The organism is Mesorhizobium sp. WSM4308 (genome assembly GCF_002294905.1).
Taxonomy (GTDB): Bacteria; Pseudomonadota; Alphaproteobacteria; order Rhizobiales; family Rhizobiaceae; genus Mesorhizobium.
In genome coordinates this window covers 57,672-115,342 of the sequence record NZ_NSFW01000007.1, presented here as the reverse complement: position 1 = coordinate 115,342, position 57,671 = coordinate 57,672, and the positions used below count along the sequence as shown (strand labels likewise).

Here is a 57,671-nt window from a genome sequence, read left to right as displayed (position 1 = left end):
CAGCAGGCGAACGTTTTGGGATCTCCGTCCGACCTCTTCATAAAATACGCCCAGACGATCTCAAGCAGGCCGGCGCCGAACAGAATTATCCAGTGCATGGTATCCTCCTGGCGGACTGCTGATCCGCCGCGCGGGGCGCGTTGAAGAGAAGCGATGTGAATTGCCCGCGAGGGGCAATTCACATGAGACGATCCAGAGCCTCGATGACTCTCAGGATGCGCCGAACGTCTCATCAAGCGCGTGTCTGATGTCGGCGATCAGATCCTCGGTGTCCTCGAGGCCGATCGAAAGACGCAGATGCCCATACTTCTGGAAGCTCGCCGGGTAACGATCGGATCCGCCACGGCCGCTACCGCCGACATGCACGATCAGGGTTTCGTCGTGACCAAGCGAAACGGCGGAAGTGATTACCTTCAGATTGGCAACGAACCGGTTCTGCGTGTCGGGATCGCCTTCGACCGCGAAAGCCATGACCGCGCCGTAGCCCTTGCCGGCGAACTGGCTTTTCGCCAGCGCGTGCTGGTCATGGTTCTCGAGCCCGGGATAGGTGACGTAGGCGACGCGCTTGTCTGTCGACAGATAGTGGGCGACGGCCTCGGCCGATGCGTACTGCTGCTTCAGGCGCAGGGGTAGCGTGACCGAGCCGCGCATGATCAGCCAGGCGTTGAATGGCGATATCGTCCCGCCAAGGTCGACAAGCGCGTCTGCCTTCATGTGATGGACGAGCTCCTTGGAGCCGATCACCACGCCGCCCATCGCGTCGCCATGGCCGTTGATGTACTTGGTCAGCGAATGGATAACGAGGTCTGCCCCCAAGGTTAGCGGCCGGAAGAAGGGGGGAGGCGTGAAGGTCGAGTCGACCGACAACAGCGTGCCAGCTTGTTTGGCGACCGACACCAGCGTTGCGATATCGGCAACCTTTGTAGTCGGGTTTGCAATCGTTTCGGTGTGGATCAGTTTGGTGTTCGGCCGCACGGCGGCTCTGACGGCATCCATGTCGCCCATGTCGACGAAGGTGGCTTCAATCTTGTAGCGCTGCGGCAGGAGTTCGGAAAAGAGCCGCCAAACCGCCTCGTAGGTGACGTCGCCGACGATCACATGATCTCCGCTTTTCAGGAAAGTGAAGAATACGGCATGTAGGGCGGCAACGCCGGTCGCGAAGACGGCGGCATCCTGACCGCCTTCCAGCGCGGCAAGCTTGCGCTGTAGGCAGATCTGATTGTGGCCCGAATTGCGCGTGTAGGACGGTGTCTCGGTATCGGACCAGTCCATCGTGGAAGGGTCTTCAGGAAGGAGATAGGAATTGGCCATGACGATCGGCGTGCGGATCGCTCCGGACGTCTTGTCGATCTCGTTGCCGCCATGCACCGACAGCGTATTGAAGGAGAGCGTGGACAGTTCGTGTTTGTCTGGTCTCGACATTGTTGGCCTCTGCTTTTTGGGTTGATTGCTCAAGTGCGGCTAACGTCGAACCGGCACCGCGTTTTCCAGCTTCTGGAAGACCTGCGTGATGACAAAGGTCAGGCCGATGTAAAACACTGTTACCAGGAGGAGGGGCTCGTAGACCGGAAGCCTATCCTAGGGCGCCCGCTCCTGCGCAGGCGGCGGAATCATTTCGCGGCTGGTCAGTGGAAGGAGCCGTTCGCACAAACCGCCGCTTGTGCGACATCGAGACATCGCAAGTCACGTCCACTTGCTTTCTTTCGGGATTGGTCGCCGGCCGGTTAGCTGACGCTGATTTTCTGTTTATAGACCTCACACCCTGGCGCCAGCTCGATTAGACCGCTCACGAGCATCTTGCCCGCCTCCTCAAGCGCTTGCTCCGGCATCGTTGCCAAGCTTTCCAAAATGAACCACATCCGGCCGCCCACGGTTTCCAAGCGGGTGCGCGTGCCCTGCCGCCAATTCCAGCGCCGACATGTAGCGCCCACGTCGTCGCGCCAGATGACTTCCCCCTTGGATGGGCTTTCGACGATCGCATCGCCATTCGCAAAAGTGTCGAAAGGCTCCGTTCCGTCGGCAACCGTCAGCCGCGGACCTCCAACATACGCATCGAAGTTTTCACCCCCTACCGGTACTGCGAAACGCAGGCTCACTGCGTTGTAAAGGTCGACGACAGGGTTGATCGATGGAATGCGACCATCCTTCTCCACGCGCTTCTTCAATGCCTGCGCGGAGCACGGCGTGCGGTTTGGTTTTGCTCCGAACCGGCTGTATACGTCACCCCAGCTGGCCAGATGCGCGTCTCCCCACTCCGGACCGCCGGAGGAGACGTAGTCGCACGCAGTCAGCAAGATGTTGGGATCGATCCGCTGCTTCTTTGTACCATTGGCATCAACGAAAATGCTGATCGCGCGGAAGTCGGGGGCGATGCCCGCAATTTCCTTGTCGATCACCGGAAAATCCAACACGGGCTCTAGCTCCCATTGACCAAGTTAGTCTATGATAACGACTATGAAAAAGAAAGTCAATATATCGACCGAGGCGGTCGCTGATGTTGAGCGCGTCAGCGCCACGGTGTCTCAAAACCTCAAGACGTTCAGGCGGCAAAGCGGTCTGACACTCGATCAGCTGTCCCAAAAATCCGGTGTGAGCAAAGGCATGCTTGTCGAGATTGAAAAAGGGACCGCCAATCCCAGCATCGCGACGCTCTGCCGTGCAGCGACCGCGTTGGGTGTATCGGTGGCCGATTTCGTCGGCGTGGCGGTCAGCGTGCCGGTACGTATCGTTCCACCGCAGGACGCTTCCACCCTTTGGCGCGGTCCCAAGGGAGGCAGCGCTACGCTCCTGGTCGGAACGCAAGGACCCGACGAAATCGAACTTTGGCGCTGGACACTGTTTCCCGGCGAGACATTCGAATCCCCTGGGCATTCGCCGGGAACACTCGAACTGCTGAATGTGGAGGCTGGCGAACTGACGCTGAAATTGGGCGATAGCTTACATCTTGTTCCAGCCGGTTCGTCCGTGCTGGCTCGCACAGAAGACAAACACGCCTACGTGAACAGTGGCAAGCAGGAACTCCGGTTTGTCATGACCGTGGCGGAGTTGCAGCGGCCACGGGTGAGAACGTAACATCCTTGGCGCGGTGTCAGGTTCCGCGCAGGTAGAGGTCATTGAACTCGTCGCACAATGTGCCGAGCGACTGTTCCGCGCTCTCTATGCAGGAGGCAAAGCCAAAGTCGGCGCGCGTGGCAAAGCCGTAATAGGGACTGTTCTATATGACCGCCGGCAGATCGAGGGCGGTGGCCGATGTTTTTGCCTGTCGGCAGCAGCGGTTTAGCTCGAATTTGCCACCTGGCGTACCAGCCACGCCGTGAAATTTTGCCCTAGCGGATTTGTACTCTTCGCTTCCGGCATGACGACATAGTAGCTGTTCTCGGTCTGCATCGCCAAATCGAGGACAATACGAAGCTCGCCTGATCTTAGCTCTTGCTCAATGAGGTAGCGCGGAAGAAGTGCAAACCCCATGCCCGCAACCGCCGCCTCGATGATCATCGAAAATTGATCGAAGCGGTGTCCCCGGTAGGCCATTTCGGCCGACACGCCCACCTGCTCGAACCACAGAGCCCAAAGTTTGGGACGCGTTGCGAGATGGAGCAACGGCTTGGTTAGCAGATCTGCGGCGGCGATCTCCTTGCAAGTTGTCAACAGCGCACCGCCTACCACCGGCAGGATCGATTCGCTGCAGAGATAGGTGCACGTGGCGCGCGCCCAAACCGGCTGTCCGTAGTGGATGGCGAGTTCGAAATTCTCTTCGTCGAAATCGAACGGCGCCGAGCGCGCGCCGACATTGAGGATCACGCCCGGGTGCTGGCGCAGGAAATCAGGCAAGCGCGGACTGAGCCAGCGGCTGCCGAATGTCGGCAAGGTGGCGATACTCAGGCTCGATCTAGCGTAGGCGGATGACATTGCGCGCAGCATCGTCTCTTCGGCTTGCTGTAGCAGCTTCCGGGCTTCCGGCAGGAAGCGCCGCCCATCCTCGGAAAGCACCACGCGCTGCCGGATGCGTTCGAAGAGCGGCGCGCCGAGATATACTTCCAGATCCTTGACCTGACGGCTGACGGCGCTCTGGGTCAGGTTGAGCTCCCGGCCGGCGCGCGTGAAGCTCGCGTGTCTTGCCGCGCATTCGAACGCCTGGATTGCAACCAGGTCTGGCATCAACTTTCTGCTCAATATCATGCGTATCTCGCATCAACCTAGTCGAAAACGTCGCAAGTCATGCCGGATGAAATCCGATATCACTCTTTTCCGGAATGATCTCATGTTTTCTCAAAAGCGAGACCGCACCGTTGCCAAATGCTGCTTTCGTTGCATCCGATGACATTCGTTCTGCTTTTTCTGCGGCGATGTCAGCCATGTACCGGACCGAGGTTCCCGCCTACGGCACGCTGATGGAACTGGTCGCCGAGGTGAATGCAGAAGTGCTGGATGCCAAGCCAGTGCTGCGCCAACAGCTCGAGGCGACGGATTCGCTTGACCGCATCTCGCAAGAGCGGCACGGGGCGATCCGCCTGGGAACGCCGGCCGAACTCTCGATGATGCGGCGCGTGTTCGCGGTGATGGGCATGCATCCGGTCGGCTACTACGACCTCAGCACGGCCGGCGTGCCGGTCCATGCGACTGCGTTTCGTCCGGTTGGTGCCGAAGCGCTCAGCCGCAATCCTTTTCGCGTCTTCACCTCGTTGCTCAGAATCGACCTGATCGGCGACGAGGTTCTGCGGACGGAAGCGGAGGCCATTCTTGCCGCTCGACGGATTTTCACGGACAGCGCCATCCAACTCACCGAAAAGGCCGAGACGCAGGGCGGGCTGGGTAAAGCCGATGCGGATCGGTTTGTCGCCGAAATCATCGAGACATTCCGCTGGCACGATCAGGCCTGCGTCAGCATGGAGATGTACCACAGGCTGCACCAGCAGCATCGGCTGGTCGCCGACGTGGTTTCCTTCAAAGGCCCGCATATCAACCACCTGACGCCGCGCACGCTCGACATCGACGCGGTGCAGACGGGCATGCCGTCGCGTGGCATCGAGCCCAAGGCGATCATCGAGGGTCCTCCCACTCGCCAGTGCCCGATCCTGCTCAGGCAGACATCGTTCAAGGCGCTGGACGAACCGGTTTCGTTCAAGTCAGGCAGCGGTGGTTGGACGGCTGGCTCGCACACGGCGCGTTTCGGCGAGATCGAGCAGCGCGGCGTGGCGCTGACTCCCAAGGGCAGGGCGCTCTACGACAGCCTGCTGGATGCCACGCGCAAAATCCTCAGGCCGGCGGCCGACGGGTCAAATGCTGCTGATTACGTCGAGGCGTTGTCGCGGACATTCCAGTCGTTTCCCGACACTTGGGACAGCATCCGCACTGCTGGCCTTGGCTATTTCACCTATTCGCTGACCGAGCGAGGGCGTCAGGTCGGCAGCGTCCATGTGGAAGGTGTCGATCGCCTGGTGGCGGATGGCTTCGTTCGTTTCGACCCGATCGTCTACGAGGATTTCCTGCCCGTCAGCGCGGCCGGTATCTTCCAGTCCAATCTGGGCGATGAAGCGGGCCAGGATTTCGTCGCCAGTCCCAACCAGAAGCACTTCGAAGCCGCTCTCGGCGCCGGCGTCCTCGATGAATTCGCGCACTATGCGGCGATCGAGCAGGCGTCGATCGACGACTGCCGACGCGCTCTGCGCTGCGTTCAGGCAGCGGAGTAGACAGTCGGCATGATCGGCGAGCGGCACAAGACAGCTTTGGTCGAAATCCTCGGCGCGGACGGGGTTGTCCAAGATTCCGCCAGCCTGGCCGCCTATGAGAATGGCGCGCGCTATGACCGGGGTAGCGCCGCATTGGTGCTGCGCCCTCGCGGCACGGCGGAGGTATCCGCTTGCGTCGCATACTGCGTTCGCGAGCATATCGCGCTCATCCCGCAGTCCGGCAACACCGGCCTGGTCTCCGGCTCGACGCCGGATACCAGTGGAGCGCAGGTCGTGCTCAGTCTCGACCGGATGACACCGATTTTCGATCTCGATATCGACAACCGCTCAATCCACGTCGACGCTGGAACCAGACTGTCGGACATCAACGGACGGCTCGAGCCCGGCGGTCTCTTCTTCCCGATCGACCTCGGCGCCGATCCGCGGGTGGGCGGCATGCTGGCAACCAACACCGGCGGCTCGCGGTTTCTGAAATATGGCGACGTGCGCCGCAATACGCTGGGCGTGAAGGTCGTCCTGGCAGACGAGGCTGGTACCGTGGTCGACCTGCTGTCGGGGCTGCGCAAGAACAATACAGGCGTCGACTGGAAGCAGCTTTTCATCGGGACATCCGGCGCGTTCGGCATTGTCACCGAATGCGTGCTCAATCTGGAACGTCTGCCGAGGCAGGTTTCGACAGCCTATCTGGTGCCGCGAACCGGCACTGCCGTCATGCTCCTGCTGCGGGCGATGGAAGAGCGTCTCGGATCGTATCTATCGGCTTTCGAAGGCATATCGGGGAATGCGATTACCGCAACGCTTGCCCATGTTCCGTCGCTGCGCAATCCATTCCAGAATGGCGACGTTCCCAACTATGTCATTCTGGCTGAAGTTTCCCGCAGTTGGCTTCCGCGTGATGACGAGCAGCCGCTCGATGCCGTCCTGGAAACGGTGCTGGCCGAAGTCTGGGAAGCGGAGGGCGCGCCGCTCGCCAACGCCTTTGTCGGTCCAGCCCATGAGATGTGGGCGCTACGTCACGCCCTGTCGGAAGGCGTCAAACATGCCGGCCGACTAGTCGCTTTCGATCTGTCGTTCCGCAGGGCCGACGTACTAGCATTCTGCGACTGGATGAAGCTCGAACTGCCAAGCCATTTTCCCGATGTCGCAATCTTCGACTTCGGCCATATCGGCGACGGCGGCGTGCATTTCAATCTGGTCGTCGACGAGGCGCGGGCTGGTCCAGTCGATATCGCCTTCGAACGGCGATTGCGCGATTGGGTCTATTCGATCGCGGTCGATCGTTTCGGCGGCAGCTTCAGCGCCGAGCACGGCGTCGGCCGCAAGAACCAAGCCTACTACGATCTCTATACTCAGAAAAAGCACAAGGACCTTGCCGCTGGCCTGAAGCAACTGACGTCGCCAGGGCGCCTTGGTTCGGTGCGTTTCGGATAAGACAAAACAGGAGTTTGCCGGATGAACATTGCAGTCAAATCCATCGATGTAGCCAAGGAAACGACCGAACTTCTGGCGAAACTGGGTGTCGCCAAGGAGGCGCTTGTCGGCGGCGATCTCATCGTGCGCAGCCCGGTGACGGGCGAGCAGATCGCGGTGCTGAAGACGATCTCGCCGGCTGAGGCAGCCAAGGCGATCGACGCCGCCCACAAGGCCTTCCAGGCCTGGCGGATGGTGCCGGGACCCCGGCGCGGGGAACTGGTGCGGCTGCTCGGCGAGGAACTGCGCGCGCACAAGGCCGAGCTTGGCCGGCTGGTGTCGATCGAGGTCGGCAAGATTCCCTCCGAAGGGCTGGGCGAAGTGCAGGAGATGATCGACATCTGCGATTTCGCCGTCGGCCTCTCCCGGCAATTGTACGGCCTGACCATCGCCACCGAACGTCCCGGCCATCGGATGATGGAAACCTGGCATCCGCTCGGCGTCGTCGGCGTCATTTCGGCCTTCAATTTCCCGGTCGCGGTGTGGTCCTGGAATGCTGCGCTTGCTCTGGTCTGCGGCGACGCCGTGGTGTGGAAGCCGTCGGAAAAGACGCCGCTGACGGCGCTCGCCTGCGAAGCGATTTTTGCCCGTGCGGTCAAGCGCTTCGGCGCTGATGCGCCGCAGGGCCTGGCGCCGGTGCTGATCGGTGATCGCGCCGTCGGCGAGATCCTGGTCGACCATCCGAAGGTGCCGCTGGTTTCGGCAACCGGCTCGACGCGCATGGGCCGGGATGTCGGCCCGCGCCTGGCCAAGCGTTTCGCCCGCGCCGTGCTGGAGCTCGGCGGCAACAATGCCGGCATCGTTTGCCCGACCGCCGATCTCGACATGGCGCTGCGCGCCATCGCCTTCGGCGCGATGGGCACGGCTGGCCAGCGCTGCACGACGCTGCGGCGCCTGTTCGTGCATAACAGCGTCTATGATGCGCTGCTGCCGCGCCTCAAGAAGGCCTACGAAAGCGTCTCGGTCGGCAACCCGCTGGAGACATCCTCGCTGGTCGGGCCGCTGATCGACAAGGCGGCGTTCGATGCCATGCAGAAGACACTGAAGGAAGCCACCGCTCACGGCGGCAAGCTGACCGGCGGAGCGCGGGTCGAGAACGGCCATCCGGATGCTTATTACGTACACCCGGCTTTGGTCGAAATGCCGAAGCAGGTTTCTCCGGTGACGGAAGAGACCTTCGCGCCGATCCTCTATGTGATGAAATATTCGGATTTCGACGCCGTGCTTGACGAGCACAATGCCGTGGGCGCCGGCCTGTCGTCGTCCATCTTCACCCGAGACCTGCAGGAATCCGAGCGCTTCCTGGGTGTCGACGGATCGGACTGCGGCATCGCCAACGTCAATATCGGCACATCGGGAGCCGAGATCGGCGGCGCGTTCGGCGGCGAAAAGGAAACCGGCGGCGGCCGCGAGAGCGGCTCCGATGCATGGAAGGCCTATATGCGCCGCGCCACCAACACGGTGAACTACTCCAAAGCGCTGCCGCTGGCGCAGGGCGTGTCCTTCGACATCGACTGAGGATCGGGCCATGACCGTCAACACAAGTATCGAAGAGGCCGGCTTCGTGCCGGCGTCGCGCATATCGGCGATCGGGGTTTCGCAGATCCTGAAGATCGGCGCCCGCGCGCAAGCGATGAAGCGCGACGGGGCGCCAGTCATCATCCTGGGGGCGGGCGAGCCGGATTTCGACACGCCCGACACCGTGAAACAGGCAGCCTGGAAAGCCATTCAACGCGGCGACACCAAATACACCGCGCTGGACGGCACGCCGGAACTCAAGCAGGCGATCCGCGAAAAGTTCCGCCGGGAGAACGGCCTCGACTATGCCGCCGACGAGATCACCGTCGCGACCGGCGCCAAACAGGTCCTGTTCAATGCCATGATGGCGACGCTGAATGCTGGCGACGAGGTTATCATTCCAACGCCGGCATGGACGTCCTATTCGGATATCGTCACCATTGCCGAAGGCAAGCCGGTCTGTGTCCCGTGCAACGCGCAAGCCGGTTTCAGGCTGACGGCGAACCAGCTCGAGGCAGCGATCACGCTGAGGACGAAATGGCTGATCCTCAACTCCCCCTCAAACCCGTCCGGTGCTGCCTATAGCGCGACCGATTATCAGCCGCTGATCGAAGTCCTCCTGAGGCATCCGCATGTCCGCTTGCTGGTCGACGACATGTACGAGCACATTGTGTATGATGATTTCCGTTTCGTCACGCCGGTTGCGTTGGAGCCACGCCTGAAGGGGCGGACGCTCACCGTCAACGGCGTTTCGAAGGCCTACGCCATGACTGGCTGGCGGATCGGCTACGCCGGCGGCTCACGCGAATTGATCAGGGCAATGGCGGTGGTGCAGAGCCAGTCGACGTCTTGCCCGTCATCGGTCAGCCAGGCCGCAGCGGTCGAGGCGCTGTCCGGTCCTCAGCACTTCCTTCAGGAACGGACGGAGAGCTTCCGGCGCCGTCGCGATCTCGTCGTTGCCGGGTTGAACGCCATCGATGGTGTCGACTGCCGCGTGCCGGAAGGGGCCTTCTACACCTTCGCGGATTGCGCTGGTCTGGTCGGCAAGACAACGCCCGCTGGCAAGCCGATCGAAACCGACACCGACTTCTGCGATTATCTGCTTGAGGAAGCCCACGTCGCGGTTGTCCCGGGCGCGGCTTTCGGCCTGTCGCCGTTCTTTCGTATTTCCTATGCGACATCCGAAACAGAGTTGACAGAAGCGATCTTGCGCATCGCCGCGGCCTGTTCACGTCTTGGGAGCGACAGCGACCGATGCTGAATGATCCCCGCTCACACGGTCTATGGCAAGCGACCGCGCCCGAACCGCCGGCTACAGCGTCATTGGACGCAGTAGTATCGGCCGATGTGGTTGTCGTCGGCGGCGGTTATACAGGCATGTCCTGCGCCCTTCATCTGGCCGAGGCTGGCCGGAGGGTGGTCTTGCTGGAGAGCCGTGAGATCGGCTTTGGCGGCGCGGGCCGCAATGTCGGGCTGATCAACGCCGGCTTGTGGCTGATGCCCGACGACATGATCGCCGCGCTCGGCCCTGTCCATGGCGAGCGCTTGCTGCGGTTGCTTGGCGACGGCCCGGCACTGGTGATGGATATCATCGACAGGCATCGCATCGACTGCGAACTGGAAAGAAACGGCACCCTTCACTGCGCCGTCGGCCCGGCAGGGCTGAAGGAGATCAAAGAGCGCGCGGCGCAATGGCAAAGGCGCGGCGCGCCGGTGCGTGTCCTCGATGCCGAGCAAACGAAAGCAAGGCTGGGTACGCCGGCCTATTGCGGCGCCTTGCTCGACGAGCGCGCCGGCACGCTGCAGCCGCTTGCCTATGCTCGTGGTCTCGCGCAGGCTTGCCTGGCTGCCGGGGTGACTATTTATACGTCCAGCCCGGTTGTTGCGGCCGATAAGAAGGGCGATCGCTGGGTGGTCAGCACAACGGGCGGCACGGTCGACGCCGAGTGGGTCGTGGTTGCCACCGATGCGTACAGCACGGGACCGTGGCAGAGCGTCCGGTCCGAACAGGTGCATCTGCCATACTTCAATCTGGCAACGCAGCCGCTCGGCGTCGATCTGTTGCAAACCATCTTGCCCGGGCGCGAGGGCGCTTGGGACACCAGGACAATCCTGTCTTCCTTCAGACTGGACAGGTCGGGACGGCTGGTCTTCGGCAGTGTCGGTGCGTTGCGCAACACCGGCACGGCGATCCACAAAGCCTGGGCCCGGCGGGCACTGGCGAAGCTCTATCCGCAGCTGGGCGCAGTCGAGTTCGAGCATGAGTGGTATGGGCAGATCGGCATGACTGCGGATGCGTTGCCGCGGTTCCACAAGTTCGGCAGGAATGTCGTCGGCTTCTCCGGCTACAACGGCCGCGGCATCTCGCCCGGCACGGTATTCGGCCGCGAATTGGCGTACCTCATCCTCGGCGAAAAGGCCGAAGCCGATATGCTGCTGCCGCTCACCGAGCTTCAGGAACCTTGGTTTCGTCGCTCCAGGGAAATCTACTACGAAATTGGTGCGCAGGTCGCCCATCTGGGCTCGGAACGATTCTGAACCGTCGTCGCCTCCGCCAGAAAAAAGCCTTTGTTGTTGAGGGCAGCGAGCGTGGCTGAGATAGGCGCTCATTATTTCGGCACAGCCGCCGTCCCAGGTGAAACCGACGATGACTGGTTGCGGCAAAGGTTGAAACGGCCTCGGCCTTGTTGGCCATGCGCTGCTGGAAGGGCGCAGGCGTGGCGCGCGGTATGCCGTGGTTAGCATGTGCATTGGATGGGGTATGGGGGCCGACGCGCTGCTTGAAGTCGTTTCGTGACCGCTAAGATCGCGTCCGCAATAGCCGTCGGTGCAGAAAGGTGATGGATGTCTACTGGAGTGTCGTTTCGCATAGCCGAACGCGTGGACAGCGAGGAGATTATGCGGGCGCTACGTTTGCTCGCTGAGTCAATCGGCATTCCCGGACGATTGATAAGCACCAGGGACGATATTGAAACCGCCGGCTTTGGAACTCGGCGCGAGTTTACCGTGATGTTGGCTGAGGTTCACGGCACGATCGCGGGAATTTGCCTCTACTTTCCGATGTTTTCAAGTTGGATGGGCAAGCCGGGCTTGTACATTCAGGACCTGTTCGTCCATGAGGAGTTCCGCAGCGCCCGGATTGGCGAAAAGCTACTTCGCCATGTTGCCTTTTCCGGCCGCCGAGACGGCTACCACTTTCTTCGACTGACTGTTGATCACTCCAATCTGGGGGGAGCTCGCTTCTATCTTCGGCAGGGGTTCCAACCGGCCGATGACGAGACAAGCTACAGGCTCTACGGCTCTGCTTTCGATAAGTTCTGCCGCAGCGAAAACTAAATGTGGAGGTTCTTCTACGAAGTGTGGATGCCTCGCAGGAACCGTAGTGTCCCATTCAGCGTCGGGACTCGGACCTTGCTCTACCGTTCTGCAAGCCGTTTCCACGGTGATCAGCAGTGCGCGGTGGCGATGGGTTCGGCAATCCCTCGGGGCGAACCAGTCCTTCAACACCGCATCCATTTTGGGCTTCACTTCATGTCGTGATAAAGATTGTGACGGACAGCAGGTTCGCGCGCTTTGAATCTACTTCTTTGAGATGCATCGAGCTTCTTCAGGGCCTGACGCGTCTGCCCTTCCATGTCGAGGATTTTATCGTCAGCGACGATCCGCCGATGTAGGCGATGGCGGCTTGATGACACGATGCAATGTCAGCGTCCGGATAAGTCGCTCTGTCATGAGATGTGTCCCGCTTCGTTGGTGTCGTGATCGTCCTGTGCCACAAACCTGATCGATACGGACCATGGTGTCTTCCTCAACGTCAGAGGCGCTTAAGCTTTCGGAAGAAGCCTTCGAGACAAATGTAGGCTCCAATAGGGGTCGCCGGTCTTTGGTGTGTCTCCATTTGGCAAATTAATACACTACATAGGCCCTAGGCTCAAAGTGCCGGATAAACCCGCAGCGTTAAGGTATTTTCGTATGCGTGGGTCGATCCTAACATCGTTCCTCTTGTACGATCCGCAAGCCGCCATCTGTTCCTTCACATCAACGGTTCGACCAAGATACTTCCAGGCGATGGGAGCCGCGAATGGCTGCCGGTACACCTGGGAAGTCATACCGAAGGTCAGGCCCGTGAGGATATCCAGACTTTTTCGGTACGACGGGTAAAGAATGGATTCCACGATGGTGTCCGCTGATAGCGTTTCGAACTCGAGCAAAAATATGCAGTTTCCAAGAAATGTGGCCATTCCTTCGTACTTGAGAATTTCCTGCACTGCTTCATGCGGCCCGGTTCGCTCGATTGTCTTGCTGCAAACCCTTCCCTCCTGTTCGTAGAGATAGACCATCGAACGGGCGACCTCATCTGGGTCGGAGGGAATGAGGAAATGCGAATGATAATAGCCAAGCATGGTTCGTAGCCGCTTCAAATCCCCTGGAAAAGCGCGGTCGATCAATGAGGTCATTCGGTCGCGACCTGATGCTTCCTTTAGTCGTGTCGGTGGTCCAATTGCTCTAGCTGGATCGACGAGTTCATCGATATCGACCCCAAACCCCGTGGCGATCCGCTGAAGATTGTGTTGCGACGGCCGAACCTGTCCGGTGAGGTATCTGTCGAACTGTTGCCTGTTGAGGCCGAGCATGCGGCACACTTCCGAAACCGATCGATAGTGTGCGCAAAGACCGCGCAGTTTTTCTGAAAAGATATCGCTCAACGTTCGGAATCCTTGCGCTACTTTGCGCACAATCGCGCAATCCAGCGCAAAGTCAATGAAAAACGCGCCATTGTTGACCAAGCCCCGCCCTCCTAACCTCCGGTCAAAATAATGGGAACGATAACCTACACCAAAACCAATCTGAAATGGGCGCGGTGGGGTGCGCGAGGTTTCTCGCGGCAGACAGCAGCATCTCGAAAACGGATCTTTTAATGAGCTATGGCATCTATATTGGCAAGAATCACACTGCCGACGGCATCGCGTATCTGGCTGGCTATGGTGATGAACCTTCGAGCCATTGGCTCGACGTGGTTGAGCGAAAGCAGCACCCAGAAGGGACCACCATCAGGGTGGGAGCCACTGCTCAGGCGGATATGCCCGGTGTAATAGCTGAGATACCGCAGGCGCGCGAGACCGCGAGACACATCCGGGTCAACTACAGCTTCTTCAAGGGCACGCCGGCCCCACTGACGAACGGCGGGCTCAACGAGCATGGGGTCGCGGTCCGCGACATCTGGTCCGACTCAAGGCCCGAACTTGTATCGATGACGCCTCGGGACCAGACGGGACCTAACTACAGTGATCTTTCCCGCATCGTCCTTGAGCGTGCGAAAAGCGCTATAGAAGGCGTAAAGCTCATGGGCGATCTTATAGCCCGGTATGGTCACACCACCTACGGAGGCAATTCCAACATTATCGCGGACGCGAATGAGGCGTGGGTCATTATCCAGTTCGCCGGTGGGCAAGGACTATGGGCGGCGGAGCGGCTGGGCGATAACTCCATCAGGGCGTCCCGGCCAGGCTACATTGAAGAAATCCCGATCGAAAATCAAACTTCAGGCGACTTCCTGCACTCGGCCAACCTAATCGACTTTGCCATCTCGCAAGGCTGGTATGATCCCAACTCCGGAGACAAGTTCAACGTCAACAAGATTTATGGTGACGGAAAGGGCAAATGGGACGGAGTCAGCTGGATCGAAGGTGAGCTGATCGCTTTGTCCAAGCGGCCGCAAAAAATCACCGTTGAGGACATCATCTGGGCACTTAGAACCGAACGATTGACAGGAGACACGGCAGGCTACGGTCAAGTCGTGCCATTGGCAGATGCTGCTCATTCCGAGTTGCGGATGCTTTGGCACACCCAAATCGGACCCGTGGTAGCCCCTTTTGTTCCAGTGTTCATGGGTGTCCGGGAAATCCCACCAGAGTTCAGAATGCATCGATATCTCACCGACGGCGAGGCTGAGCGTTTCCTGGATGGCCGCCGCCGCGACAAGGTCTCACTCGTCTCGCAGCAGGTCGAATCGACGCGATCGGCGACATATGTCTTCAAGCGTCTTTTGAATCTCGTCTTCAGGAACAGCGAAGTGTTTTTGCCTGAAGTCACGGCTTTCTTAACGGCCTATGAGCGGAGGCTGTTCAAAGTGAGTGTTGATGTCTTGAAGACAGCTGACATCCTACTCGATGCCGGGGAACCCTCCTTAGCGGAGCGGCATCTCACGTATTTCACTAATACGGAGCTTATCAAAGCACTCGACTGCGCCGAACAACTGGCTTGCGCACTGGACGTTCGAAGTCGAGCGCTCCATGCGACCCGTGCCGGGGATAGGTTACTCGGTCCTGAGCAGATTTGGTGATGGTACTGTCATAGACCATGTGTTCGTGATCTCGACTGGAGGCTGCGTTCGCCGAGACAGTACAGTAAATTCCGTTCGTTTATGCGTGCAAATCAACATGTTTCGAAACCAGCAAGGTTCGAATAAAAAAGAGGGAGAACAAAAAATGGAAGATTTTAACTTAGACCGTCGCTCTGTCTTGAAGGCGCTGCTTGCCGGAACAGCCGCTCCTTTCATCGCTTCGTCACATGCTTTCGCGGCCTCTGTGTCGTGTAGTGACCAAATTGTTCGTGTGGCGGGCCTTGCCGCACCTGATACGATGAATCCCTTCGCTACATGGTCTTCGTTCTGGCCAACTACGTTCACGTACGACTTTCTCGTAGGCTTTGATGCACAGCGGCATCCTGACCGGCTCGGTTTTGCCAAGGAATGGTCTATCGATGACAAAGAACTCACGTGGACTTTCACGATTTGGCCGGGGATGAAGTGGTCGGATGGCAAACCCGCCACAGCAAAAGACGTGGCATTTACATATGAATACCTCAAGAAGTCAATTGGAACGCCAAATGAGCTGAATGTCGGCTGGAACAATACCTCTGGCCTGGCACAAGTCGAGTCAATCGAGGTCGTGGACGAAACGACGCTGAAGATAACTACCAAGAAGCCGACTAGATGGCCGGTTGACAATACCATCATGATCGTCCCCGAGCACATCTGGAGTTCTGTCAGCTACGCAGACGCACGCAGTACCTTTCGCAACGACCCGCCATTGGTCGGTACCGGACCTATGATTGTCTCCGAGTTCCAACAAGGACAGTTTGCCCGTCTAACGCCAAACGCTCATTTCCGCACAGGTCAGCCGAAGATTGCCGGCCTTATTTTCTCGTTCTTCCCGAGCGCGGACTCGATCGCCCAAGGGCTAAAAAGCGGGAACCTCGACTACGGTATGAATCTCACCGCGGCGCAATGGAGTGATTTGTCAAAGGACGAAGCGATCGTTGTCGGAAAGCAACGGACGGAAGCCCGCAATTATCTCGCGTTCAATACCGCCTCCGGCAAGGGAGCGGGCAGCACGAAGGCCTTGCAGGACAAGGGTTTTCGCGATGCCATAGGTTACGCCATAGATCAGAAAATGATTGCCGAAAGAGCCTTCAGAGGAAACGCCGATCCCGGTGTGGGTCTGGTTATGCCGTCTGCAACCAGTTACTACTCCGAACTGGAAGACATAAAGCGCCATTTCGACCTGGAAGAGGCAGCCCGCAGGCTTGATGCCGCAGGTTACAAGGATGCCGATGGTGATGGCGTTCGAGAGGATAAGGACGGAAACGCTTTCCAACTTGAGTTGATTACCGGGACCAGCTCAGGCACCATCGAGACACCAATGGCTGCCGTTCAATTGGTGGCTGGCTGGCTGGGGCAGATTGGAATCCCGGTATCAGTTACTCAACTGGATCCGGGCGGGCTAGACGCCCGAACCGCCTCGCCGGATCAGGGTGGGGGGAAGTGGGATCTTTTAATATGCGGAGGGTGGTTATCTCTTAGCGCCCCTGACTTACTTGCTCTAGGGAGATCCGACCAAAACAGAGCTTATTGGCAAAGCAGCGAGTTTGACCAGCTGATTTCGGAGGTTGAAGGCACTGCAGACATTAAGAAAAGTCAAGCGTTGGTCGATAAAGCTGTGCGCCTCATCTATCAAGAGGCCCCCTTTATCATGCTGGCTTATCCAATGATGCTCGAAGCGCGAAGAAAAGACTGCTTCCAGGGCTGGGGAACGGAAGACATGTTGGCAATGTGGAGCTACTTTCCGTTTGATCGCTTGAAGGCGATGTGATGAGCGGGGGTATACGCGGCCATAGTGGCCATCACGTCGCCCAGGTCATGTTCAGGGCGGTGATCACGCTTTTGATGGTCGCGGTCCTCAACTTCCTGCTGTTTCGAGTTATTCCTGGAGACCCCGCCGCGATGTTGTTGGCGGGGGCTCGCAGCTCGGTAACGGCGGAACAGATGCAGGCCCAGCGACAAAGCTGGGGCCTCGACAAGCCGCTCGTGCCTGACCAGCTTGTCAGCTATCTTTCGACCACGCTCCGGGGTGACTTAGGCTATAGCTTTAAGTTCAGGGGAAGGCGCGTCGGCGAGTTGATCATGGAGCGCCTGCCGGCAACGCTTGCCTTGGTGGGACTGGCTCAGATCATCGCGATCATCTTTGGGGTCTTCCTTGGAATCTATGCCGGCTGGCGGCGCGGTGGAGTCGTTGACAATCTCACAACAGGCACCTCCCTGGCGCTTTATTCGACGCCGCCTTTTTGGCTCGGGATGTTGCTGGTGGTAGGCTTCAGTACCATGCTTGGCTGGTTGCCGGGCTATGGTTCATACTCACCCGGCGCTGGCGATGGCAGCTTTCTGGCGGGACTGACCGATCGGTTACGCCATCTGACCCTTCCAGTTGTCGCCGTAGCATTGGGACTCATTGGCCAATACGTGGTTGTTGCCAGGGCAGCAATGAGTGACGTTGTCACTGAAGACTATATGGTGACGGCGCGAGCCAAGGGACTAACCAATGGCCAGATGCTAATGCGGCACGCGTTCCGCAATGCTCTGCTCCCCGTCGTGACCCTGATCACGCTCAATCTCGGCTATGTTGTTGCCGGCGCAATCACGGTCGAGTCGGTTTTCGCCTGGCCGGGAATAGGCAGCTTGACCGTTGAGGCGCTCAACGCGCGCGACTACCCCGTGCTGCAAGGCATATTCCTTGTACTCGGCGCCTCGATTGTGTTTGCGAACCTCATTGCCGACCTGATCTACGGCCTTCTCGACCCGCGGGTACGGTAATGACAGAGATCATGATGACTGACACCATACCTCTTTCTGAGAACCGCCGACAAATCAGAGTCCGCGCGATCAAATCGTTTCTTCGCCAGTTCTTGGCTCACAGCGGTGCCCGGCTAGGTCTTCTCGCCTTGATTGTTTTTGTTGGCATGGCAGCCATGCCCAACATATTGGTCGGTCCATTGCAAACTGCGATGAACGCCACAGGTGACTTTCTGGTACCACCCTCCCAAGCGAACCTGCTTGGAACTGACGAAGCTGGGCGCGATGTGCTGAACCTCATAGTGCACGGTGCACGCACATCGCTCGTGATCGCGCTGGTCTCGACCCTTATCAGCCTCGTCGTCGGAACCGCTATTGGCATGGCAGCAGGTTATTACGGCCGTTGGGTCGATGGCTGGTTGATGCGCATGACGGATTTCTTTTTCGTCATACCATCCTTCGTCCTTGCCTTGGTGATCACGCCGGTGGTTCTCGAGGCTATCGGACGCAGTGGGAACATACTGGGCTTTCGCCCCTCTCTGTTCGTCATCATCCTGGTCATCGGCTTGACCAGTTGGGCCTTCGTCGCACGTATTGTTCGAAGCCAGACGCTGACGCTTCGTGAGCGACAATTCGTTGAACGCGCCAAGGTGGTTGGAACGAGCAATCTCAACATCATGCTGCGCCATCTTCTGCCCAACCTGGTGCCGCAGATTGCAGCCAACGGCGCCTTGGTTGTTGCAAACGCGATCTATACCGAAACAGCCCTGTCGTTCCTAGGACTTGGTGACCCACTGCAGCCCTCATGGGGCACGCTGCTGGCTCTTGCTCAGCGCGCAGGCGCCGCGAGTTCCGGTGCTTGGTGGTATCTCGGCGCTCCCGGTCTGTGTGTAGTCATCGTCTCCCTGAGCTTCGTTTTGATTGGCAACGCCCTCGATGACACCTTCAATCCACGCAGGAGGGCCATCCCATGAACAACGCACCTAAAATGCCAAGTCTGCCTTTGCTGGAGGTGGCGGATCTTGCCGTGGATTACGCGTTGAAGGGCATCTCGTTGCCTGCCATTCGCGATGTGAGCTTCGACCTGCGTGCCGGCGAGGCCGTTGGCCTCGTCGGTGAATCCGGAAGCGGCAAGACCACAACGGCCATGGCAGTTGCAGGTTTGTTGTCACCTAATGCAGCAGTCACTGCAGGAGAAGTTCGCTACCGCGGTATGCGCCTTCCCATCGGTGATGATGATGCGATGCGGCCTCATCGCTGGAACGATCTTTCGGTGGTGTTTCAAGGCGCAATGAACGCTCTCAACCCCGTGCAGCGGGTTTCAAAGCAGATTGCCGAACCCTGTATGCTCAAACTCGGAATGGCGCGTGATGAGGCTAGAGCACGCGCCAGGGTGCTCCTTGAACTTGTCGGTATCTCGGCAGAACGCGGAGCAGCTTATCCGCACGAATTGTCTGGCGGCATGCGTCAACGCGTGATGATTGCCATGGCACTTGCTTGCAATCCCTCTGTTGTCATTGGGGATGAGCCGACGACGGCACTCGATGTCATCACCCAGGCCCAAATTCTGAAGTTGCTCACAAAGCTGAGGAAAGAGCTAAACCTCGCTCTGATCCTGATAACTCACGATCTGTCGGTCGTGGCGGAATCTTGCGACCGTGTGATGATCATGTATGCCGGCCGCATCATAGAGGATGGCACTGTTGCTGACATCTTCCAGAGCCCGAAGCACCCATATACCAAGCTTTTAATCGATTCAATTCCCGACCCTAGTACGGGAAAGCGAATTACTCGGCCCATTCCGGGGGATCCGCCGACTTTGCAGAACCGTGTGTCGGGATGCGCTTTTCGTTCACGCTGTCCGTCCGCCATGAGCATCTGCGCGGTCCATGTGCCCGATATTGACACGCACGCGGAAGGGCGTGTCGCCTGTCACCTCTATTCGGCTCCTAGCGACAGCAGGTTAGCATCCAATGGCTGACGTCACGAACATAATGGCGCTGCAGAATCTGCAAGTGCATTTTCCCGGCCGAGGCGGAATGTTCGGTAGCCTGTTCGGGCGCACGAGCGCGCAAATTCGCGCTCTCGACGGGGTGGACCTGACCATCGCCCGCGGCGAAATACTTGCCATCGTCGGTGAGTCAGGCAGCGGTAAATCAACCGTCGGCCGCGTAATCACCAAACTGGTCCAACCGACGGGCGGTAAACTGGTGTTTGATGGTGAGGACATGACGCTGGTTGGAGGGGCCGCCTTGCGCCCCTACCGACACCGCGTCCAAATGATTTTCCAAGACGCTTATCAGGCCCTCAATCCTCGTCACACCATCTTCGATATCGTCGCAGAGGGCGTGCGCTCTCTGCGCTTGGCCAGTGGCCACGAGGCGATCACGCGGCGCGTTGCCAAATCTCTTGCAGCAGCCGGACTCAATCCCCCACAGGACTTCTTTGCTCGTTTCCCGCACGAATTGTCCGGCGGTCAACGTCAACGCGTGGTGATAGCTGGAGCCCTTGCCGTAGAACCGGAACTGATCGTTGCCGACGAGCCGGTGTCAATGCTTGACGTTTCGATAAGGGCGCAAATCCTCCAGGTCCTGATGGACCTGCGTACGCAGCGGAACATGGCGCTTCTGTTCATCACGCATGATCTGCCGGTTGCTTGGTCGATCGCCGACCGAATAGCCGTGATGTACCTTGGACGCATCGTGGAAATCGGCAGCGCCGACGACATCACTTTCAATCCCAGGCACCCCTATACCATGGCTCTCAGGGATGCCACTCCGAAGGTCCGGCCGATGATTGCCGCCGACCCCCTTCCTGGTCTCAGCGGTGAGGTGCCGAGTGCTGCGCGCATCCCAAGTGGATGTCGGTTTCATCCCCGCTGCCCTCTTGCAATGGACCGCTGCAGACACGAAGAGCCGCCGGTCGTCGACGTAGGCGCGCATCACCAGACCGCATGTTGGCTGGCAGCTACAACATCATGACGACTAAACGAACTGACCAGCGGGTCGTCAGCAGAGACGCCACGATCCCCTCAAAAGCCGTCAAATTCGCTATCGCAGAAAGTAAACAAGACGATGAAGTTGAGCGAATATGTCAACTACGACGCCAAAGGCTTGGCTGCGCTGGTGGATTCCGGCGAAGTTACTGCGCTGGAACTGGCGCGGTTGGCTCGCGAGGCACATGATGTGGTCAACCCGCGGATCAATGCCGTCATTGAATTCTATGATGATGCTGACGCAGTTGCTGAAAGTGGCGTGCGCGGAGGGTTGTTTCACGGGGTGCCTTTCTTAAGAAAAGACTTGGGTTTTGCCGAGGCTGGGAGGCTGGAAGAAAAAGGAAGCCGTCTATTCAAGGATAATCGCTGGGAGTTCGACAGCTATTATGTGCGGCGAGCTCGGGAAGGAGGTTTGCGAATTCTGGGTCGGACCACGACGCCAGAGTTCGGGATTTCCGGGATGAGCGAATCCGTTCTCAATGGCGTGACCGGCAATCCCTGGAATCTCAAACGGTCGGCAGGGGGCTCTTCGGCCGGGGCGGCAGCTGCTGTTGCTGCCGGCATCGTTCCTATTGCCTCGGCTAGCGACGGTGGCGGATCAACGCGAACCCCCGCCGCATGGTGCGGTCTGGTCGGGCTCAATCCCTCACGGGGTCGCGTTTCGGGTGGCCCTCACAATCAGGATTCCGGATTCGGGTTCGCACGACAATTCGTCGTCTGCAAAACCGTCCGGGATATGGCTGCCGCACTGGACATATTTTCCGGTCCTCATCCCGGTGATCCATTTATTGTAGTTCAGCCGGAACGGCCCTATTCGGAAGAGTTGAAGCGTTCCAACAGCAGATTGCGGGTCGGCGTCGCAAGATCAAAATGGGGTGCCGTCGAAGTCGAGCCAGAGGTACAGCGAGCCGTTGATGCAACCGTCAAAGTGCTTGAAGACATGGGACACATAGTGGCTGAGGTACGACCTCCCTACAGTCCGGCGATGTATAGCAAGATCTTGCTTGGAATGGCTGGCATGGGGGCAAGTCGGCTGGAAGCGGCGGCGGCATCCATGGGTCGTTCCATAGGGCCAGAGACCTTGGAACCCGTCAATTTGAAGCTCCATGAATACGGCCGCACAATAACGATATCTAACGCACTAGATATCTTTGATGCCGTGCGACAGATGAGACTGCACGTCGGCGAAGCCATCCAGAACTTCGATATTCTGGTAACTCCTACGATGCCAACACCCGCGCCACCGCATGGTGGCGTCTATTGCGCCACCCATCCAAGCATCTCTGCAGAAGAGTACATGGATGCCGATGCGGCATACTACCAGTTCGTCGGTGTCTTTAACGTCACGGGCCATCCCTCTGTCTCCCTTCCTCTGGCACAGTCAGCAAGTGGGTTGCCGATTGGGGTACAGATCGTTGGACGCTTTGGCGATGAAGCGACGCTCGTGCGTGTCGCGCGCGATCTGGAAGAAGCCATGCCGTGGCAATCACGGCTGCCTGAAATCGGGGCAGGGCGAAATGTGGCTTGAGGATGATCGTCGCAAGCCGTTGCCGCTTCTCAAGTCCGTCGAACGCGCTTGAGCCGACCAGCCACTCGCCGGGTTCAATAAGATATCTCACGCGAGATGTTAAGCCATAACGCTCGATTTGGCTCATGATGCCGGTTTCCGGGAAACGCTGGATATCCTGCTGCGTCGCAGCAACGAGGCTGGGAGGCCTGAAAGCAGAGAGACATGCAGCACGTTGACCCCCATACATCCACTTCAACAACCCTCGCTCCACTTCGGAACGGGGTGTTTCGTTCGATCTGGACGGCCTCACAAATATCCAGTCTGGGATGGCTCGTGCAAACGGTGGCCATCAGTTGGCTGATGGCGACGATTTCGGCGTCCGATCTGATGGTTGCACTGGTGCAGGCCGCGTCGACGTTGCCAGTGTTCTTCTTGTCGATCCTTGCCGGAGCCATCGCCGACAATTTCAGCCGCAGATGGGTGATGTTTGCAGGACACTGCCTGTTGGCGTTGGCGTCAACGACACTGGTGATTTCTGTCTACCTGGGATTTATCAGTCCCTGGCTCATCCTCGGACTTGGTTTCCTCGCAGGCTGCGGCTTTGCCTTGAACGATCCAGCCTGGCACGCTTCAATCGGCGATATATTGCACAAGCGGGACATTCCGGCCGCCGTGACGCTGACGTCTGTGGGATACAACGTCGTGCGTAGCGTTGGTCCGGCTTTGGGGGGCGTGATCCTGGCTTTCTTCGGACCGCTCACCGCTTTCGCCCTGGCCGCGCTGTGCGATCTGACGCCGCTTGCCGCCATATGGCGTACCAAATGGCACGTCCGCGCTTCGCCTCTCCCGCGCGAGAAAATGACCACGGCTATTCACGACGGGCTGCGCTTCACTGCAATGTCCTTCGAGATTAGGTCTGCGGTCGCCCGGGCGACCCTGTTCGGCTTGGCCAGCATCTCTATCCTCGCGCTGCTGCCTCTCGTTGTCCGCGATCAGTTGCAAAGCGGTCCAATCGTCTACGGCATTCTGTTGGCCGGTTTCGGCGGCGGGGCTTTCGTCGCCGGCATGAGCAACAGCTTCCTCAGGCGGATCATGTCTCAAAACAAGCTGGTGGCGGCCGCCTCTGTTGCATGTGCATCATGCTGCCTTTCCCTTGCCCTGACATCGTCGGTCGCGGTGGCGGCTTTGGCGCTGGCACTCGGGGGGGCCGGATGGCTCATCACCTGGACGGGCATCGACGTCTCGGTGCAGCTGGCCAGTCCAAGATGGGTCGTCGGCCGCACACTATCGATCTACTACGCCTTGAGCGCCGGCGGCATGGCTGCCGGCAGCTGGGTCTGGGGAACCGTCGCCCAGAACTACTCCCTGACCTGGGCTCTGGAGGGAGCGGGAGGGGCCCTATTGTTGGTCGCGGCAGCGGGAATACTGTTCCCAGTGCGTCCATGGGAAGAAACGGACCAGGAAAGTTCGGATTTCGATCCGCCAGACCTGGCACTCGATCTGAAGCCCAGGAGTGGCCCGATCAATGTCAAAATCGAGTATTCCATATCCGAAGCAAATACCGAGGCGTTTCTGGGCTGCATGCGCGCCAGGCGGCACGTTCAAAGCCGCGCCGGTGCACGAAACTGGACGCTCCAGCGCAACCTGCAAACGCCTTCGGTTTGGACGGAGACATTCCGCACGCCGACCTGGATGGACTTTCTTCGCCTGAACCACCGGTTCACGGCCGCGGATAAGAATGTCGTCGAGCATCTCCAGAGGCTGCATGATGGAGAGCTTCCGCCGCAGACGGTGCTTTCGATCGAGCGCACGACACACGCAGCCCGCACCCGGCCCATCGAAGTCGTTTCACGGCCCCTGAGGTGAATGTCGATATGAACCCGCCTCAACGGTGAAAGGTTTGCAAGGGTTGCGAACTCCTGGGAGGTCAAACGATTGTTATGTTGAACGATCTCCAGGAGTGCCAGGTCGGCGCTGGTCGAGTTCCGATCCTGCGATATGGGCCATATGGTTCAGGATTTCTGGATAGTCGTGCGCACTGCGCCGTCAACCGCTGTTCGTTGACGCTGCGCAGCTGGGCTTTGCGGAGCAATGTCGCCAAGGCTGCGGTCGAACGACGAAAACAACCTGATTCCTCGATTCCTCGAGTAGTCAGGAATTTTGAACAAGATGCATGACAAGCGGTGACATATCCGCTTTGCTGCGCACGGGCGCGTTTAGCTGTTTTCGTAGCGAAGAGATCATAATGTCAGTCGAGCTACGCCATCTTAGGGCCTTTATAGCTGTGGCAGAGGATAAAAACTTCCGCCGCGCAGCCGATCGCCTGAATATAGCCCAGCCAGCACTTAGCCGGACCATCCGTGATCTTGAAGGTCTGCTTGGGGTGCGTCTTTTCGATCGCACCACTAGAATGGTGACCATGACTGCAGCGGGCATAGCCTTCCTGCCGGAAGCCCGCGATGTGCTCGAGCATGTCGCTGCGGCAATTCGCGTCGCACACCGCGTCAACGAAGGTGACCTCGGTACGATCTCGGTCGGTTTTAATGACTTTGCCATCAACGATGCGCTTCCGAAGATTGTTCGCGATTTCCGTTCCCGATATCCAGATGTTGAGGTTGAACTGCGCTCCATGAGTTCGCCGGATATGGCCGAAGCGCTGCGCAAGCGCCGGCTCGATGTTGGCTTCCTGTTCGGCGCGCATCTGGTCAGCAATCTCGAATTTCAAATCGTGCGACGCGAACAGCTGATTTGCCTACTTCCGCGCGGTCACAAGCTCGCTGCAAATTCGGAAATAAACCTCGCCAGCCTGGCTCCCGAGCCATTCGTGCTGGGAGCAGTCAACTCATGGGCCACCTTTCTCGACCTCGTCGACTCAATTTGCATGTCGGCTGGGTTTCGACCGCGCGTGGTCCAAGAGGCCGCGCATTCTGACGGCATCGTCAATCTGGTCGCCGCAGGCGTCGGCGTCTCGATCTATGTCAACGCCCGATGGCTGAAGACGCGCCACGACGTTGCGGTTAGGCCGTTCCGGGAGGATATGCCCTCGGTCGCAAGTGTTGTCGCCTGGCATCCCGATCTTAAGTCGAAGACATTGCAGAATTTCATCGCGGTGGTACGCGAGGTGACGTCCAACATGGATGCCGAGCCAAGCAAACGGAGCGTGCAGCGCCGACCCGACCGATAAGATGCTATCCAGATTGAGGCCACACGGGCATCAATCCGGACGTAATCGGTATTAGAAAAAGAATTATCCATCTACTACGTTGACTGTAGTCGGCACGGGGAACGACCGACCGTAAATTCCACGCAAGATGGAGATTTGAGATGATACTTCCACGCGCACTCGCTGCATCGGCAAGCGCCCTGATCATGGGCGTTGGCCTGCTAGCCAGCATCGCGAACGCCGAGGAGCCCAAGACTTTTCGCATGATGACGGGCGAGCCGCGGTTCATGGATCCCAACCTGGCTTCCGACTTCTCAATCTTCGTGAATGCCCAACTCTTTGAGCCGTTGGCCCGCCTCGATGAAAAGGGCAACTTGGTCCTGCGCCAAGCCAAGAGCATTGATCTCGGCGCTGACGGCAGGACGTGGACGATCACTCTCAACCCAAACTACAAATGGTCGAACGGCGTTCCGATCACCGCCGCCGACTGGGTCTATTCCTGGAAGCGCATCCTGGACCCCAAGATGGCCAGCGAAGTGGCGACCTTCCTCGGCGACGTGGAGAACGCTGACGCCTACAACAAAGGCAAGATCACCGACGCTGACGCGGTCGGCATCAAGGCGACCGGTGAATACACGTTCCAGGTGGTGACCGCGACGGTGGCGCCCTATTTTCGGGCCAAGCTCGCGCTGCCCTATCTGACGCCGGTGCCAAAGGCGCTTATCGAAAAGGTCGGCGACAAATGGATCGCACCGGAGAACATGCTGTCCAACGGACCTTACAAGTTGACGGCAAGGATCAACGACCAGTCGATAAGCATGGAGACAAATCCCTATTACGGCGGCACCAAACCCGCGATCGGCAAGATCGAGATGACCATCGCCTCGGGCGATCTGTGCACTGCACAGATGCGCGCTTACGAGGCCGGCGAGATCGACTTTGCTTCATGTATCCCAACCCAGGACCTTCCCCGGGTGAAGGCGGATCCGACGCTGTCAAAAGAGTTGGTCCCATATGCAATTGCGGGTACGACTTGGGTCCAATACGATCTTTCGCATGCGCCGTGGAACGACAAGCGTGTGCGGCAAGCGCTGAGCCTGGCGATCGACCGCAAGGCGATCGTGGCCGTCGTCAGCGACGGAACCGACCATCCCACCGCCACTGTGCTTCCGGACTCGATCGCCGGCAGCAATCCGGACGACGCGCTAAAGGGCAACGTTGAGGACGCCAAGAAGCTGCTGGCCGAAGCCGGCTTTCCTGGTGGCAAGGGCTTTCCGGCCTTCACCATAACGACAACGCCGACCGCCGGCCGGCCGCTCGTTGCACAGCTGCTGCAGCAGATGTGGTCGGAGAACCTCGGCATCACCGCCAACATCAACCAGCTTGAGGAAAACGCCTTCCGCTCGTGGGTCGCGTCGCGCAAGGCCGAACCCTACGACGCGATGTTGAACGGCTGGTGGTCGGACTATGCTGACCCGGCGAACTGGTTCGGTGATCTGATACTGGCCGACTACCGCCAGAACCACTTCAAGACCCCTGACTTCGCCGCTCTGGTTACGAAGGGCAACCTCGAGACCGATCCGGCCAAGCGCACCGAAATCTTTCGCGCCGCCAACAAGATCCTTGAAGACGAAGCGCCAATGAGTCCGCTTTTCAATCCCACCAATCTTTGGCTGATCAAACCGAATGTCAAAGGACTGAAACACGAAGGCGTGCTTGACTTCTATCACATTGAAGAAGCCAGCTTCGAGTAGTCTGGACAGGGACGAACAGGATGCTAACCTATTTTCTAAAGCGCATACTGGCCGGTATCCCAACCCTCATCCTCGTCTACACGATGGTGTTCTTCATCGCTCATGTGACACCGGGATCACCGTGGGATGTCGGCTCCAACAGGCCCATCGAGCCTTCGGTCAAGGCGGCGCTTGATGCCAAGTACCGGCTCGATCAGCCGCTTTATGTGCAGTATGCCGATTATCTCTGGGATGCGCTGCAAGGCGATTTCGGCCCGTCCTACCGCGATCAGTCGCAGTCGGTCACCGATATCATCAAGCGCTTCCTGCCGGTCTCGCTAAAGATCGGCGCATCGGCGCTGCTCCTCGCAATCTTTCTGGGCCTACCCCTCGGCGCATTGGCCGCACTCACCAGGCATCGGTGGGTCGATACCGCAGTCCGGGTACTGAGTACGCTTGGAACTTCGATGCCGACCTATGTCGTCACCTCCGTCCTAATTGTCTGCTTCAGTGTGCTGCTCGGCTGGCTGCCGACCTTCGGTTTCAAGGGAGTGTTTACGCCCTCCGCGATCATTCCTATCCTCTCGCTGGCTCTGGCGCCTATGGCGGCCATCATCCGCTATTTCCGAACGAGCATGCTCGAGGTGATGCATCTCGACTTCGTTCAGTCGGCACGGGCAAAAGGGCTACGACCAATCACCATCATCATCCGCCATATGGGCCGCAACGCGCTGATCCCGGTTGTGACGGTTGTTGGAGCTTATGCATCCTATGTGCTTGTCGGTTCCTTCTTCGTTGAATCGATTGCTGGCATTCCAGGCTTCGGTCGCTATTTCGTGCTGGCCATCGCTGCGCGCGACTATCCGGTCATCATCGGGACGACCCTGGTCTACGCGGTCTTCGTCGTCGTCATCAACATCGTCGTCGACATGAGCTACTTCCTGCTCGACCCGCGCGTCCGCATGGAACACGGTGCATGACAGTGCTGGCCCGAGACGCCGAGCCTGAGCCATCACGCGACGCAGCCCTGCTGCGGAGCCTGGTGACGCATGCTAGGCAGAACCCCGCGCTAAGCTTGGGACTGGCGTTTTTGGCGCTGGTTGCGATCCTGGCGCTCGGGGCGGCATTGCTGCCCTATGACGCCTACAAGCAGGACATCCTGCACCGTAACGCATTGCCCTCTTCCGCTCACTGGCTGGGCACTGACGAGCTCGGCCGCGACATGGTCGCCCGGCTCGCTGTCGGTGCCCGCGTCTCGTTAATCGTAGCGCTGCTTTCCACCGGGATCGCGCTCGCCATCGGTGTCATGATCGGTACAGTCTCGGCCTATGTAGGGGGCCGGGCCGACACGCTGATCATGCGTTTGGTCGACAGCATGTACGCTTTCCCCGACACGCTCTTCGCCATATTGATCGCGGCGCTCATCAAGGGCCAATTGAGCGGCCAGCCTACAGGGTTGCTGTCGCCTTTGGCCGAAGTCTATCGCCTGTCCGGCGGCCTCCTTGGGATTCTCCTGACGCTTAGCCTGACCTCGTGGCTGACAACCGCGCGGCTGGTGCGCTCGCAGGTCATGGCGCTGAAGGACAGCGAGTATGTGCTTGCCTCGCGCTTGTCGGGCGCCAGCCACTGGCTGATCATCCGCACGCATATCCTGCCGAACTGCCTTCCGGTTATCCTGGTGTCGGCGACCTTCGTCGTGCCAAACGCCATTCTCCTGGAGGCTGGTCTAAGCTTCCTGGGTGTGGGTATTGATCCGCCAACGCCGAGCTGGGGTACGATGATCTCCGCCGGAGCGCAATCAATCCAGGCTTTTCCGCATCTGTTGATGATGCCGGCATTGGCGATTGGCTTAACGCTGCTCGCCTTCAACGTCGCCGGGGACGCGCTTCGCGACCTGTTCGACCCGGCGCTGCGCGGACAGAGAGGAGTGTGACATGGGCTCGCTGCTGAGTATCCGTGACTTGCACGTCTCCTTCGCCGCAAGCGGCGGATTCCTTCGGCAACCGAGAGTGGTTCGGGCCGTCGATGGCATCAGCATCGAGGTCGAAGCCGGTGAGACACTGGCCATCGTTGGCGAGAGCGGCTGTGGCAAGACTACGCTTGGGCGCACCATCGCCATGCTGCAGCGTCCGACCTCAGGCACGATCGAATTCGGTGGCGTGCTGCTCAACCATCTCCAGCCAAAGGCGTTGCGCTTAGCGCGTCGCAGCATGCAGATGATCTTCCAGGATCCGCATGCCAGCCTCAACCCGCGGCAGCGCATCGAGGCGATCGTCGGCGAGCCACTGCTGATTGCGGGCGTTGATGTCGTGGCGCGCAAGAAGCGCGTCGCCGAACTGCTCGACCTCGTGGGGCTGGGGGCCGATGCCGCGCCGCGCCTGCCTCGTGCCTTCAGTGGCGGCCAGCGTCAGCGCATTGGTATCGCGCGAGCGCTGGCGGCATCACCAAAGCTGATCATATGCGACGAGCCACTGAGCGCGCTGGACGTTACTATCCAGGCACAGATCGTCAACCTCTTGGTCAGCCTGCAGCAGCAGTTCGGCCTGACTTATGTCTTCATCTCGCATGATCTCGCTATTGTCCGTCAGATCGCAAGCCGCGTCGCGGTCATGTATCTCGGGTCGGTTGTAGAATTGGCGGAAGTCGAGGCTCTTTTCGCAAGGCCGCGCCATCCCTACACCATGGCTCTGCTTTCAGCAGTACCCACGCTCACTACGCACGGCCGGCCGGCATCGGAGCCGCTCCTCGTCGTCGGCGATCCGCCGTCGCCGCTAAACATTCCGTCCGGATGCCGCTTCCATCCGCGCTGCTGGCTGCGAAAGCAGCTCGACAACCCCTCTCGCTGCGCAACCGAGATTCCCATTCCTGCACCTGGGGATTCGCATCAGGTTGCCTGCCATTTCGCCGGCACCGCCGCTTTGCAGCAGCCTCGGGCCTCGCTGCAGCCCGCAACAGTAGGGCAGATCTGAGAGGTAATGGCGATGTTGGACCGCAGCGATGCCGACACCCTGCTCGACGTGATCGACCTGTGCGTCAACATCCCGACGGCGCGCGGCATCGTGGAAGCCGTCGACGGGGTCTCGTTCAATGTGAGACGCGGCGAGGTCATCGGTATTGTGGGCGAATCCGGCTGCGGCAAGACGATGCTTGCCCTTTCCCTGATCCGTCTGCTCCGCTATCCGAGCAGGATTGTGGGCGGGCAGATTGCCTTCGCCGGCCGCGACTTGCTGTCTCTGCACGAAAGCGAGATGCGGAAGGTTCGCGGCAATGAAATCGGATTTATCTTTCAGGATCCGTCTGCATCGCTCAATCCGGTGATGCAGGTGGGCCGACAAATCGGCGAGGCGATCGAGGCGCACAGCTTTGTCAGCAGACGCGAAGCAAGCCGCCGCTCCGTCGACATGTTGCGGGCGGTACGTATTCCCGAAGCCGAAAGGCGGGCTCGCGACTATCCACACCAATATTCCGGCGGCATGCGCCAGCGCGTCGGCATCGCCATGGGCACGGCAAATCGGCCGCAATTGGTCATTGCCGACGAACCGACGACCGCGCTCGATGTCACCGTCCAGGCTCAGATTGTGCAACTGCTGGCGACGATGAACCGCGAGACCGGCACCGCGATCATCTTCATCTCGCATAACATCGCCCTTGTCTCGCAGTTCTGCTCGCGCGTGCTGGTCATGTATGCCGGCCGAATTATCGAGCAAGGTCCCACTGCCGAGGTCTTCGAGCGCCCGGCGCACCCATACACGGCAGCGCTTCTGAAAGCAGTGCCGCGCGTAGACATGCGCGTCCAAGGTGGCTTGGCGACAATAGAGGGCCGTCCGCCGGATCTCGCCCGCAAGCCAAGCGGCTGCGCCTTTCATCCGCGCTGTACCTCAAGGATAGATATCTGTCTGGATCAGGCACCAACGGACACGATCCTGGACGCCGGGCGTGCCGCACGATGTTGGCTGGTCACAGATAGGAACAACACAGACGCCCCCTCCAATAGCCCCGTCACACGATGAGGTAAGCGTTGCAGCGAAAGAGTCCAAGCATGGCATTATATTCTTCTCCGATACTGCTCGACGCGGCCGCCCCGATGATCAAGCCCCGCGATGTCGATAAGCGCCTGCCCGATGTCATCGCCGGGGGCCTCGACGTTATCCTTGCCACGGCAGGGGCGATCGAGGATTTCCGCACGACCATGGAGGTCGTGGCGAAATGGCTGGAGATTGAGCGCTCCGCCACCCACAAGATCAGGATCGCACGCTCCGTCGCTGACGTCTGGGCTGCCAAAGCGGCTGGCGAGGTGGCGATTGTGCTGCATTTTCAAGGCGCGGACGCGATTGAGGATGAGCTCGATTTCATCAATGTTTTCCAAGCATGCGGCATTCGCGTGATGCAGCTGACTTATAACGCGCGCAATCGCATCGGCGACGGCTGCTTCGAGGCGAGCGATGCGGGTCTGAGCACTTTCGGCAAGAAGGTCATCGGTCGTATGGAAGCGCTGTCCATGGTGGTGGATCTCGCCCATGCCGGAGCCCGCACCGCCCTGGAGGCGACCGAGATCGCAACGCGGCCGCTGGTCATCTCACATGCCAATGCACGGGCTTTGCTGGAAACACCACGCAATGTCGGCGACGACCTCATCCGCGCGGTGGCTGCCTCGGGTGGCGTCATCGGTGTCTGCGCCGCGCCGTTTTTCTTGACCCGAAACGGGCCGGCGACGCTCGATATGCTCATTGATCACGCCGCCTACATCGCCGACTTGGTCGGACCCCAACATGTTGGCCTGGGCTTTGACTTCGCCGAAGAGAACGCGGACGACTATGTCTATTACGGCTATGACGAGCGCTACATCCCGATGCCACCCTGGACGTTCCCGTCGCGGATCGCCGGCCATGCCGATGCCGGCAATGTCGAGATCTCGCTCAGGGCGCGGGGCTTCGGCGAAAACGAGATCCGCGGCATTCTTGGCGAGAACTTCCTTCGTGTTTTCGGTGAGATATGGGGTGGTTGATGTCCTCGGACCGACTTTGCGACTGAGTAACGAGGACGACTAATGGACGCAGAAAAATCGACCCCGCTCTCGCAGGCTGCTCCCGCCTTTCTGGCCGTACTTGAGGGACAGTCCACGATCCCCCCACTATATCCGGTTTCCACGATCGAGCGGCGCACGGTGATGGTGGATATGCGTGACGGTATCCGGCTGGCGACCGAGCTGTTCCTGCCGCCGGAGCTGCCGGCCCGCGCGCTCGCGCGACGCACACCTTATGGCCGCCTCCAGCGCGAGGAAGATCTCTACGAGCTTGCCAGACGCGGACATATTGTCATCTCGCAGGACGTCCGAGGCACGGGTGATAGCGAGCCGTCGAGTTGGGATTTCTATGTTTACGAGTGGGAAGATGGCCAGGATTTTGTCGCCTGGGTGACGAGACAAGACTGGTATGGCGGCTTTCTGGGCTCGTTCGGCGGGTCCTATTGTGGAGGTACGCAACTTGCCATGGCGAGCCATCCAGGTATGAGCGCAATCGCACCAGAGGTGGCCGGCTTGGGTGTTGCGCGCAGCCACGGTGTCCGCTTCCATATGTTGATCAATTCCTATTCGAAATCGGTCGGCAAGGGCAGAAGCAAGACGTCGATCCCGCATTGTGAGATGGAGCGACTGATGCTCGACGAGACTCTCACCACGGGCTATTTCAGTGAAGCTCTCGATCAACCCTTGCCGGCCTCGCTTCTCGCTCATTATCCCAACCTTGGATTTATGCCTTCAAGTGCGCGCAAAGCGTGGCTGTGGCGGCAGTACAATTCGCTTTCACCAGCGGGGCGGGCGGGGCTGATCAAACAAGCCATTGACACCGACGTCATCACCTTCACGAGCACCACCAGGTTGAACTCGGTATTTGGTCATGCGATCGACCCGGATGCCCTGATGTTTCCGCGCGCCAGCACCGAACTGCTCTGCGGCTCCATCCGCGCGCCCTCGCTCTTCATTACAGGGTGGTACGACTGGTGCCTCGGCGATACGCTGGAAACGTTCAAGCAGCTAAGCCGGCATGGCGACGCGGCCGTCCGGGAGGGCAATCGTCTGCTTGTCACGCCTTCAGCACACAACGGGCCTGGATATATGGAAGAGATCGAGGCTCATCCATCTCTGAAGCGGACATATCGCGCCGAGGACGGCATTCAGCTTCTACTGCATTATTACAACATCGCGGCGGAAGGGCGGATCGCTGAAATCCCGCCGATTACTTACTACCTTATGAGCGCAAATGAATGGCGTGCTGCAGCAACCTGGCCGCCGCCCGAAGCAACGGCCGCGACGCTCTATCTCGGTTCCTCCGGTGCGCTGTCAACCTTGCCACCGGCGGCAGATGAAACGCCGGACAGCTATGTCTACGATCCGGAAAATCCAACGCCAACGCTGGGCGGCAGCATCCTTTCTTACGTGGTGCGGGCAGGCAGCACCGATATCCGGGAATTGCACGAGCGGGATGATGTGTTGACCTACACAACGCCGGTGCTGAATGCCGACCTTGATGTGGTTGGGCCGTTGCACCTCGTCCTTTATGCCAGCTCCAGTGCGCCTGATACGGATTTCTTCGGCCGGCTGAGTGACGTCTTCCCGGATGGTCGCGCTATAACCTTGCAGAGCGGCGTCCTGCGCGCGCGCTACAGGCATATGGACGGGGAGCCGGAGCTTCTGAAGCCGGAGCGCATCTACCGATTCGACATCGACATGTGGGCGACGGCCAACCGCTTCAAAGCAGGCAATCGTCTGCGACTGGACATATGCTCAGCCGATTTCCCCAAATTCGAGCGCAATGACAATCGAGGCGGCGAGGCCGGCGCGCCGGTTGCGGCCTTGCAGACTATCTTTCACGATGCCGGCCATCCGTCCCACGTGATTGTGTCGGTAACGCAAGGGACTTTGCCTGGATAATTTGGTCGAGATGACCGATTATGAAACGAGTACTCCATTTCAGCCATTGGGAGACACCAGCCTGACCTGGGATTGCGCGACGTCGGCTTTGAATGGAGATTGGCGGACGGCCCAGACCGGCGACGCCAGTCTGCAGAAACAGCTTCGTGACGACGGTCGCCACGCCATCGAAATGGCTAGGGCGAAACGCGCCGCAGAGGCCTTCTCAGTCCGCTGACCGAAACGGTCGTGGCGAAACCCTCCGGATACATCTCCGCCGCATCCGGTACGTAGAGGAGATGAACGCCAAGTCGCACAAGCTTCGAGGCGAGCGAGACGCGCCGGCCGGTCGACGGATGCTTCAGGTAGCGCGACAGTTTTGGCATTTAAGCTCTAATGCCATCCGGTTTGCACAGTAGCGCCGACGTTCTAAGCGAACTGTTCCTCCAGATAGACGCGGAACTCGCGCTCGAACTGCTCCTGGAGGAGGGAAGACATATGGGTGCGGCTGCGCGTTAGGTAGACATGGCAAGGGACGTAGGGAAGGAACGGCTTGATGACCAGCGTTCCGCGCCAGCGTTCCGCCGAGAACCTGTCGACGATTGAAACGCCGAGCCCCTCGGCCACGAGAGCGCAGGCAGCGTCGCTGTAGTGAGCCTCGAAACGAGCCTCGACGCGAACCCCCGCATCGTCAAGGCTGCGGTCGATAGCCTGACGCGATCCGTCCTCGCGCCCAAGCGCGATGAAGGTTTCGTCGCGTATGTCGGAGGCTTCAATCGTCTCCTTCTCGCTCAAAGGGTGTTTCACCGGCAGCACGCAGACCGAAGCCGTCTCGAAAATGAGGTCGCAGGTTGTCGCCGGGTCGATTACCGGCATCGTCATCAGGCCAATGTCGAGTTGCTTGCTCGCAGCGAGTTCGGCGATCCGCACTGAAGCTTCCGGCTCCAGCGATAGCCGCAGCTTCGGGTGGCGCCGGGCGAACGCCCCGATAAAACGGGGTAGCACGTAGCTGGACAGTGCCGGGTAAGCGCCGATGATCAGCCGACCCGCCTCCAACTGCTGGATGTCGGCCGCCAGCCGTCGCAGTCGCGCCATGCCTTTGACGACGTGACCGGCCTCCTCATGCAGCAGGTAAGCCTCCGCGGTCGGAACCAGCCGGCCGCCTTGCCGCACGAATAGCTGGATCTTCAGCGTATGTTCGAGGTTAGCTATGTGGGCGCTGACGGAAGGCTGCGAGATATGCAGCAGATTCGCGGCTCCGATCACGGTTCCCGCATCCATCACCGCGCGAAACGCCTGCAACTGCCGGTAGTTCATCTTCTTGGGCCGAACCGCTATAGGGAAAAGCTATAGAGGACGAAGCTTTTCATATTTGTCAATTGCCCTGGATTTCGCTTTATTCTCCACCTGCTGGAAGGAGCTTCCAGCCAAGTTGGCGCCGGGATTAGCTATCGCGGCACCGCAAACCACTGCGCAGAGACTATCGCGATTGCGTCACTTCCCCCGATCTCTGGATCGAGGTGGGTCCTTCGCGCGCGCAGCCAATCATAAAGAGGGTAACAATGAAAATGGGATTGTTAAGGTGGATGGCCCTAGCGGCCAGCGTCTTTATCTTCCTCACCGGCGCCGGGCGCGCGGATGAAGCCGGACAATGGTCGCAGATACGCATTGCGACCGAGGGCGCCTATGCTCCTTGGAACTATACCTCCTCCGACGGCAAGCTCGTGGGCTACGAGATCGACCTCGCCCAGGAACTGTGCCGCCGCATGAAAGCCGAGTGCGAGATCGTCGCCCAGGACTGGGACGGTATGCTGCCGGCGCTCAATGCCGGAAAGTTCGACGCCATCATCGCGTCGATGTCCGTCACGCCCGAGCGGCAGAAGGTTGCTTCCTTCTCGGTGCCTTACGCCAAGGCGCCCAACGCCTTCATGATGATGAAGGATAATCCGCTGGTCTCGGAGCTCGGCCCCCGGGTCGATTATAGCCTGAAGAAGGACCCGGCCGGCGCCAAGAAAGCGATCGAGGCTATGGCCGCGGCGCTCAAGGGAAAGGTCCTCGGCGTCCAAGGCTCCTCGACGGCGGCGACATTCGCCACGGCCAAGTTGAAGGACCTTGTCGAGATCCGCGAATACAAGACGACAGACGAGCACAACCTCGATCTCGCCGCCGGTCGCGTCGACCTGGTCATGGGCAACATCACCATGCTGAAGGCCGCCATGAAGCAGCCAGACCTGGCTGGCGCCACGCTTGCCGGGCCCACGTTCATCGAAGGGGTTCTGGGCAGTGGCACCGCCAATGTTGCGATGCGCAAAGACGACACCGCGCTCAAAGCAAAGTTCGACGCGGCCATCAACGAGGTCAACAAAGACGGGTTCAATCGCACCCTGACGGAAAAGTGGTTCGCGGTCGACATCACGCCCAAGGATTGAATTCAGCCGGGCGGGAGCGCTAGCGATCCGCCCATCCTTTCCATCGGAAAAATTAATAGCATGACCCAGTTTGTCGTTGTGGGTGCCGGAATCATCGGCACGTCGATCGCCTATCGCCTCGCGGAGAGGGGACACTCGGTCACGGTTGTCGAGCGCGACTATCCAGGTGCCGGCACGAGTGGTTCCAGCTTTGCCTGGACCAACTCGAACGAAAAGACGCCTTACGGGTACCACCTGATCAATGCGCTAGGTATGCGCGCACATCGGGAGTTGGAGAATGAGTTCGGCGACTGCCCTTGGTATCACGGCGGCGGCGCGGTCGAATGGCGCTCGAACGCGAACGAAGCGCCGGAACTCTATGAGCGTGTCGAGCGGCTCATCGGGTGGGGCTATCCTGCCGAATGGATTTCCGCGGAGAAACTGCACCGCTTGGAACCAGCCCTGATTCCTGGGGCGTCGGGCGATGCGAAGATCGCCTATTTCCCCGATGAAGGTTGGGTCGACCCCAGCGTTTACATTGAGTTCTTCCTTGGCAAGGCGCGGTCCCTCGGGGCGAAGCTACGCCGTGAAACCGTCACTGGCGTCGAACTGAAAGCGGACAAGGTTACCGGCGTCAGGACGGCGTCAGGCGAGACGATCGGTGCCGATGTGGTTGTTAACTCCACGGGCCGCTGGGCCAACGATCTCGGGCAAGACATGCGCCTGACCTTCCCGCTGACCCCTACGCTCGGCCTTATCGTGGTCACGGCTCCGACCGCATCAGGTGTACGGCGGGTGATCCGGACAAGCGAGGTCAACTTCCGCCCTGACGGTGCCGGTCGGATCATGCTGCATAGCGAGCGTGACGAACAGGGGTTCACGCTGGAAAGCAGCCCGCAAGAGACTTCTCCTGTGGCCGCCGCGATGATCGAGCGCGCGGCGAGGCTCTATCCGGAACTCACGGGCATCTGGCCGGAGGCAATGCGCCTGTCGCACCGCGCCATCCCCGGCGACGGCGTGTCCGCCGTCGGCCCGATCCCGGAAGTCAACGGCTACTATGCAGCCGTCACCCACAGTGGGGCGACGCTGGCGCCCTGGCTGGGAAAGGTGGTTGCCTCTGAACTGTCAGGCGACGAGCCCGAAAGGGCGCTTCAGGATTTTCGACCCGCGCGGTTCTTCTGACGGCGAACTGACGTAGCCAACTTGGAAAGGCCAGCATGTTTCGACGACTTAGGACAGATGATTTGTCCGCCACGATTTTCTTGGACGGACGACCAGTGCAGTGCCGGCCGGGCGATAGCGTTGCTGCGGCATTGCTTGCAGCAGGCGTCGATCGTTTCCGCACGACGCCGGTCAGCGGGGCCGACCGCATGCCCTATTGCATGATTGGCAACTGCTTCGACTGCCTGGTGGAGATCGACGGGCAGGCGGACAGGCAGGCCTGCCTGGTGCCAACTGCCGACGGAATGCAGGTGCGCTCGCAACTGGGCTCGGGAAGGTTCGATATCGTATGACCGATGCCCCTGGCGCGAACTACGAACTTGCGATCGTGGGCGGCGGTCCCGCGGGCCTGGCGGCTGCCGCGCTTGCTGCCGAACTGGGCGTGAAAACGGTGCTATTCGACGAGCAGCCGACGCCCGGCGGGCAGGTTTACCGCAACATCGAGGGCAACAGTCGCAGGCAGGACGCGTTGTGCGACATTCTCGGCGTCGACTACGCGAAGGGACTCGTGCTGGTGGAGCGCTTTCGCAGGAGCGGGGCCGCATACGAACCTTCGAGCGCCGTCTGGCAGGTGTCGGCTGGCGGCAAGCTCGGCGTCTCGCAGAACGGCACGGCTTATCTGACGAAGGCGAGGAGAGTCATCCTGGCGACCGGCGCGATGGAGCGCCCGTTTCCGATACCGGGTTGGACACTTCCAGGCGTCATGGGAGCGGGAGCGGCCCAGACGCTCATGAAGGCGTCCGGCATTGTGCCCGACCGTCCGACCGTCATCGCCGGCTCAGGGCCCCTCACCTACCTCGTGGCGCTCCAGCTTTTGAAGGCCGGAGTACCCCTGCATGGCGTTATCGACACGTCCGAAAAAGGCCTGTTCGAAACGGGACTGGCCGCGCTGCCTTTCCTGGCCGGTTTTGCTGGTGATTTGCTCAAGGGGCTGTCCTGGATCGTGGCGCTCAGGAAGAAGCGCGTCCCCTTTTTCAGGGGGCGGAATGTGGCGGCCGAAGGTGTTTCTCGCCTGGAGGCTATCAGCTTCGACAGCGGCGGAAGGCGACACAGACTAGCGGCGTCCCTCCTGCTTCTGCACGAAGGCGTGATCCCCAACAACCAGATCACCGCAAGCCTGCGCTGCAAGCATGTGTGGGATGCGGCGCAGGTGGCATGGCGTCCGCAGACGGACGAGTGGGGCGCGACGAGCTCGGAGCTGGTAGCCATCGCCGGCGATGGCGCTGGTATCGCCGGCGCCAAAGTGGCGGTGCACCGCGGACGCTTGGCGGCGCTCGATGCGGCGTGCCGGCTGGGCCGCATTTCCCAGACAGAACGCGATGAACGCGCGCTTTCCGAGTATCGAGGACTCCTGCGGGAGGTTCGGTTCCGTAGGTTTCTCGACAGTGCCTATCGCCCAGCCGAAGCTATACGCCCACTGTCCGACAACACGATCGCCTGCCGTTGCGAGGAGGTGTCGGCCGGCGAGTTGCGCGCGCTCGTCTCCGAGGGCTTCACCGACATCAACCAGCTCAAGTCCTTCTCCAGATGCGGCATGGGCCAATGCCAGGGCCGAATGTGCGGCTGCACAGTAGCTCGGATCCTGGCGGAGAGCCTGGAAACCGACGTGGGAGCGATCGGCTACTACCGGCTCCGCGTGCCGGTAAAGCCGCTGCCTATCGCCCAGCTCGCACAGTTGGACAACGCCGAGCGGGATTGCAGGCCGTCACTGCCCGTTGAGGGTGATCCAACCCAGCGGATCTGAGCGATGCAAGGCGGGAGCAACATGACGAGACCGATTGGAAAGGCAAAATGACAGCGACGGACGCAATCGTGATCGGAGGTGGCATCCACGGTTGCTGCGCGGCAATCCATCTCGCGCTCCGGGGCTTGTGCACCATCGTGCTTGAGAAGAACACCATCGGCCGCCACGCCTCGGGCGTCAACGCGGGCGGCGTGCGGCAACTGATGCGCGATAAAGCCGAAGTGCCGTTGTCCGTGGCGGCGATGGAACAATGGGAGCGACTAGACGACTTGTTGGGCCCGGAACTGGCGAAGAACTGCGAATTCGTCGGTGGCGTCGGGCAGATCGGCATCGCCGAAAGCGAAGCGGAGATGGATTGGTGCCAGAGGCGGGTAGCCGAAATGCATTCACTCGGCCACAAGTTCGAGGAAGTGATCGACGCCAAAGAACTCAGGCGCCTCGTTCCCCAGGCAGCCGATATTTGCCGCGGCGGCATCATCTCGCGTCGGGACGGTCATGCGAATCCGTTCCGCACAACGCAGTCCTTTCGCTTGCGTGCTGAACAGCTCGGCGTTCGCATCTTGGAGCGGACGCGCGTGACCGGGCTTGAACAAGATGCCGAGGGCTGGAAGGTGATGACGGATAGCGGCGTCATCAAAGCCGACGTCGTGGTCAATTGCGGCGGAGCCTGGGCCTGGCAGGTGGCGGCGATGGTCGGTGAGCATTTTCCAAGCACGCATTTCGCCTCGACGCTGATGGTCACGTCCCGCATGCCTCATTTCATCGATCCCGTGGTAATCGGCATCGACCGCGTACTCTCCTTCAAGCAGACTGAGGCCGGTACCGTCGTCATTGGAGGCGGTATTCTCGGCGATCCCGATCTGGATGCCGAAACGGCCGACACGGTCGCGGACCGCATGGTGGTGAGCGCCCAGACGGTCTGCGAATTCTTCCCGATCCTGCGCCGCGCGACCATCGTGCGAAGCTGGGCAGGACTGGAAGCGCTGATGCCGGACGTCATCCCTGTCATCGGGCCCAGCCAGGTCGCGCGCAATCTCTGGCACGCTTTCGGCTTTTCCGGGCACGGCTTCCAGCTCGGCCCTATCGTCGGCTCCGTCATCGGAGATCTCGTCGCCGATGGCGAAAGCGCCATTCCGATAGCCGCGTTCAGCCCGGCCCGCTTTTCGGCACCCACCGGGACGCCGCGATGACGTACGTTCCTGACCGCAAAGTCACGCAGGTGGCTGGCCATGAATGACTTTGGGCTGACGACCGTCTTCAGCTTTGCGCCTGGCGGCTGGGGTTCCGCCATGTCTGCGGCATCCGCCATGACAATCGCGGTGGCGGTGACGGGGTTCATCGCCGGGGCGATAATCGGCGGGTTCGGCGCATGGGCGAAGATATCCGGGGGCACAGTCCTCCGCGCGCTCGCCGATGGATACACAACGGTCCTGCGCGGAATTCCCGACCTCCTGGTCATATATCTTTTCTATTTCGGCTCCAGCGCGATCCTGACACCCATCGGCCGGGTCTTCGGGGCCCAAGGCTTTCTAAGCCTGCCGGCCTTCCTCGCCGGTGCCCTTGCGATCGCCATCGTGTCCGGCGCTTATCACACGGAAGTCTTCCGCGGCGCATACCAGGTGGTCGCGCGCGGGGAAATCGAGGCGGCCTACGCAACGGGCATGTCGACCGCGCTGGCCTTCCGTCGCATCATCGCGCCTCTGACACTGCGTTTCGCCGTGCCCGGGCTCGCCAACATCTGGCAGCTCGTCCTGAAGGAATCGTCGCTGATCTCGGTGACGGGGCTCGTAGAAATCCTGCGTCAGGCGCAGGTCGGCGCAGGCTCGACCAAGCAGCCCTTCACCTTCTTCCTGGCGGCGGCGATCCTCTATCTCCTCATCTCTTCCGCCTCGGGATGGGCGCTGCAATATGCCGAAAAGCACTTCACCCGTGGTCTGAGGAGAGGATAATGGATTTTTCCTTTCTTCTCGGTGCCTTTCTGCGGCTGCTGCCCGGCGTTCCGCTGACCCTGCAACTGATGTCCATCTCGGTGGCGCTCGGAATGGTCATCGCCCTGATCCTGGCGCTGCTGCGGCTTTCGGGCCTACGGCTGCTCGAGTGGGCCGCGAGAGCCTACATCTTCGTGTTCCGCTCGACGCCGCTGCTTGTGCAAATCTTTCTGATCTACTACGGCCTCAGCCAGTTCCCAACGCTTCGCTACAGCATGCTGTGGCCGATACTTCGCCAGCCTTACTGGTGCGCTATCATCGCGCTTGCGCTGAACACGGCCGCCTATGGCAGCGAGATAATCCGGGGCGGTCTGCAGTCCGTGCCGGAGGGGCAAATCGAGGCAGGCCGTGCCTGCGGCATGAGCCGCTTCACGGTATTCCGACGCATCGTCCTGCCCCTCGCCATCCGACAGGCCCTGCCTGCTTACGGCAACGAAATCATCCTGATGGTCAAGGCGACGGCGCTGGCCTCGGTGATCACGATGATGGAAATCACTGGTCTTGCGGCCAAACTGATTTCCGAGACCTACCGCGCGGTCGAGGTCTTCGTCGTCGCGGGAAGCATCTACCTGATCATCAATTACCTCATCACGCGCGCCATCCAACTCCTGGAACACTGGCTGACGCCGCATCTCAGATCTATTCCGGCGCCGGTCGTCATCCAGAGGGAAGATGCAGTATGAGCATGCAGCCGCAGCAGACCCCTTCACTTGATGCGATCCCAGCCGTTCGCATCCGCGAATTGCGCAAGGCCTACGGAGCTTTCGACGTGCTCAAAGGCGTCTCCCTCGACGCCTATGATGGAGATGTGGTCTCCATCGTCGGATCCTCGGGCTCAGGCAAGTCGACGATGTTGCGATGCATCAACTTGCTGGAAACTCCGACCGGGGGCGAAGTCTCCATCGGCGGCGAGGCGATCCGGATGAAGCAAACCAAGACCGGCCCGCGGCCCGCCGACCGCACACAAGTTGACCGCCTGCGCGCCCACATTGGCATGGTGTTCCAAAGCTTCAATCTGTGGTCGCACAAGACGATCCTGGAGAACGTCATCGAAGCACCGATCCATGTCCAGGGTCGCCCCCGCGCCGAATGCGTCGAAGAGGCGAAGGCGCTTCTGGCTAAGGTTGGCATCGCCGACAAGGTCAATCAATATCCAATACACCTTTCGGGCGGTCAGCAGCAGCGTGCCGCTATCGCCCGTGCGCTCGGCCAGCGCCCCCGCGTCATGCTGTTCGATGAACCGACGTCCGCGCTGGATCCCGAACTCGTCGGTGAGGTCCTCAAAGTTATGCGCGCGCTGGCGGAAGAAGGACGGACCATGCTCGTGGTTACGCACGAGATGGGCTTTGCGCGGGACGTATCGAGCAAGGTCGTCTTTCTTCACAAAGGGATCGTCGAAGAGGAAGGACCGCCCGAGGAAGTTTTTGGCGCAAGCCGATCGGAACGGTTCCGACAATTCCTGACGCGGTGAGGCGACTCTTGCCGCTCGCTTGCTGCCTCCTCTGAGCAAATCCTGATGGCCAGTGAAGGATGACCGGTGGCCGGTTCGGACCGCAAAGGGTGACCCTCGGCTGCAGTGGTGCGCAGCGGGCGGATCAGCCAGCTCATCGAAGGGCTGCATAAATGACGATCGGGGCAAATACTACCTCGTTCCAAACATCACAGCTTGCAGGAACATTCTCCAGCACCGTCGGCGGATAGAGATTGCCGGCTGGCTTATCGCCGCAAAGCAACGTCGCGCCGGCATTAAGCGAACGGTCGACCATCGCGGCCGCTTTACCGACCGCCTTTCCGGAAATCATCGGGCTGACATCGATTAAGATCCGTTCCACCAGACGCCAGTTCGATTTCGAGAATTTCCGTCAGCCGCTTTACAATTGGATAACGGAGCGTGGAGCTTCGTACAGAAACCCCGACTTCATAGGCGTGAAGAGGCGTCCTGATCGGATAAGCGGCGGCACCCGAGGCTTCGACGATTGGCTGGAATTGGTTGGGCACGATCATAGCGTATCTTCCCGCGGCGACCAGTTCCAAGGCCGTATTGAAAGAACTCGTCGACACCGCGAGCGGTGGAGGTGCCAAACCATCAGCGTGGAAGAAGTTGGTGAGAGCGGGGTCGGGCTCGATGCTCTCGCTGTACCCTATCCAGGCGAAATCCAAAAGGTCGACAGCGGTCGGCGGATCGCGAGCGATGCTCTTCCTATCCCCGATGACCAGGCAGTGCTCGAACGTTGCCAACCTGATCGTGGTGATTTTATCTGAGAGGTGTTCGGCTTCGATCCGGCCAACGACGACATCCAGATCGCCTGCGAGCAGTCTTGCATTGTAGGATAAGTTCGCGGGAGCCGAAAGAATAAGCTGGGTTTTTGGAAACTCTGACCTAAGTTGATCGAGAATACGCGACATGTACAAGAGACTGATGCTCGGACCGGCGCCGATCCGGAGCAGGTCAACATGCCCGGTCCTGATTGCAACGATCTCCTCTTTCGCTTGGCTGTACGATCGTTCGATCTCGATCGCGTGTCGATGGAGGGCCTGTCCGTAGGTCGTCAGCCGCATGCCGCGCGGCAGGCGTTCGAACAGGGATGCCCCGAACTCGATCTCGATCTGCCGTAGTTTCTTGGTCAGCGAGGATTGCGCCATACCGATGTCGCGGGCTGCGAGCGTCACATTGCCGTGCTTCGCGATAGCGATGAACGCGCGGATGTTGCGATCCATTCCATTCCTCCGGACGTGCATCCTGCGTTCATCATATCCAGGAACAATCATTCCAAAAGGCGATCGCAGAGGTACGACTAATTCATTATACATCGCTTTGTCATTGTTTCATCGTCTAGCGGAAGAAAAACAAGGCAGTCTGGTCGGCTGTCCTGCATGGAGCCGTGCGTGCGAACTGTCTTTGTCCTCTTTGACTCGCTCAACCGCCTGGCGCTGGAGTGCTACGGCGGGCAGGGCATCCCGACGCCGAATTTCAATCGTTTCGCCCAACGTGGTATCACGTTCGACCGCCACTATGTTGGCGGGCTCCCATGCATGCCCGCCCGGCGCGACCTTCACACCGGCCGGCTGACCTTCATGCACCGCTCCTGGGGTCCGCTGGAGCCGTTCGACAACTCGTTCCCGAAAATCCTGTCGGAACACGGCACCTACACACACATGATCTCGGACCATCAACACTACTTCCAGGAAGGCGGATTTGGATACATCAACACTTTCGACAGCTGGGAATTCATCCGTGGACAGGAAGATGACACGTGGGTGGCCATGGTCCAGCCGCCATTGGAGCGCTTCAAGGAGATGTTCGATGACCGGCACTACCCGTTGTCGAGGATTCCCGAGACTGCCAAAACCGTCACCCGGGGAAACACGCCCTGGAAGGCATGGAAGCACCTCAGCAACATCAAGAACCGCGAGCGCTACAAGGAAGAGGGGGAATTTCCTTGTGTAAAGTGCTTCACCGCCGGGTTGGAGTTCCTGCATGGAAACAAGGGCGCCGAAAACTGGTTCTTGATGATCGAAACGTTCGATCCGCATGAGCCGTTCCACGCTCCGGAGCGGTTCAAAAAGCTTTTCGAGACTGGCTACACCGGGAAAATTCTGGATTGGCCGGTCTACGAGAAGGTGACGAATTCCGCCGACGAAATCGCGGAAATCAGGGCGAACTACGCGGCACTGGTCGCGATGTGCGACGACCAGTTCGGCAGGCTCCTCGATGCATTCGACGAGGGCGAGCTTTGGGAGGACACCGCGCTCATCGTCACTACCGATCATGGTTTCCTGCTTTCGGAGCATGACTGGTGGGGCAAGAACCGGACACCCTACTACGAGGAAATCTCCCACATTCCCTTGATGATCTACCATCCGGACTACGCCGCCAAAGGCGGTGAGCGTCGTAGCGCGCTCACGCAGCAGACAGATCTAATGCCGACCTTCCTTGATTTCGCGAGCGCGGGCAGACCATCGGAGGTCACAGGATGCTCTCTCAGAAAGGTGCTGGAAGCGGACGAACCGGTGCGTAGTGATCTTATTTTGGGTATGTTCGGAGGGCCGATCTGCGCCACGGACGGGCGTTACACCTACTATCTATTTCCAGACTCCCTCACGGGCGAAGGCTTCAACGAATACACAGTGATGCCAACCCACCTGCGCTCCTACTTCGACGTTCGCGAGTTCGAGGGCGCGGAGATGTCAGGGCCTTTCGAATTCACGAAGAGCATGCCCGTAATGAAGATCAAGGCACGTGATTTCGCGGAGCGGATACCCTGGATGGAGCAACAGGGTGGCTTCGCTGATGTCGGCACGGTGCTCTACGATCTCGCCGCAGACCCGCAACAGGAGCGGCCTGTGGAAGCTCCGGAGGTCGTGGCGGCGCTGAGACAATCAATCACGCGGCACCTTTGGCGCCACGACGCGCCGCCGGAAACGTTCGTCCGCTATGGTCTTACGGAAGAAAAATCGGCGATGGAGCGCCACCTCGAGCGAGTTGGCAAGCCATTTGAACCCTGCATCAATCGGGAGTGAGAAAATGACAACTCTAACAAGGCTACTCGGAAGCTCGGCGCTCCTTGCATCTACTCTGCTGGCTAGCCAAGTGTTATCGGCGGAGCCGATAACGATCCTGATCAATACCTCTCCTTGGTACGGAGGCTTCGAGGCACTTGTCGAAAAATACGAGGCCGACACCGGGAACAAGGTAAACATTGACGCCGTGCCGCTGGGCGGGCTCCTCGAGAAAGCCCGCAACGCCGTTCGCGGGCCTTCCGGCGAATACGACATCATCAATCTCTCGAACGCGTGGGCCGTTGAATTCTACGCGGGCAACTATCTGACGGCGCTGACCGACATCGACCCGACCTTCAGCTTCGGCGACAACATCATCGATGCCGATGGCATGCTTTACTGGAACAAGGACAGGCAATGGCCGATGAAGGATGGCGGTGTTCCAATGGCGTTCTCGCCAAACGCCAATACCCATCTCTGGTACTACCGAACCGATCAGATCGAGAAGCCGCCCGAGACCTGGGACGACGTCCTGAAAACGTGTCAAACAAAGGGCGACGCGGCTAACTACAGCGTCGTCCTGCGCGGAGCCCGCGGAAACCCGATCCGGTTCGCCTTTTCCACTTTTATGCTCAGTTTTGGCGGCAGCATCGAGAAAGACGCACCAAACGGCGACTTCACTGTTACCTTCAATAGCCCTGAAGTGAAGCGGGCCCTCCAACTTTACATCAAACTTGCGAAGGAGTGCGGTCCGCCGAACCCCGGCTCGATCGATCAAGGCGAGATGATCCAATATATCGTCGCTGGAAAGGTCAAACAGGCAGGCATTGTCGTCGCGGCCCAAGCGCAGATGGACGACCCTGAAAAGTCTGCCGTAGTTGGCAAGATCGGCTATGCGGTCATGCCGCGCCCGGCGGATGGCGAGAATAAGGATGTGTGGGGTTCATGGGAGATGGGCATCCCGGCCAATGTTTCGGCTGGGCGAAAGGAAGCCGCCATGGAGTTCATCAAGTATTTTCTGACCGACGAGGCCCAGACATACTACGCAGAAGCCGGAGGGATTCCCGTGAGCCGAACCGTCCTCGAAGGACCGCTTTCGCAGCAGGAGAAATTCAGATGGATGAAGCCCTACTCGCAAGCTTCGCTGAACGCGAAGCAAGTTCTTCAATATCCGGAGGGCGCAGAGATCGAGCAGATCATCGGGCTCCGCTTGAACCAGGCGCTGATCGGCGAACTGTCCGTCAATGAAGCTCTCAACACAGCCGCAACCGAGATCCACGACGTTTTTGTGCGCAGCGGCCGTAAGACGGGCCTTTTACCTCCGCTGCAATAATCGACATTCTCCGACTGGAATTGCCACGAGGCGCTCGGTCGGTAACGCTGGGTGATGTGATGGCGACAATTCTGGTTTCAAAAAGGCCCGTGACCGACAGCGCACCGCCGCAGAGCGTCGTCGCGAGCCGACGAACCAGGCTTCTAGACTTGTTCGACAGGCATTTCCGCCTGATCACCATCGCGCCGGCGGCACTGCTGATCTTGTCGCTTACGGTTGCTCCCGTGATCGAACTCGTGCGGATGGCGGGGGCGAGAATTTCGTTCACGAACGACGGTGTACAACGCACAGCCGCCCTTGCCGAAAACATCTCCCGCCTCGCGAACGACTGGATCTACTGGCGCGCTTTACTGAACACCTTGGCCTTCGTCGTCACCTCGACCTTCGCGGAACTCGTTCTCGGTCTCATGCTCGCGCTTGCCGCGCAGCGGATGACGCGCGGCAAAGGAGCCGTTCGGACCTTGATGTTGATGCCCATCCTGATACCGCCCGTCGCGATCGGCAATATGTGGCGGCTGATGTACAATCCCGAATTCGGCATAATTGCCTACGTCGTCGATCAGATCGCCGGTGTTCGCCTGGACATGCTCGGATCGACGTCCACGGCGCTGCTTGCCGTCATCATCGTCGACGTCTGGCATTGGACACCGTTCATGTTCCTGATCCTTCTAGCGGGACTGGAGGGTCTTCCCGAGGAGGTGATACAAGCCTCCCACGTCGATGGCGCGAGTTCGCTTCAACGGCTTCGGTTCGTTGTCCTACCGATGCTTTGGCCCGCCATCGCCATCGCCTTCGTCTTCAGGTCGATCGGCGCCTTTAAAGTATTCGACCAAATCTACCTGCTAACCTCCGGCGGACCTGGCGTCTCCACAGAGGTGTTGAGCCTCTATGTGTTCAAGGTGTTCTTCCAGAGCAACGAGCTCGGCTATGGAGCTCTCCTCTCGCTGGTCACCATCGCTATCGTCTGCGGCTATCTCGCGGTATTCCGGATCGCGCAGCGAAGGAAAGGGACTTTGTGATGACCAGCCCTCACTGGAAGTCCTGGCTTGCCCTCGCAGTTGTTGCGCTGTCGCTCCTATCGATACTGGCGCCCTTCGTCTGGATTGTAGGCGTGTCGTTGAAATACCAGATCGACATCCTGACAGGGACTTTCCCGTTCAAACCCGTCGCCGTCAATTTCGACCGGGTGCTGTTCGGCAAGAGTTCGGACTTCATCGCCTACGCAGGCAACAGCCTGATCGTGGGTCTCTCGAGTACCGCCCTCGTGTTATTGATCGGCGCGCCTGCCGCCTATTCACTCGCATGGCGGAGGTGGTCCAAGCTCTTCAGCGCTCTCTTCCTTGGCTGGACGCTCATCTTCCACATGATCCCGCCGATAACGCTGGTTGGCCCCTGGTACCTGCTGTTCCGCGAGGTCGGGCTCTACAACACCCTGACGGGCTTGATCCTCACCCACGTCGTCATCAATCTTCCCCTCACGATCTGGCTCATGATGTCGGCCTTCGAGAGCATCCCGCGCGAGCTCGAGGAAGCCGCGGTCGTGGATGGATGCCGCAGATCGACGGTCTTTTTCGTGATCCTTCTCCCGCTCGCAGTCCCGGGACTGATCGCGGCGGGATTGTTGTCCTTCCTGTTCTCGTGGAGCGAGTTCTCCATCGCTCTCAATCTCACAACGAAGGAGACCTACACGATACCAGTAGCGATCGCGTCGTATGCCGGAGAGAACGAGATTCTGCACGGACAGATGGCCGCCGCGTCGGTTCTTTCGACTGTCCCCGCCCTCATTCTAATGTTCTTTGGTCAGCGCTTTATTCTCGGCGGTCTGACCGCCGGGGCCGTAAAATAGGAGATGGGAATGTCGAAGGTGAGTCTTTCGGGAATCCGAAAGTCCTATGGTGCGCTCGAAGTCCTCCATGGCATCGACCTTGAGGTCAGGGAAGGCGAGTTCATCGTGCTCGTCGGCCCTTCGGGATGTGGAAAGTCGACCTTGCTTCGGATGATAGCGGGACTGGAGTCAGTAACGTCGGGCGTGCTGCGGATCGACGGCCGCGTAGTCAACGACGTCGAGACGCGCGAGCGGGATATCGCGATGGTCTTCCAGAGCTACGCGCTCTATCCCCATATGTCCGTGGCCGAGAACATCGGGTTCCCGCTGCGCGTCAGGAGTGTCGGGTCCAAGGACGCATCGGAGCGGGTCTCGAGAACAGCCGACATGATCGGACTATCGCGTCTCCTGGATCGCAAGCCCCGGCAGTTGTCCGGCGGGCAGAGGCAACGTGTCGCCATGGGGCGGGCGATCATCCGGGACCCCAAGCTTTTCCTGTTCGACGAACCGCTCTCCAATCTCGATGCGAAGCTCCGGGGACACATACGGGCGCAGATTCGCCAATTGCACAGAGAACTCGGGGCGACGTCGATATACGTCACGCACGACCAGGTCGAAGCGATGACCCTCGCAGACCGCATCGTGCTGCTCAAAGACGGCGTCTGCCAGCAGATCGGCAGCCCCCTTGACCTCTACTCGAAGCCGGCGAACACGTTCGCGGCAAGCTTCATCGGCTCGCCCGAGATCAATTTAGTCCATGGAATATGTAGAGGCTCGAAAGAGGGGCCAATGTTCGATGGCCCGGGGTTCGCTGAGCGCATTCCACCATCGCTACATGACGCAGTATGCCCCGGATCCGCCATCACGTTGGGAATTCGGCCCGAGCATCTGGAAGTCCAGGACGCTGGCGACTTCAAAGCCAGGGTCAAGGACACGGAATACCTCGGCGTGGAGACGCTGCTGATCTGCGATCTCGGCGGGCAGGAGTTGGTCGCTCGCGTGCCGGGTCGTTGTGAGGCGCTCGGAAGAGAGGTCGGTCTCAGCATCAAGCCCCGGACGTCCCACTTCTTCGATACGGCGACGGGGGTTTCTTTGGGTTAGTGCGGGCATTAGGCCCGCATGCTGAGAGGATCGGGTGAAGATCGACACCGATCCTGCGTCCGAACGGGTTCTGGGAGCCAGGTGCGCCTAAGCCTAACGAGCGGTGGGATACAGCCAGAAAAAATGGCCAGTGGAGGATTTGGCGTCTGGAGAGCTTTTCAGTCCGGTGTGTATGCCTTCGCCTTGGAGCCACCCGGCGCTTCGATCCGGACAGTAACTCAGCAAACGATTCATTGACTTTGGGAGCCGGAGAGATCGCCAGGTACATGGTCGAATTATCGCTGGGCTCGACCGGCGATTAGGCAATGTTGTGATGCCTGAGGTTTTTGCAGTCTAGATGTTGGCAAGGGGAAGCCGCAGATGGCCAAATTACCAGATATTGAAAATGGACCTCGCCAAGAAGAGCTCTCAAGCTTGGTCGCGAAAGAAGTTCGACGCGTCCTCACTCAGTACGATGAGGTTGTAAAGGAACACAATTCAATCTCCTCGTGCGAGGGGGAATGCAAAATTGGTGTTGCCAGTTCGCTTTCGCTAACGCTCCAACAAGCTATCCATGACGATTTGACCGTCCTCGCCTCCGGATTTGTCAGCAGGCTCGCCGCCGAAGCAGCGCGGCGCTTCGATGTCAGTGCCGAACAGGAGGCTTCGCTCGCAGGGCAAATCGAGGGCACGCCAAAGCGCTGGGTCTCCAAGGTGCGGAACCAGAAAAACGAATGCCTTCAGATACAAGCTTGGGCCGGACAAATTGCCGGGCCAACGCACCTGGAAGAACACTATGGCATAGCGAGGTCGACGCTCCACTGGTGGCAACGGCACAACGACGTGGTCGCGTTACGGAAGGGCGCGCGCAAACATGTATTCCCATTGGCTCAGTTCATCGATGGCAGACCCGCGCCAGGGATACGGCAAGTGCTCGCATCTATCGCCAATCCTCGGCTGGCCTGGCTTTGGCTGACCCGCCCTTCATCTCTTCTCGAGGGTCGCATCCCAATAGAAATGCTCAGACAAGATTTGGCTGAAGAAGTGATTTTGGCGGCACGAGATTTCGCCGCGAATGCCGATCTGGCAGCGTTCGACGTCATCACGAACGAAAAGGCTCCATGAGCGGCATCTCGTGATCGGCTAGATTGGCAGGCGACCCGGGAACGGGCAGCCTGGAGGCCTAAGGGCTCGCCTGCCTCGCCTCACCCCAGCCAACCAATCTCCAGATCAATGCGTCGGTGACCGATCCAAGTCAGATGGATCGTCAACGAAAGCAGGCCCGCGCCATCATGTGGGGGTCCAATAAATGCAACTTTGTGCAATTGTACAGATTGTTCTATTTGTACAGTTCGTCCTATTAGTGCAGATGTTACTTAGAGAATCGTGATATAAGCGCAACATTACTTATTCATGTGGACACTGTCCGCACTTAATATCTTGAATTATTTAACTCGATCGATAGCACTCAGCCTGCGAGGAGCGGCGCGATGCGCTTGGATTCTCGATCGTGGGACGGGAAGGGATGCAGTCGTTGAGGAACGACTCCCTGGCCTTTTAATCTTTTGAGTGGAGATCAAAATGAACATCAAGAGCCTTCTTCTCGGCTCCGCTGCGGCTTTGGTCGCAGTCACCGGCGCGCGCGCCGCTGATGCGGTTGTCGTCGCCGAGCCCGAACCGGCCGAATACGTCAAGATCTGCGACGTCTATGGTGCCGGCTACTTCTACATCCCTGGCACTGAAACCTGCCTGCGCATTGGCGGCTATATCCGCTATGACATTGGTGGCGGTGACATCGGCAGTTTCGACGGCGCCCAAGCGCTCGACCGCCAGGACGGCGGGATCAACGAAACCTGGAAAAAGAACGCCCGCTTCAGCCTGAAGACCTGGACTGGCCAGGAGACCGAACTCGGCACCTTGAAGACCTACGCAGAGACCCGCTTCAACTTCGGCAACACTGCAAAAAGCGGCCTCGGCCCTGATTCCAATGGTGGTGTCGGCGCTTACAACAAGCCCGTCACGCTGAACTACGCCTGGATCCAGCTCGGTGGCCTGCGCGTCGGCATGGACAAGTCGGCTTTCAATGCGTTCATTGGCGACGCCGGCAACGTGATCCAGGATACGCTGGTTCCCTATGGCACCTCCGACACCAACGTCATCCAGTACTACTTCGACGCCGGAGATGGCTTCACGGCCGTGGTCTCCCTCGAGGAAGGCTCCAAGGCATTCACGATCGACAGCTATGTCCCGCATGTCGTCGGTGGAGTGAAATACAAGCAGGACTGGGGTGCGATCACCGGTGTCGTTTCCTACGACAGCAACTACGAGGAAGTCGCCGGCAAGGTTCGCTTGGACGTGACTGCTACCAGCCAACTGTCGCTTTGGGTGATGGGCGGCTATGGCACGGACAACAACCTGTCGAACTACCTCGGCAATGGCGGCCGCGGCTTCTACAAGCAGTGGTATGGTCATTGGGCGATCTGGGGCGGCGGCACCTACAAGTTCAATGACAAAACCGCCTTCAATACCCAGATCTCCTATGACCAGGGCAAAAATCTCGGTATCGCGGCGAACGTCGCCTACACCATCGTACCCGGCTTCACAATCACGGCCGAAGTCGACTACCTTAACGCAGGTAAGTACGGAGCGGCGGACTTCAGCAACTGGACCAGCGCCGATCAGAACAGCAGCATCGGTGGTGTTCTTCGGTTCCAGCGCTCGTTCTAGCGGACAGGGGCTTTGCCCGGTGCTCGCGACACTCGAAAGCGGGCACCTGGCTTCGCCGGTCCAGCCAGTCTTGGCGAAGCGGAATACCCAAAAGGGCTCATCGGCGGCTCCCAGAGCGCCGGAGACCGGATTTCGGCGAATGCCGGACGCACGATTGAAGCTCGAGGCCAAAGCCTCGAGCGCGTATCGGCTGAGCTTGGCGAATACGTCAGGAGCGCCCGGCTGCGTCGGGAACAGGATTGGTGGGTTTGGGGTGGAGGAGGGGCCGGCCTGGTCGCCGGCATCCTTTTGACGCTGTTCTTGCCGCGCGTGCTCCCCGGATCGGTCGATATGACCGTTGCTTTAACCGCCATGAACGCCGATCGGTGGAGCGCCGGCATTTCGCTGAACAGTCGGGAAGCCCCGGCGGATGGCGCGGCCTGGTCTATGCCAGCAACCTTGTGCGCGCCAATCAGGAGGCGCTTAGCGCGTGCGCCGAGACGGCCGCGAAGGCGAAGAAGGAGCAGCGCTGTACGCTCACCCTAGCAGCGCCGGCGCAGTAGCAACAATGCCTGCCCGATGGCTAAATCGAGCGAATTTACTTAATCTTGCTGGAATAGTGCGAAGTGCCGTTAGGCTGTTGCTGCATCAAGACAATCGCTACACGCGCTATCATTCTCCTTACACGCTATGGCGCGACAACAGGGACCGATTTGAGACTTCGACCGGTGGGGCGTTGAATGGAAATCGCTTTACAGCAACGAAGTCACTGTCAGGGTCTTCCTGCTCGCACAAGGTGATCGAGTCGATTGCGAAATCGTCATTGATCGCGGACCCGAATACAGCCTCCAGACACCTTTGAACCGTGCCGTGTTCCCGCGGTTCGACGGGGCCGGTCAACGTCATGTGAAAATCGTAGCGTTCGAAGACGTACGGATACGAGGCGGTGGAGGGCCCGATCGGCAGGACTTGCTTCCGGAAGAACTTTCGCAGTTAACCGCAAGGCCGCGCTTTCGGACGGCAAAGTTCGTCGTCCAGCAGAGAGGCGGTCACGCGGCTCGCATCCCATCTGAGGAACGAATTCGCAGCATCGGTGAGAATAGGCCTTGGTAGATAACGCTTTGACAGCGGTTGATTGGACGACGCCGTGGAACGCCCCGTTAGCCGAATTGAAGGAAGCTGGCGACGATCCGCTTGCCAGAGCCCGTTACATCAATCCGAGCGCTCACAGTATGTAGAAATGTGATCACAAAAATATTGACTTTGTACTCGAACCAATCCAAATCCAAGGACGGACCAGCGCCAGGGCACCGCGTTGGCTGGCATGTCTTTCAGGGGTTATTAAACTGTGAATGCCGATACGGAATATAACAGCACATTAGAATCTAGCCTCGCTGAGGCTCGGGAGCGCTTCGTTGCTCGTTACCCACAAAGTCGCGAGCTTAACCGCGTGGCACGGAATGTAATGCCCGGGGGAAACACACGCTCCGTATTAATGTATCATCCGTTTCCAGTGGCGATGGAACGGGGGGAGGGGAGTACTCTGTGGGACATCGACGGGCACCAGTTCGTCAATTTGTGTGGGGAGTATACGGCCGGTTTATTCGGGCATTCCGAGAAGCGAATTCATTTCGCAATACAGGAAGCCATGGCTCGGGGCTTGAACTTGGCTGCGGTGGGCAAAGCCGAATCGAAGTTGGCCAAGCTAGTATGCGACCGCTTCCCCTCGATCGACTTGGTTCGGTTCACCAACAGCGGGACAGAAGCCAATTTGATGGCACTTACCGTTGCTCGCCAGTTCACCGGCCGTGACGCCATCATGGCATTCCGTGGCGGATACCATGGTGGGGTCTTGCTTTTTACATCAGACGGTCCATCGGCGGTGACTGTCCCATTCCCGTTCATTATGGCGGAATACAACGATGCCAATGCTGCCGAGAAACTGGTCCTTGCACATCGAGATAAGCTCGCGGCGGTTATCGTAGAACCAATGCTTGGGAGTGGCGGGTGCATTCCAGCTGATACTGAATTCCTTGAGGCGCTACGCCGCGCGACGGCCCAGACTGGTACTCTCCTGATATTCGACGAGGTGATGACTTCGCGGATGTCCGTCGGCGGGCTTCAGAGGCGATTGTCTATCACCCCCGACTTGACAACGCTGGGGAAGTACATTGCAGGCGGAATGAGCTTTGGAGCGTTCGGAGGCAAGGCCGGAATCATGTCGCTCTTCGACGGAAGCCTGCCACACGCTGGGACGTTCAACAACAATGTAATCTCGATGGCGGCAGCGCAGGTCGCGTTGGAGGAGATCTTTACTGCTGAGGTGGCGGAGGCCTTGTACAACCGGGGGGAACAACTGCGTAAAGACCTGAACTCGCGTCTTTCCCGAGCGGGGGTGGCGATGCACTTCACGGGCGTCGGCTCACTCGCCACGGTCCATTTCTGCAATCCAATTGTTCGCTCTCCCTATGTGTCAACCAGCCACGATGACGGCATACGAGAGCTGTTTTTTTTGGATATGTTGCAAGCTGGATTCTACCTGGCTCGCCGCGGAATGCTCGCTCTTAGCCTTCCGACAGAGCAGAGAGATCTCGACCGGTTCGTTGAGGCGGTAGAAGAATTTGCAGAGTTGCGGAAGCGCTGTCTCCGCCCCCTCACCACTGTAGCGTAGGCGCTTACCGCCGAACTTTGGGAGATGTCAATGAGACTTACTAGAGACGAGATGAGGGGCAAGGCGCAGACTGTGGTTGGGTTGGTGGATCCTGCGGTCCTTGGCAAGACGCTAATGCATGAGCATCTTCTCTGGGACGTTACTCGCCCTGATCGCCGACACATGCCTGCTGATGGCGGTCCGAATTCGCGACAGTATTTCCAGATCATGACCGGTGGGCTAGTTGATGCTCGAAATACAACGCAGCGCGACCGTGAACTTGCTGCGCGAGAGGCCGAACTGATGGTGCGTGCCGGAGGGAATACCATTGTGGAGCTAACCATCGGTGGTCTTTCTCCAGATCCCGAAGGTTTGGTGAACGTGTCGCGACAAAGCGGTGCCCACATCGTTATGGGATGTGGGCACTATGTTCAAGACTACCAGGATCCTAAAAACACTCACCGAACTGTCGAGAGCTTCGCACAGGAGATGATTGACCAAGTTCAGTTGGGTGCCTGGGGTACGAACGTACGTGCTGGAATCATAGGCGAAATCGGCAGCCAATGGCCCTGGACGGACCTTGAGAAGCGAGTTCTGACAGCGGCAATCATGGCGCAACAGGAAACCGGGACCTCACTGACGATCCATCCATCCCGTCATCAGGACCATCCTTGGATGCTGGTGGAATTTCTTCGAGAGAACGGTGCCGATTTGCCTCGAACAATCATCGATCACATTGATCGTACCATCTTCGATGATGATCGACTATTCCGTCTGGCCGACACAGGCGTGGTGCTTGAGTGGGACCTCTTTGGACAAGAAAATACATACTATGCTCATGCCGACATCGATATGCCCAACGATGGCATGCGCTTAAAGACGATCCGAAGTTTGTTAGATCGAGGCCACCTTGATCAGGTCGTCATAAGCCATGATATTTGTCACGTGATCCGGCTCGCTGAGTTTGGTGGCCACGGTTACGCTCATATTCAGGACAGAGTCTTACCACTCATGCGCCGGCGCGGTTACTCAGAAGCAGAGATTGAAACAATCATGGTTGGCAATCCGCGGCGGCTGCTGACCGTCGCCTAGATTGAAACGACCTTCTTCTTTAATCCGGCCAAACGAGAGTTGGGCTTCAGAGGAAATTGACGCAAACGTTTTCGCGGAACAAGGTGTGGGATGATGGAGACCATTTGATGACCAAGGTGGACGGCGTGCATTTGTTAAGATGACGGCGTCGACCGTGAACTATCCGCAAGCCATTGATCTGGCATGCTGATTGCGGCGGATGGTGGCTTTGGAATTGCAGGATTTGCGGTTTATGGGCGTTGTTTTCCTGCAATTCGGTTTTGCGATTCCCTTGTGCTTCGGAGCGTGATTCACTCGATTCGGCGGCGGCGAATCGAGGGGACGGCGAATGTCGAGGCCACGCGAGAAGCGCGAGACGGGAGAGCAGGACCTGTTCCGCTCCAGGCTCGACCAGATCATCAACATGAAGCACGAGCTGGTGCGGCTGGCGCAGGCGATCGACTGGCCGGTGCTGGAGGAGCGTTTCGGCGCCGTCTATTCGGACGGCCCCGGCATGCCGCCGCTGCCGACCCGGCTGATGGCGGGGCTGGCGATCCTCAAGCACACCTTCAACCTGTCAGACGAGGTGCTGTGCGAGCGCTGGGTGGAGAACCCCTATTTCCAGTATCTCACCGGTGAGGTGTTCTTCTGCCATGCGCTGCCGTTCGACCGCTCGTCGATGACGCGCTGGCGCAGCCGCATGGGCGAGGAGCGGATCGTGGCGCTGTTGCAGGAGAGCCTCAGCCTTGCGGTCAAGATCGGAGCGATGAAGCCGGCCGACACGCGCCAGGTGATCGTCGACACCACCGTGCAGCCGAAGAACGTCATGTTCCCGACCGACGCCAAGCTCATCCACCGGGCGCGCGAGCGGCTGGTGCGGCTGGCCAAGAGGAAGGGGCTCCATTTGCGCCAGAGCTATGTGCGGGTCTCCAAGCTGGCGCTGATCAACCACCAGCGCTATGCCCACGCCAAGCAGTTCAAGCGGGCCAGCAAGGCGCTGCGCAGGCTCAAGACCTATCTCGGCCGGAC

General features: G+C 59.4%; 48 protein-coding genes and 5 pseudogenes (1 of these 53 only partly in view). 42 read left to right on the top strand and 11 right to left on the bottom strand.

Going from position 1 to position 57,671, the window contains the following annotated elements; translation table 11 throughout:
- Positions 1-210 precede the first annotated feature (210 nt).
- The 3 genes and pseudogenes from CK227_RS14770 to CK227_RS14760 all read right to left on the bottom strand — a co-directional run bounded on the left by CK227_RS14770 (position 211) and on the right by CK227_RS14760 (position 2,411).
- Positions 211-1,422, bottom strand: coding sequence for an aminotransferase class I/II-fold pyridoxal phosphate-dependent enzyme (locus CK227_RS14770; RefSeq protein WP_095774179.1), 1,212 nt, complete (start codon positions 1,420-1,422; stop codon positions 211-213).
- Positions 1,423-1,461: 39 nt separating this feature from the next.
- Positions 1,462-1,578 (bottom strand): annotated as a pseudogene (locus CK227_RS37255) (nickel permease); the annotation flags it as partial.
- Between the two features lie 146 nt (positions 1,579-1,724).
- On the bottom strand, positions 1,725-2,411 hold the full coding sequence (locus CK227_RS14760; protein ID WP_179296489.1) for a B3/4 domain-containing protein: 687 nt from the start codon (positions 2,409-2,411) through the stop codon (positions 1,725-1,727).
- A 43-nt stretch (positions 2,412-2,454) separates the two neighbouring features.
- Here CK227_RS14760 and CK227_RS14755 point away from each other — a divergent pair, with 43 nt between their 5' ends.
- Positions 2,455-3,072 (top strand): helix-turn-helix domain-containing protein, encoded by a 618-nt coding sequence (locus CK227_RS14755; RefSeq protein ID WP_095774180.1) that lies wholly within the window; start codon positions 2,455-2,457, stop codon positions 3,070-3,072.
- 204 nt (positions 3,073-3,276) lie between these two features.
- Here the strand turns inward: CK227_RS14755 and CK227_RS14750 are convergent, their stop codons facing one another.
- Together CK227_RS14750 and CK227_RS36730 are read right to left on the bottom strand one after the other, a co-directional pair.
- Positions 3,277-4,179: a LysR family transcriptional regulator gene (locus CK227_RS14750; RefSeq protein ID WP_095774181.1), complete on the bottom strand. Its 903-nt coding sequence runs from the start codon at positions 4,177-4,179 to the stop codon at positions 3,277-3,279.
- A gap of 37 nt (positions 4,180-4,216) precedes the next feature.
- Positions 4,217-4,357, bottom strand: coding sequence for a hypothetical protein (locus tag CK227_RS36730; RefSeq protein ID WP_179296484.1), 141 nt, complete (start codon positions 4,355-4,357; stop codon positions 4,217-4,219).
- On the opposite strand from CK227_RS36730, the gene CK227_RS14745 reads away from it, so the two are divergent.
- The 7 genes and pseudogenes from CK227_RS14745 to CK227_RS14720 all read left to right on the top strand — a co-directional run bounded on the left by CK227_RS14745 (position 4,290) and on the right by CK227_RS14720 (position 12,014).
- Positions 4,290-5,690 (top strand): VOC family protein, encoded by a 1,401-nt coding sequence (locus CK227_RS14745; RefSeq protein WP_095774279.1) that lies wholly within the window; start codon positions 4,290-4,292, stop codon positions 5,688-5,690. The genes CK227_RS36730 and CK227_RS14745 overlap by 68 nt on opposite strands.
- Positions 5,691-5,699: 9 nt before the next feature.
- Positions 5,700-7,121: an FAD-binding oxidoreductase gene (locus CK227_RS14740; RefSeq protein ID WP_095774182.1), complete on the top strand. Its 1,422-nt coding sequence runs from the start codon at positions 5,700-5,702 to the stop codon at positions 7,119-7,121.
- 21 nt (positions 7,122-7,142) lie between these two features.
- On the top strand, positions 7,143-8,678 hold the full coding sequence (locus tag CK227_RS14735) for an aldehyde dehydrogenase family protein (RefSeq protein WP_095774183.1): 1,536 nt from the start codon (positions 7,143-7,145) through the stop codon (positions 8,676-8,678).
- Between the two features lie 10 nt (positions 8,679-8,688).
- Positions 8,689-9,939, top strand: coding sequence for a pyridoxal phosphate-dependent aminotransferase (locus CK227_RS14730; RefSeq protein WP_095774184.1), 1,251 nt, complete (start codon positions 8,689-8,691; stop codon positions 9,937-9,939).
- Positions 9,933-11,216 (top strand): FAD-binding oxidoreductase, encoded by a 1,284-nt coding sequence (locus tag CK227_RS14725; protein ID WP_095774185.1) that lies wholly within the window; start codon positions 9,933-9,935, stop codon positions 11,214-11,216. Before CK227_RS14730 ends, CK227_RS14725 begins: the two co-directional genes overlap by 7 nt.
- A gap of 127 nt (positions 11,217-11,343) precedes the next feature.
- Positions 11,344-11,475, top strand: a pseudogene (locus CK227_RS36175) (acetyl-CoA C-acyltransferase); the annotation flags it as partial.
- Positions 11,476-11,522: 47 nt separating this feature from the next.
- Positions 11,523-12,014 carry a GNAT family N-acetyltransferase gene (locus CK227_RS14720; RefSeq protein WP_095774186.1) on the top strand — a complete coding sequence of 164 codons (492 nt, stop codon included), beginning with the start codon at positions 11,523-11,525 and terminating at the stop codon, positions 12,012-12,014.
- 578 nt (positions 12,015-12,592) lie between these two features.
- Here the strand turns inward: CK227_RS14720 and CK227_RS14715 are convergent.
- Entirely contained in the window at positions 12,593-13,465 is an 873-nt protein-coding gene (locus CK227_RS14715; protein ID WP_245318190.1) for a helix-turn-helix transcriptional regulator, read from the bottom strand.
- Positions 13,466-13,596: 131 nt separating this feature from the next.
- Here CK227_RS14715 and CK227_RS14710 point away from each other — a divergent pair, with 131 nt between their 5' ends.
- The 16 genes from CK227_RS14710 to CK227_RS14635 all read left to right on the top strand — a co-directional run bounded on the left by CK227_RS14710 (position 13,597) and on the right by CK227_RS14635 (position 34,137).
- Positions 13,597-15,021: a C69 family dipeptidase gene (locus CK227_RS14710; RefSeq protein WP_095774280.1), complete on the top strand. Its 1,425-nt coding sequence runs from the start codon at positions 13,597-13,599 to the stop codon at positions 15,019-15,021.
- Between the two features lie 145 nt (positions 15,022-15,166).
- A complete protein-coding gene (locus CK227_RS14705) occupies positions 15,167-16,831 on the top strand; it encodes a peptide ABC transporter substrate-binding protein (RefSeq protein ID WP_095774281.1) in 1,665 nt (554 codons plus the stop codon).
- On the top strand, positions 16,831-17,829 hold the full coding sequence (locus CK227_RS14700; RefSeq protein WP_095774188.1) for an ABC transporter permease: 999 nt from the start codon (positions 16,831-16,833) through the stop codon (positions 17,827-17,829). The genes CK227_RS14705 and CK227_RS14700 overlap by 1 nt, the downstream gene beginning before the upstream one ends.
- On the top strand, positions 17,829-18,782 hold the full coding sequence (locus tag CK227_RS14695) for an ABC transporter permease (RefSeq protein WP_095774189.1): 954 nt from the start codon (positions 17,829-17,831) through the stop codon (positions 18,780-18,782). The genes CK227_RS14700 and CK227_RS14695 overlap by 1 nt, the downstream gene beginning before the upstream one ends.
- Positions 18,779-19,789 carry an ABC transporter ATP-binding protein gene (locus CK227_RS14690; protein ID WP_095774190.1) on the top strand — a complete coding sequence of 337 codons (1,011 nt, stop codon included), beginning with the start codon at positions 18,779-18,781 and terminating at the stop codon, positions 19,787-19,789. Before CK227_RS14695 ends, CK227_RS14690 begins: the two co-directional genes overlap by 4 nt.
- The gene (locus CK227_RS14685) at positions 19,782-20,789 is read left to right on the top strand and encodes an ABC transporter ATP-binding protein (protein WP_095774191.1); all 1,008 of its coding nucleotides are present in this window, start codon (positions 19,782-19,784) and stop codon (positions 20,787-20,789) included. Before CK227_RS14690 ends, CK227_RS14685 begins: the two co-directional genes overlap by 8 nt.
- Before the next feature lie 93 nt (positions 20,790-20,882).
- On the top strand, positions 20,883-22,331 hold the full coding sequence (locus CK227_RS14680; protein ID WP_095774192.1) for an amidase: 1,449 nt from the start codon (positions 20,883-20,885) through the stop codon (positions 22,329-22,331).
- 204 nt (positions 22,332-22,535) lie between these two features.
- On the top strand, positions 22,536-24,179 hold the full coding sequence (locus tag CK227_RS14675) for an MFS transporter (protein WP_095774193.1): 1,644 nt from the start codon (positions 22,536-22,538) through the stop codon (positions 24,177-24,179).
- Between the two features lie 379 nt (positions 24,180-24,558).
- Positions 24,559-25,497 carry a LysR substrate-binding domain-containing protein gene (locus CK227_RS14670; RefSeq protein ID WP_179296490.1) on the top strand — a complete coding sequence of 313 codons (939 nt, stop codon included), beginning with the start codon at positions 24,559-24,561 and terminating at the stop codon, positions 25,495-25,497.
- Between the two features lie 140 nt (positions 25,498-25,637).
- Positions 25,638-27,230 (top strand): peptide ABC transporter substrate-binding protein, encoded by a 1,593-nt coding sequence (locus CK227_RS14665; protein ID WP_095774195.1) that lies wholly within the window; start codon positions 25,638-25,640, stop codon positions 27,228-27,230.
- A 20-nt stretch (positions 27,231-27,250) separates the two neighbouring features.
- A complete protein-coding gene (locus CK227_RS14660; RefSeq protein ID WP_095774196.1) occupies positions 27,251-28,189 on the top strand; it encodes an ABC transporter permease in 939 nt (312 codons plus the stop codon).
- Entirely contained in the window at positions 28,186-29,142 is a 957-nt protein-coding gene (locus CK227_RS14655; RefSeq protein ID WP_095774197.1) for an ABC transporter permease, read from the top strand. The genes CK227_RS14660 and CK227_RS14655 overlap by 4 nt, the downstream gene beginning before the upstream one ends.
- A 1-nt stretch (position 29,143) precedes the next feature.
- Positions 29,144-30,178 carry an oligopeptide/dipeptide ABC transporter ATP-binding protein gene (locus tag CK227_RS14650; protein WP_095774198.1) on the top strand — a complete coding sequence of 345 codons (1,035 nt, stop codon included), beginning with the start codon at positions 29,144-29,146 and terminating at the stop codon, positions 30,176-30,178.
- 6 nt (positions 30,179-30,184) lie between these two features.
- On the top strand, positions 30,185-31,219 hold the full coding sequence (locus CK227_RS14645) for an ABC transporter ATP-binding protein (protein ID WP_095774199.1): 1,035 nt from the start codon (positions 30,185-30,187) through the stop codon (positions 31,217-31,219).
- A 29-nt stretch (positions 31,220-31,248) separates the two neighbouring features.
- A complete protein-coding gene (locus CK227_RS14640; protein WP_095774200.1) occupies positions 31,249-32,214 on the top strand; it encodes a membrane dipeptidase in 966 nt (321 codons plus the stop codon).
- 42 nt (positions 32,215-32,256) lie between these two features.
- Positions 32,257-34,137: a CocE/NonD family hydrolase gene (locus CK227_RS14635; RefSeq protein ID WP_095774201.1), complete on the top strand. Its 1,881-nt coding sequence runs from the start codon at positions 32,257-32,259 to the stop codon at positions 34,135-34,137.
- A gap of 124 nt (positions 34,138-34,261) precedes the next feature.
- Here the strand turns inward: CK227_RS14635 and CK227_RS14630 are convergent.
- Together CK227_RS14630 and CK227_RS14625 are read right to left on the bottom strand one after the other, a co-directional pair.
- Positions 34,262-34,445, bottom strand: a pseudogene (locus CK227_RS14630) (pantoate--beta-alanine ligase); the annotation flags it as partial.
- A gap of 100 nt (positions 34,446-34,545) precedes the next feature.
- Complete coding sequence (locus CK227_RS14625) at positions 34,546-35,433, bottom strand: LysR substrate-binding domain-containing protein (protein WP_095774202.1); 888 nt, start codon at positions 35,431-35,433, stop codon at positions 34,546-34,548.
- Between the two features lie 269 nt (positions 35,434-35,702).
- Between CK227_RS14625 and CK227_RS14620 the strand changes: the two genes are divergently transcribed.
- Genes CK227_RS14620 through CK227_RS14585 form a run of 8 tightly spaced genes read left to right on the top strand, consistent with a single transcriptional unit; the run spans position 35,703 to position 42,948 of the window.
- Positions 35,703-36,545 (top strand): transporter substrate-binding domain-containing protein, encoded by an 843-nt coding sequence (locus CK227_RS14620; protein ID WP_245318191.1) that lies wholly within the window; start codon positions 35,703-35,705, stop codon positions 36,543-36,545.
- A 60-nt stretch (positions 36,546-36,605) separates the two neighbouring features.
- Positions 36,606-37,706 (top strand): FAD-binding oxidoreductase, encoded by a 1,101-nt coding sequence (locus tag CK227_RS14615; protein ID WP_095774203.1) that lies wholly within the window; start codon positions 36,606-36,608, stop codon positions 37,704-37,706.
- A gap of 35 nt (positions 37,707-37,741) precedes the next feature.
- Positions 37,742-38,038: a (2Fe-2S)-binding protein gene (locus CK227_RS14610; protein WP_095774204.1), complete on the top strand. Its 297-nt coding sequence runs from the start codon at positions 37,742-37,744 to the stop codon at positions 38,036-38,038.
- Positions 38,035-39,489 carry an NAD(P)/FAD-dependent oxidoreductase gene (locus CK227_RS14605; RefSeq protein WP_095774205.1) on the top strand — a complete coding sequence of 485 codons (1,455 nt, stop codon included), beginning with the start codon at positions 38,035-38,037 and terminating at the stop codon, positions 39,487-39,489. The genes CK227_RS14610 and CK227_RS14605 overlap by 4 nt, the downstream gene beginning before the upstream one ends.
- Positions 39,490-39,536: 47 nt before the next feature.
- On the top strand, positions 39,537-40,679 hold the full coding sequence (locus CK227_RS14600) for an FAD-binding oxidoreductase (protein ID WP_095774206.1): 1,143 nt from the start codon (positions 39,537-39,539) through the stop codon (positions 40,677-40,679).
- A 39-nt stretch (positions 40,680-40,718) separates the two neighbouring features.
- Positions 40,719-41,438 (top strand): ABC transporter permease subunit, encoded by a 720-nt coding sequence (locus CK227_RS14595; RefSeq protein ID WP_095774207.1) that lies wholly within the window; start codon positions 40,719-40,721, stop codon positions 41,436-41,438.
- Positions 41,438-42,160: an ABC transporter permease gene (locus CK227_RS14590; RefSeq protein ID WP_095774208.1), complete on the top strand. Its 723-nt coding sequence runs from the start codon at positions 41,438-41,440 to the stop codon at positions 42,158-42,160. The genes CK227_RS14595 and CK227_RS14590 overlap by 1 nt, the downstream gene beginning before the upstream one ends.
- A 2-nt stretch (positions 42,161-42,162) precedes the next feature.
- Positions 42,163-42,948, top strand: a complete 786-nt coding sequence (locus CK227_RS14585; RefSeq protein WP_095774283.1) for an ATP-binding cassette domain-containing protein — start codon at positions 42,163-42,165, stop codon at positions 42,946-42,948.
- A gap of 123 nt (positions 42,949-43,071) precedes the next feature.
- On the opposite strand, the pseudogene CK227_RS14580 reads toward CK227_RS14585, so the two are convergent.
- Together CK227_RS14580 and CK227_RS14575 are read right to left on the bottom strand one after the other, a co-directional pair.
- Positions 43,072-43,291: pseudogene (locus tag CK227_RS14580) on the bottom strand (aldehyde dehydrogenase family protein); the annotation flags it as partial.
- On the bottom strand, positions 43,254-44,195 hold the full coding sequence (locus CK227_RS14575; RefSeq protein WP_095774284.1) for a LysR family transcriptional regulator: 942 nt from the start codon (positions 44,193-44,195) through the stop codon (positions 43,254-43,256). The pseudogene CK227_RS14580 and the gene CK227_RS14575, both read right to left, overlap by 38 nt.
- A 168-nt stretch (positions 44,196-44,363) precedes the next feature.
- Between CK227_RS14575 and CK227_RS14570 the strand changes: the two genes are divergently transcribed.
- The 7 genes from CK227_RS14570 to CK227_RS14540 all read left to right on the top strand — a co-directional run bounded on the left by CK227_RS14570 (position 44,364) and on the right by CK227_RS14540 (position 52,942).
- Positions 44,364-45,998 (top strand): sulfatase, encoded by a 1,635-nt coding sequence (locus tag CK227_RS14570; protein WP_095774285.1) that lies wholly within the window; start codon positions 44,364-44,366, stop codon positions 45,996-45,998.
- A gap of 4 nt (positions 45,999-46,002) precedes the next feature.
- Entirely contained in the window at positions 46,003-47,310 is a 1,308-nt protein-coding gene (locus CK227_RS14565; RefSeq protein WP_095774209.1) for an extracellular solute-binding protein, read from the top strand.
- 59 nt (positions 47,311-47,369) lie between these two features.
- Positions 47,370-48,329, top strand: a complete 960-nt coding sequence (locus CK227_RS14560) for a sugar ABC transporter permease (RefSeq protein ID WP_245318192.1) — start codon at positions 47,370-47,372, stop codon at positions 48,327-48,329.
- A complete protein-coding gene (locus CK227_RS14555) occupies positions 48,329-49,156 on the top strand; it encodes a carbohydrate ABC transporter permease (protein ID WP_245318193.1) in 828 nt (275 codons plus the stop codon). The genes CK227_RS14560 and CK227_RS14555 overlap by 1 nt, the downstream gene beginning before the upstream one ends.
- Positions 49,157-49,165: 9 nt before the next feature.
- Positions 49,166-50,236 carry a sn-glycerol-3-phosphate ABC transporter ATP-binding protein UgpC gene (gene ugpC, locus CK227_RS14550; protein ID WP_095774212.1) on the top strand — a complete coding sequence of 357 codons (1,071 nt, stop codon included), beginning with the start codon at positions 49,166-49,168 and terminating at the stop codon, positions 50,234-50,236.
- A gap of 360 nt (positions 50,237-50,596) precedes the next feature.
- Positions 50,597-51,340 (top strand): hypothetical protein, encoded by a 744-nt coding sequence (locus CK227_RS14545; RefSeq protein ID WP_095774213.1) that lies wholly within the window; start codon positions 50,597-50,599, stop codon positions 51,338-51,340.
- 456 nt (positions 51,341-51,796) lie between these two features.
- Positions 51,797-52,942, top strand: coding sequence for a porin (locus CK227_RS14540; protein WP_095774286.1), 1,146 nt, complete (start codon positions 51,797-51,799; stop codon positions 52,940-52,942).
- 660 nt (positions 52,943-53,602) lie between these two features.
- On the opposite strand, the pseudogene CK227_RS14535 reads toward CK227_RS14540, so the two are convergent.
- Positions 53,603-53,860: pseudogene (locus CK227_RS14535) on the bottom strand (DUF1045 domain-containing protein); the annotation flags it as partial.
- A 409-nt stretch (positions 53,861-54,269) separates the two neighbouring features.
- On the opposite strand from CK227_RS14535, the gene CK227_RS14530 reads away from it, so the two are divergent.
- The 3 genes from CK227_RS14530 to CK227_RS14520 all read left to right on the top strand — a co-directional run.
- On the top strand, positions 54,270-55,592 hold the full coding sequence (locus CK227_RS14530; RefSeq protein WP_095774215.1) for an aminotransferase class III-fold pyridoxal phosphate-dependent enzyme: 1,323 nt from the start codon (positions 54,270-54,272) through the stop codon (positions 55,590-55,592).
- Between the two features lie 51 nt (positions 55,593-55,643).
- Positions 55,644-56,663, top strand: a complete 1,020-nt coding sequence (locus CK227_RS14525; protein ID WP_210248233.1) for a hypothetical protein — start codon at positions 55,644-55,646, stop codon at positions 56,661-56,663.
- A gap of 328 nt (positions 56,664-56,991) precedes the next feature.
- Positions 56,992-57,671, top strand: the 5' portion of a protein-coding gene (locus CK227_RS14520; protein ID WP_095774217.1) for an IS5 family transposase. The gene runs 667 nt beyond the window's last position; 680 of the gene's 1,347 nt are visible here — the first part of the coding sequence; its start codon is at positions 56,992-56,994; the stop codon falls past the right edge of the window.

Coding starts and splice junctions, on each gene's coding strand:
- CK227_RS14635 (WP_095774201.1), top strand. CDS start 32,257: ATGGACGCAGAAAAATCGACCCCGCTCTCGCAGGCTGCTCCCGCCTTT.
- CK227_RS14700 (WP_095774188.1), top strand. CDS start 16,831: ATGAGCGGGGGTATACGCGGCCATAGTGGCCATCACGTCGCCCAGGTC.
- CK227_RS14645 (WP_095774199.1), top strand. CDS start 30,185: ATGGCGATGTTGGACCGCAGCGATGCCGACACCCTGCTCGACGTGATC.
- CK227_RS14725 (WP_095774185.1), top strand. CDS start 9,933: ATGCTGAATGATCCCCGCTCACACGGTCTATGGCAAGCGACCGCGCCC.
- CK227_RS14665 (WP_095774195.1), top strand. CDS start 25,638: ATGATACTTCCACGCGCACTCGCTGCATCGGCAAGCGCCCTGATCATG.
- CK227_RS36730 (WP_179296484.1), bottom strand. CDS start 4,357: ATGGCTGACATCGCCGCAGAAAAAGCAGAACGAATGTCATCGGATGCA.
- CK227_RS14750 (WP_095774181.1), bottom strand. CDS start 4,179: ATGATATTGAGCAGAAAGTTGATGCCAGACCTGGTTGCAATCCAGGCG.
- CK227_RS14555 (WP_245318193.1), top strand. CDS start 48,329: ATGACCAGCCCTCACTGGAAGTCCTGGCTTGCCCTCGCAGTTGTTGCG.
- CK227_RS14565 (WP_095774209.1), top strand. CDS start 46,003: ATGACAACTCTAACAAGGCTACTCGGAAGCTCGGCGCTCCTTGCATCT.
- CK227_RS14585 (WP_095774283.1), top strand. CDS start 42,163: ATGCAGCCGCAGCAGACCCCTTCACTTGATGCGATCCCAGCCGTTCGC.
- CK227_RS14540 (WP_095774286.1), top strand. CDS start 51,797: ATGAACATCAAGAGCCTTCTTCTCGGCTCCGCTGCGGCTTTGGTCGCA.
- CK227_RS14605 (WP_095774205.1), top strand. CDS start 38,035: ATGACCGATGCCCCTGGCGCGAACTACGAACTTGCGATCGTGGGCGGC.
- CK227_RS14735 (WP_095774183.1), top strand. CDS start 7,143: ATGAACATTGCAGTCAAATCCATCGATGTAGCCAAGGAAACGACCGAA.
- CK227_RS14685 (WP_095774191.1), top strand. CDS start 19,782: ATGGCTGACGTCACGAACATAATGGCGCTGCAGAATCTGCAAGTGCAT.
- CK227_RS14625 (WP_095774202.1), bottom strand. CDS start 35,433: ATGAACTACCGGCAGTTGCAGGCGTTTCGCGCGGTGATGGATGCGGGA.
- ugpC (WP_095774212.1), top strand. CDS start 49,166: ATGTCGAAGGTGAGTCTTTCGGGAATCCGAAAGTCCTATGGTGCGCTC.
- CK227_RS14730 (WP_095774184.1), top strand. CDS start 8,689: ATGACCGTCAACACAAGTATCGAAGAGGCCGGCTTCGTGCCGGCGTCG.
- CK227_RS14670 (WP_179296490.1), top strand. CDS start 24,559: ATGTCAGTCGAGCTACGCCATCTTAGGGCCTTTATAGCTGTGGCAGAG.
- CK227_RS14560 (WP_245318192.1), top strand. CDS start 47,370: ATGGCGACAATTCTGGTTTCAAAAAGGCCCGTGACCGACAGCGCACCG.
- CK227_RS14770 (WP_095774179.1), bottom strand. CDS start 1,422: ATGTCGAGACCAGACAAACACGAACTGTCCACGCTCTCCTTCAATACG.
- CK227_RS14690 (WP_095774190.1), top strand. CDS start 18,779: ATGAACAACGCACCTAAAATGCCAAGTCTGCCTTTGCTGGAGGTGGCG.
- CK227_RS14595 (WP_095774207.1), top strand. CDS start 40,719: ATGAATGACTTTGGGCTGACGACCGTCTTCAGCTTTGCGCCTGGCGGC.
- CK227_RS14545 (WP_095774213.1), top strand. CDS start 50,597: ATGGCCAAATTACCAGATATTGAAAATGGACCTCGCCAAGAAGAGCTC.
- CK227_RS14740 (WP_095774182.1), top strand. CDS start 5,700: ATGATCGGCGAGCGGCACAAGACAGCTTTGGTCGAAATCCTCGGCGCG.
- CK227_RS14695 (WP_095774189.1), top strand. CDS start 17,829: ATGACAGAGATCATGATGACTGACACCATACCTCTTTCTGAGAACCGC.
- CK227_RS14620 (WP_245318191.1), top strand. CDS start 35,703: ATGGCCCTAGCGGCCAGCGTCTTTATCTTCCTCACCGGCGCCGGGCGC.
- CK227_RS14655 (WP_095774197.1), top strand. CDS start 28,186: ATGACAGTGCTGGCCCGAGACGCCGAGCCTGAGCCATCACGCGACGCA.
- CK227_RS14680 (WP_095774192.1), top strand. CDS start 20,883: ATGAAGTTGAGCGAATATGTCAACTACGACGCCAAAGGCTTGGCTGCG.
- CK227_RS14590 (WP_095774208.1), top strand. CDS start 41,438: ATGGATTTTTCCTTTCTTCTCGGTGCCTTTCTGCGGCTGCTGCCCGGC.
- CK227_RS14525 (WP_210248233.1), top strand. CDS start 55,644: ATGAGGGGCAAGGCGCAGACTGTGGTTGGGTTGGTGGATCCTGCGGTC.
- CK227_RS14710 (WP_095774280.1), top strand. CDS start 13,597: ATGAGCTATGGCATCTATATTGGCAAGAATCACACTGCCGACGGCATC.
- CK227_RS14705 (WP_095774281.1), top strand. CDS start 15,167: ATGGAAGATTTTAACTTAGACCGTCGCTCTGTCTTGAAGGCGCTGCTT.
- CK227_RS14675 (WP_095774193.1), top strand. CDS start 22,536: ATGCAGCACGTTGACCCCCATACATCCACTTCAACAACCCTCGCTCCA.
- CK227_RS14575 (WP_095774284.1), bottom strand. CDS start 44,195: ATGGATCGCAACATCCGCGCGTTCATCGCTATCGCGAAGCACGGCAAT.
- CK227_RS14615 (WP_095774203.1), top strand. CDS start 36,606: ATGACCCAGTTTGTCGTTGTGGGTGCCGGAATCATCGGCACGTCGATC.
- CK227_RS14650 (WP_095774198.1), top strand. CDS start 29,144: ATGGGCTCGCTGCTGAGTATCCGTGACTTGCACGTCTCCTTCGCCGCA.
- CK227_RS14600 (WP_095774206.1), top strand. CDS start 39,537: ATGACAGCGACGGACGCAATCGTGATCGGAGGTGGCATCCACGGTTGC.
- CK227_RS14720 (WP_095774186.1), top strand. CDS start 11,523: ATGTCTACTGGAGTGTCGTTTCGCATAGCCGAACGCGTGGACAGCGAG.
- CK227_RS14610 (WP_095774204.1), top strand. CDS start 37,742: ATGTTTCGACGACTTAGGACAGATGATTTGTCCGCCACGATTTTCTTG.
- CK227_RS14755 (WP_095774180.1), top strand. CDS start 2,455: ATGAAAAAGAAAGTCAATATATCGACCGAGGCGGTCGCTGATGTTGAG.
- CK227_RS14640 (WP_095774200.1), top strand. CDS start 31,249: ATGGCATTATATTCTTCTCCGATACTGCTCGACGCGGCCGCCCCGATG.
- CK227_RS14660 (WP_095774196.1), top strand. CDS start 27,251: ATGCTAACCTATTTTCTAAAGCGCATACTGGCCGGTATCCCAACCCTC.